This is a genomic window from Chloroflexus sp. (genome assembly GCF_049970315.1).
Lineage (GTDB): Bacteria > Chloroflexota > Chloroflexia > Chloroflexales > Chloroflexaceae > Chloroflexus.
Genome location: NZ_JBMFNE010000003.1, coordinates 1 through 57671, shown reverse-complemented (window position 1 = coordinate 57671; position 57671 = coordinate 1). Strand labels below are relative to the sequence as shown.

The following is a 57671-nucleotide window of genomic DNA, read 5'->3' as shown; positions in this document are numbered from 1 at the left end:
CCGTCGATCAGGCGCATAGACGTCAGGAACCGCAGGATCAGGCGGTCGGTCGGGAGATTGGCGACGAACGCTGCGACTTCTGCCGGACCGATAGGAATGCGGGGCGCCTGAACCTGGCGTTGACCGGCGCGGAAGAGCGGTTGCTTTGCGCCGGTTAGGGGATTGAAGGCGTCGATGGCAGCGAGGCGCACCGCGCCGCGCCGTCCGTTGTTTTCCTGGAGGCGCCGTCCCAGCCTTTGAACTTCGTCCCCTGCGCTGCTATGACAAAGATCGGTGGCGTGCCCTAACAGCCCTAGCCCGAAGGTCAGGGTTTCCCCCGGTGCATAGCGGCGCGGTTGCGGCGGGCGGACAGACGTAGGGGCGCGGGCGTTGCTCGCCGCCGGGCAGACCGTGAGAAGCGGTTCAAGAACGCACTGATATTCGCACCGCGCACGGCAGCCCCGGCGTTGTCGTCGAGTTCAACGGGCGTGACGGCGGTGAAGGTCAGGAGAAGGTGGTGGATAAAAAAGGTCATGGGAGGTCTCCCGCGTCATGTCTCTCTGATGCGCTCATAGAGACTGAATGATCGACTACTCCTCGCCAGGCGATAAGGGAGAACGACGTGGCGCAGAATGCGATCTTTGCCGAGAACTATACGCTTGCCACTATAGATGTTTGCCTGCTCAAATGTGAGCTTGGAACTGCAATCGTCCAGCATTTGCAGCGTCCCGTCAATCTTGAACTGCGTCTGATCGGCTGAGATCAACGTCCATCCTTCCGCCTCGTCTGGCTCCTGATCGATGTACTTAGGTCGATCAAGTAATTGAAGAAAGCCTCCTCGCTTGCCCAGATACGTGATCTGGGCAAACAGCGCAGCGACCTCATCAGGTAGCGAGTCGCCTGCTTCTGTTTGTACAGAGATGCCGATGTCACCGCCGAATGAGACGTATTCACGGTAGGCAATCGTATTGTTGAAGGGTGGCCCGTTTCCGGTATTATCGCTTCGCCCATCTTTCTTCAAGCGCAAAATTTTTGTGAAGGTGTTGATGACAGTCAGGCGGTCAGGCAACAACACTTTCAGGCGCAACCCGCGCAGTAGGGGCCAGAGACGTTGCGCCTCTGTCGCGCCGAGCGTGCGGATTGCAGCATCCAGGAGCGCCATGCGCAGCGCAAATGGGGTTGGACATATCAGAGTTCGACCACCCGATGATGTGGCAGCAGCCAGTTTCAGCGAAAACAAGGCTGTCGGGCGGTAGTATGCAATCAGCCACATACGACGCATCCTTACTTGATTTTGATGGTGTACGGCTGAGCTTCATCGCGCAGACTTCTCATCAACTCAGCGAACTGTGCAAGTGATGTGAAGGTCTCAACACGCACCTGATCACCACCGATCGCCCTTCCGATGCGCTGCATCTGATCTGCATAGTCTGGCGCCAGTGGACTGATGAGCGGTGCGGGGATGAGCGTCGTTGAAAATGCCAGAGCGCCTTCCAGGGTGACAAGATGCGGCAATTGTGCCGAGCGCATTGCACCGTTCAACTGCACAAAGGTATAGAGAACGCTGTCGAGTAATGCAGCGCCACGTGCAGCCCGTTCCTCAGGCGGGAGCGTATAGTCTTGGCGAATGTCGTTATAGCCCACACGACCAAACTCCAGGTGGCACACAATAGCGTACTGTCCGCTCGATGCCGGACGGTAGAAGATCGCCTGCTGCAGGTTCGCCCCGCCAACTTTCTCTTCGCCCTGCCCCTGGGTGCGCTGAGTTGCATCCTGCTTGCGCTGTTCTGCGCTGCGTTCGGGAGCGTACTTCACGTGGAAGAAATTCTGGTTATGCCCTTCGCGCGTTTCAGGTTTCCCGACAGCCCAACCGAACTCGATCACGCTCTTTCGCGCGATGGAACGTCCGCCTTCAGTGATCAGGATACCCTCAATATCGTCAATCGCGCAGGTTTTTAGAAGGTCATCGATGGTCTCTGCATCAGGTTGGCCTTTGGTGCGGTTGATGAAATTCGCGTCGGCATTAATCCGGTTTGGATTGAATTGCTGACATCCGGCGCAGAGCGGCAAGTTGCGTTCACGCGCAAGGTGGAAGAGATGTTCAGCCTGAATATGCTTGAGCATATCGCCGCTGATCGCGTTAACGCTGTACAGTTGTCCATCCGCGCCAATAATGTCTACCATGCGGGTTTGCAACTGATTTCCTTCGTTGCCTTCATTGTTGAGGTTGTGCATGTCGAGTGTGGCGTTGATCGCCAGCGAGAGTGAGTAGATGGAAGTTGACATGATTGTTTACTCCTGTATCTGTTGATTAGAACGGTTCGTTAGGATTGTTGGCGTCTTCTGCGATAGCTTCACTTGTCTCGCCGTCATCTTCTGACGTCGATGCCTCATCAGATGGTGGTTTGTCATCTTTGCGCCCTGGTTCGCGGGCATACCCGAAGGCGATAAGCAGACTGGCGACCGTTGGAGCGCCGTATTTGTCTACCAGTTCGACCAGCTGCTCAAGGTCTTCCGTGGTGATTTTTACCCGCTCACGCGGCACCTTTTCACCACGCTTGCGGTAACGCTCCAGAACGCGCCCATTTTCCTGGCTATATTCCTGAAGGAACTTGCCCAGGACACGCAGAAAGTCGGCGTTGTCGCGTGAGTGGCGGTGCAGTTCGTCAGCCAATCCGTAGCGAATGTCGTACAGATTGTCGTTAACAGACTGCTGTGTGACGGTACTCTGGCGAATAGCGCTCGCAATTCGGCGAAATCCTGGTGTTTGGACGAGCGGAAGGAATGCCTTCGGACGTTCTGTTTCCTGCGCCATAATGATGACCTCCAGATTGTTTGTACTAAAACGTCGCGCCTTCTCGCGCAACACGTACTCGGCATATGCGGTGGTGAAGCGAAAAAACGCCCGGAGCGACGGGTCGCGATCCGAGAGAAAATCTCGATAATCACGGAGCAACTGCTCCTCTTCACCCGTCGGCTTATCCTTGTGGATGCCAATGGCAGTGACGATGCGCTCATGCTCTTCCAGTGCCTGCGCGATCTGTCGCGCTTTTTCGGCTGAATCGGGCCACTGGACCCATTCAGGCAACCCGATGGTGGCAACGTTCATGACTGCAAAGGCGCTGCCGAGGTCCTTGAACGACGCAACTGCCAGCCCTTCCACAAAGTCGGAAGGACGGCGCCGGCGAATATTCAGACTCTCCTGCGCTGCCTCCCATTCTGTAATCATCGTTCTGGTATAGCACAGGGAAGCGAGGATATCCATCTTAATCGCGCTTCTCGGATAGAAGGTTCGTTGAAATTCAGCGAACACACGCTCGTGCCAGCGAAGCAGCAATCCCTGGCGCGACGGAATAATGACATAGGTCTTTCGATCTTTCTTACCGTGCACGGTTCTTGGCAGCCCGGCGACATACAACCCGACAAACTTGAAATACTCCAGCAACCAGAAGCCTTGCTGATTGGCATTGTTCAGTCCATCCGCCTTCGCGCGGTTCGCGCCCTTGCCCTGTTCCGGGTTGACGATCTGCGTTGCCGTCAGATCGGCGTTCTTTTCGAGACTATGTTTTTTCGCCAGACTCTCCCATTCTTCCTGAGCGCGTTCAATCGCGCGAGGCTGACCGTCGCACATGGTGAGGATGATCCGAACCAGATCATCGTAGATCTGACCACACGCATGCCAGCGTTTGACCGCTTTGTTGTACGTAGTGAGCGCTCCCATCTGATTGACCAGGCCGGCGACATACCACGCGGCGCGTGGTTCCAGTTCCTCAATCTCATGTCGTTGTTCATCCGGCAGATCCTCCAGCCGAAGGTTACGCTTGCGCAGTTTGTGGCGGCGGGCAAAGTACTCGTCGTTCCTTTTCCGTTCAGCCTCATAGTCGAAAACACTCCACCCGGATGGCGCCGGACCATTCTTCGCCGTGAGAATCCACTGCGCCAGTGATCCGGGATATGTTTTAGCAAGTGTTTCAGCAGTCAATGGCTCCAGCGTGCGCACAATGATGCGGTCGCCGCCGTTGCACACCTCAACTTCCGGTGCATCACCATTCGCGTGCATACCGGCAACCTGCAACCACTTCGCCACGCCAAATGCTGCAAGTAAGGCGGCGAAAGGTGAGGTGGTGATAGGGAGAGAGAGTTCGAGGTTGGGCACTTTATTCTCCTTCTCAAGATTGATCCGTCATATCCGACAACGGGAGAGAAAGTTGATAAAACGGTCTAGCTTTGCGCTCCTAATCGGGATTTCTTGATTTCTTTTCGGATCTGACCAACCAGTTTCTCCAGCTCGTGACCAATGACTCGAGAGCATGTAATGTGGTAGAGTCAATTTTGATATATCGCGGCGAACGCATGGTATCTCCTTACAACTGCTCCTGCGATCCCTGATCCGCCAGTCGCAAGATGCGCACCAGGAAGAGGTACAGGATCACCTCACACCGCTTGTTAGTGTCAATCAGTGCACTGCTGAGTGATTGCCCACCATCGAACCCTTTTTCCCAATCAATCAGCGTTTTTTTCTGAACCGCTGCGATCAGTGTCGGATCATTGGACAACCCGACAGCTTTCATTGCCTGGTTGAAGGCGGTTTTTGCATACTTCGGAACCGGTTTCCATGCACCGTGATTATCGCGCAGCGCCGCGTTGTGGTGACCGATGATTGCCGATATCAACGCCACGCAGAGTGCATTATTATCTCCAGTCAGCGCCGCTATCAATCCGTATGCAGCGCGTGCGCTTTCGGTTGCGTGGGGAGGACGACGAGGTTTGATTGTTCGTTCTGCCTGTTTCTCCTGCAAATTGCGCTCATCATAGTCGGTATGTGCGGCCATATACTCCTTCGATATCCGCAAGGTTGGATCGTTGCGTAACTGACTGACCTTCTCCTGCCAGGTATGCGCCCAATCCTGCCATGTCTCGTCAAGTTTGCCGAGGTCGTGGGTGGCGAACATTAATCGGATTGAGCGATCAAGCAATCCTTCTTGCAAATTACAGACTTTCTCCAGACGGCGCTGCGCAGCAGCGGTGCGTTTTTGCAGTACGCGCTGATACACACGGTACAGTCCTTCGATATGTTCTGCGTAGGTCTCGCGGTGCATGACCTTTGGCTCGCGTTGCCGGCGGGATGTGCGCGGCGCCAGCGGCGACTCAGGTGCGGATTCGCCATTGCCGCCGAAGCGAAAGCCGATACCGGAGTCGTATTGCACCAGACGTGGATTGATCGCGATAATCCCGCCTCCAACCACTGCATCAGCGAGGTTTCTTGCGTCAAATGGCGGGGACCACCACTGAATTGCGGGGACCTGCACCTGTTCAGGGGCTTCGGTGTCTGATTGATATTTTTCGTCATCTTTGACCGGCAGCGCCACTTTGATAATCCATTCGAGTTTGAGAGCTTTCGCTTCGCTAAGAGCGCGACCACACCAAGCCAGCAGAGTATTCCGGCGCAGATTGATCATTTCATAGCGATACGGAAACTGGATTGTCTCAGGATCAGGATGGATGATGACCTGGCGATTATCAACATCGCGGATCAGGTCGCGGGCAGTACGACGATCCTGCTCCGCAAACGCTGTCTTTATACTATCACTGATAAAATGCCGGTTGGTCTTCAAGGTGCTGAGCATTTGCTCATCGAATAGGGTGTGAGTTTTATCAATCAGCGCCAGTTCACAGCTATAAGTCAGGATTTTGCCCTCCTTAAGCTGTGTCTGACATACTTCGCGGGTTCGCTCGCATAATTTGAACTGCCCCTCGAAATCGTGATTATCGTCACCGCGCTTTTGATCGGTGTATGGTGCGTAGTTGAACACTCCCTGCTCGTTGTACGGAACGTCGTAAATAATGATGTCTCCTGTCTCTCCCGCAAAACGAGCGCAGCGTCCGGCGCGCTGAATCAGCGCACTTGCAGGCGCCATCTCGGTGTGCAATGCGTCACTGGTGATATCCAGACCAACCTCAATCACCTGAGTTGCGACGAGAATGGTCTTTTCCTTTTGATATGGTGATTTATCCTTGCCAAACTCACGGCGTATCCCCAATTCTTTTTGCGCTCGGTCGCTTGCGTAGAAACGGCTATGGAGCAACTCAACACGGAGATCTCGTGATCGTGAATCATTGCGGAGCGCCTGTGCCAGTGACTGAGCACGCTCTACCGTGTTGCACACGCAAATCACCCGATTACGATTGTTTTGCTGCATGTCGTTCAGAACAGTGTCAGCATCGAGCGGCTGAGCAACGTATCTGTATCTCTTCTTTTGCGAAGAAATTCGATCGTTCAATACGACCTTCTCGGCATCTAGTTCCTGGCACAGACGATCAATCAGGGTTTTCGAGAAGGTTGCCGTCATCAAGACGAAGGGTATAATCCCCTTCAGCATCTTTAAGATATGGAGTGTGGTCGCTAGTGCACCCCTACCCTGATTATCGACAGGAAACAGATGAAATTCGTCAAAGACCAGGTAGCTGCTGATTACTGCACCTGCGTTTAGATTTGCTAATCGATTACCGAGACTGTATGGGATGGTAAGAAAACTGCTCAGGAATTGGTCAATTGTCGTAAAGATAAGATCGGCTTCAAAACGCGGATCATCGCCGTGCTCTCCGGTCTGAATACGCACATCGCGATCTTTTGCGATGTGCTTAAACTCGGCGCTGAACTGATTGGCGAGCACCCGCAGGGGTGTAACGTATATTCCCTGATGTGGGAAGATTTCTGGCTTGAGATGGCTCCAGGCATAGAGCAGAGGAAAAATGGCGGCCTTCGTCTTGCCACTGCCGGTTGGTGCCTGAAGAATGACGTTCCTGCCATTGAAGAGATGCTGAGCGACGGCGATCTGGAAATCATACGCCGGAAAGCCGAACATTTCCTTAAATGACTGTTTGAGCGTATCATCGTTCATAAGGTTAAGGTCCTATCTTTGGATATATCTTGCGTGGGTTAGGTGTCTCTATTCCTGGAGATAAGGCAATGTTAGCACTGAGATTTCGTGCCTGGCCCAACATCGTATGCGCTACCTTCAGCCGTACCAATTTTCAACCCGACAGACACTCCCGCGTTCTTCCCCCAAGACCCTTGAGATCGGGCGGGATACCGACCAGGCACAGAGATCATTCCGCCGGTCTGGTTCCGCAACCGGGAGGAGTGCGCGGAGCCAGACCTCAGGGGTCGGGTGCGTTTCCTGTTGAAGTCTAGCACACAACGCCGTCACAAATGCGACATCCGACGCCAGCACGAGAGGCAATGGTCGCGTATGACGCGCGCCGTGTGATGTCCGGTCGTCATGTTCGCAATAGCGGGTGAAAAATCTGTATTGCGCGATACCTTGTTGCATTCTCCAAATATAAATTGCGTCATCCGCCAGAGCGTTCTGAGCCTCATTTTCTGATCGGCGCTCCGGCTATCGGTTTGATCCGAAGTACAACCAGCGATCCTGGACGATACTCCTGCACTCTGCTTGTAACGACAATGCCGTTCGTGTATTCCTGCGCCTGGACGATTGCCAGCCACGGATGATGGCGGTAGGCAAGCGCCGCGCCGACGGTCAACCAGTGTGGAATCTTGCCGCTGAGCACTATGCCGCGCTGCGGGTCGCACGCCGGCAGTGTTGTGCCGTCGATTTCGTGGTAGTCGAGGTATGGCATTCCGGGTTGCATCTCAATCCAGGTCCATTCGGAGGTTGTGGTGATCTGCCATGAAAACGCAGCAGGCGCCGCCGATGATGCGCAAGTCAATGAAACGGGAGGTTGCCATCCCAGGCGGGGGTCGAACAGGAAGACCGTGTTTGGCGCTGCGCGCAGCGCCAGCGCGGCGTACAACCAGTTCGGTCCCCGTCCGTAGATAGAAAGGGCTGTGTCCGGCACTTCATCGAGGGCGGATGGCAGATCGTTGGGCTGCCAGCGCCGTTCGCGCTCCGGCAATCCGATCGGGCGCGCGAGGTGATCAATATCGATCACCAGTTCGGTAGGGGTGTGCGACAGATGGTACGCTTTCAGTTCAACATCGGTGTAGCTCAAAACCTGCTTCAACCGCTGTGCCAGCGCCAGCGCCACAGGTCCGACAGCGTCGGTATGACGTTCGAGGCTGCCGATCTGCCCGCGCAACACCGGCGCGTCGGCGTCGATGCGGTCGGCGCCGTCGAGGACGGAATGGAGTTCTGCGATAATCGCCAGCCCGTGGCGTTCAGCGCGCTCACGCCATTCTGTCAGCCCCTCGACTGTGGCGGAAATGAGGACGGCATGGGTGCAATGGTCCAAGATGCGCTCCTGATCGCGCGTCGGTTTTCCACCGGCATCGACGATCAGCGGCAAATGGCGTTGCGCTAAGTCGCGGCAGACCCGATCGACAAAGTCGGCGCTGAACGATCCTTTCTGCCGCAGCAGTCGCACAGTTTCGGGAGGCGCTTCCTGACTCCAGTCGCCTTCGCCGTCGGGGCAGGCGCGCAGCACGTAATGTTCCACGCGCTGCCGGCGCAACTCTTGTGTGAGCAGATAGGTCAGCACCGACTTGCCGCTATGCGGCGGACCGCCGATGAGAATGGCAGGGAATGGGTTCACAGGCGACTCCTGGTGAATGGGACACGGATGGTTTTGACAAACAGCATAGCGCTGTTATAGTATGAACAGTTCACAGGCGACTCCTGGTGAATGGAACACGGATGGAACGGATCGGGAGGGTCCGCGCGGATCGGGAGGGGGCGCGCCTCGTGTTCTCTACCCCGCTGAGGAGTGAGGATAGCGCGTGATCGACCGCACATCCATCGCGCGCTGATCACATGGGAGCAAGCATGCAGCCAAAGACCGACGCTGGTGCCACGCTGGTGGCGACGCTGGGAGGGCAGCCGCAAATCGTGACCTTTGCCCTCGATGCGCTGCTGGCACAGGGTGAAGCCATCAGCGACGTCTACGTTTTGCACCTCTCGTTTGCCAACCTGCGCACCCGGCAAGCATGGCAGCGGCTGCAAGCCGAATTCGTTGACGACTACTATGCCGGACGGCGCTGCCGACTGCGTCACGTTCCTCTTCGCGCGAACGGCTCGGAACTGACCGACATCCGTGCAGCAGCGGACGCCGAGGCGGCGTGGCAATGCATCCGCGACCTGATAGCCGACCTCAAACGTGAAGGGAGACGGCTGCACCTCTGTCTCAGCGGCGGTCGGCGCATGATGGCGCTGCTGGCGATGTCGGCGGCTGCGCTGCTCTGCGACCACCAGGACCGCATCTGGCACATGCATACGCCGGAAGCAACGTTGCAGCGGGTCAAGGATGGTGCACTGATGCACGTGACACCTGCCGATGGCGTACAGTTGATTCAGGCGCCACTGGCGCCGTGGGGTGCCTATTTTCCGGCGCTGCGCGCCCTGGCGCAGACGCCAATGCAGGCGGTGGAGACGCAGTTGCGGCGCATTGTCCCCGTTGATGAGCCACAGTGTCGCCAGGTGTGGGAGCGGCTCACCCTGCGCCAGCGCGACGTGCTGTGCGCCTTTGCTCGTGGGTTGCGCCCGGATCAGGTGGCTGTTGATCTGTCGGTCTCGTTGAGTACCGTCAATTCGCACAAAACCTCCATCCTGGCCGAGTGCCGCAACGCATGGGAACTTGCGGACGACGCACCGCTCGATTATCGCTTCATCCGCGAGCATTTTGCTACATTTATAGAGGGAGTATAGCAGCCGTTCAACCGAGCCGCATCAGCAGAAGTGATGAGGAAGAATCAGCAGGAGTGGGGATGAGCCGCACCGACAGTAGTGGTAAGGTAGACTGCAAGAGCAGATCAGGCTGCCAACCGGTGTACGTAATGGTTATCCACGAGGAGATGTGTATGGGTGGTAAGTGTGATATTGACAATTTGAGGGAACAGACGTACAAATTCTGGAATAAACACAACTATGAGGATTATATTCAGCAATATATTCAGCAATTGCTGGGTTGCGAACTTAAGATGGCTGCTCAAGAACCTGATCGACTACGCGGTGTTGACCAGCCTGTTCACACCCTAGCGCTGACCGTCGGCGAGTCGTTTGAGCCTCTGTTGCAGGTTGTTTGCGTGTTAAAGCCGAAGCGGGTAGTGTTGGTATTGAATACATTGTATAGCAAGATGCCGGGCGTTGATCATGGTACGCGGCTCAAGGGGTATATGCTGAGCCTGAAGCAGGCTCCTCTCTCTGAACAGTTCCGTCCCAACTTGGCGGACGATAGTTTTGACCTGATCGAATTACCCAAGGATACGCCTACCCACGTTTTCCGCGCTCTCCGCGAAGCGTTCCAGAAGCAGGAAGCCCAACCTCCGGCAGGTTACACCAACGTTGTAGACATTACCGGCGCTAAGAAGAGTATGGTGGTGGGTGCGTTTCTCTACGCGGCTCATTCGGGTCTGCCGATCACTTATGTTGATTTTGATGAATATGATCCCGATTGGCACCGGCCCTATGGCTTTACCTGTCGCATTGGAACCGTTGCCAACCCCTACGAAGCCTTCCACCTGCGTGACTGGGAGCAGGTGCGACGGTTGTACGAGAGCTACAGCTTCCGCAATGCGCGCGTTTTGTTGGGGAGTGAGCCTGGTTCCGGTAGTCAGGGGAGTGGTATCCTCGGTGCGATGTCGCAAACTCTGGACGCTACCGCCAACGGTGATTCGCTGTTTGAGCCGTGTGATCTGGAGAAGGTACAGCGTTTGGCCAAGTTGCTCAAAATGTATGAAGAGTGGGAAAACGGCAATTACGCCGTTGCTAAGCAGATGCGCGACTGCTTTGATCCGCCGTTGCCCGATGATGTGGTACCGTGGAGTATTGATGTCTTAGGTCTGATTTGGCCGAATGTGTCTGCTGTAACGACCGCAACCGCTGCGGCGCAGCAGTTGCTGGATAAACACCTGAAGTTGAAACATGGCGATCCCGACCCTACTCATTCGCTGTTTAACCAACCAGAACCGCTGCTGGCGTATGTGAGCGATGAGCTGGCGAAGATCGAGCGGTTAATTACGAAGAATGAAGATTACCGTTCGGCGTATTTGCGGGCGGCCGCTCTGGACGAGTTTCTTTTGAAGGCGCGGCTATGCATTGCCTGGCTCAAAGGTAGCCTTGATCTGACGGACAGTGGCGGGTCATCGAAGAAAGTGAGTAATTTATCTAATACCGAGCAAAGCGAGGGTTTCAAACGTCTCGCCGATCACAGTGGGGCTGAGGCAATGCGAGAAGTGTTATTAGGAGGCAAATCGCTTGATCTACGAGGGTGTGGGAAAGTAAAAATTGTGTCGGGCTGTCCTTCACTCAATAAGTATTGGGATGGCAAAGCGCTCGATTTTACTCACAATGGTAATCGTGGTTTTACCAAACTGCGTGGTGAAGCCATTCATACCCATCTGTACCTTCCTAGTTCTGTTGCCGAGGCCGCGTTGGAGTGGGTGAAGGCTGCTGTGGAAGAGTTTATCCAAAACTGGTTAGAGCATTTCTATCCAGGTACGGTTGCTGCTGCTAAAGGAAAGAACGATCGAGTCGCAGCGCCTTCGTGGTCGCGTTTGGTTGAGGTATGCGATCTGAAATTCTTACCGCCGGGTCTGCGTCAATAATGGAGATCCACCTATGCCCTACCTCTTGGCTGCCGAGGCCGATAAGATTCAGGATTTCATCTTTCGCTCTTCGCGCTTGCGCGAAGTGGTCGGGGCGAGTCAGTTGTTGACCCGCTTCTGCCGTAGCATTGAAGATACATTGGCGAAGCAGTACAACGGTCAGGTTGTGGTCAACGATGGTGGTAGTTTTCGGGTCATCTTTGACGATGTCCGGCAAGCAATTGATTTTGGCAACGATTTGTCCGAACTCTACCGTTTGACGCTCGGCGGCAGCCTGACGGTCGCCGAACCGGTGGAGATGAACGATGACTTTGCCGACGCGAATAAGAACGCCGCTGAGAGGCTGCGCTGGGGGAAGAATCGTCGGCAAGGGGTAATGGTCGAAGTTCATATGCCGTATGTGGCCTTTTGCGAGTCGTGTGGCGTGGGGTTGGCGGAACGGCGTGATCGGCTGGCGGTAAGGAACGCTTCCCGCCACAGATATCTGTGTGCGACCTGTCAGATTAAAGCAAAGGAGCGAGATCGCGGTCTGCGTGAATTCCTCGGTGCAGTGTACGATGCTTATGCTAAGAAAGCGGAAATTCCTGCCCATATTAAGCCGGATTGGCCCGAGGACGCCGATGCCATTGCCGAACTTGACCTGAGTGGACGAAACTACGTAGCCTATTTGGTGGCCGATGGCAACGGTATGGGTCAACTATTCGGCAGTTGTGACCAGCATCAGCTCCAGCAACTTTCGCAAGGTCTATCAAGGGTGCTGAGCGAGAGTCTGGCCGTTCCGATGATTGCGTTCCGCAAGCAGGTTCCGGCACAGGCAGCGATGATACCGATGCTTCCCCTCATTCTCGGTGGTGACGATCTCTTTGCGCTCATCCCGGCGCCGTATGCGCTCGATATTGCCCGTCGCTTCTGCCTCGAATGGGAAAAGTGCATGCAGATGCTGGTAAATAAGATAGGTCTGCACAACGTGCCTCGTCCGACGATTGCCGCGGCAGTGGTAATTTGCAAGGGTACCTATCCGTATACACTGGCCCATCGCCGGGCCAAAGCCTTGCTAGAGGATGCCAAGCGCCAGAGCAAATTGCTGGCTGCCAAGACGGGCGAGCATCTGTCGGCGGTCAATTTCGAGGTCATTTTAGGCAATCGGTTGGCGGGCATAAACGAGGCAGACGGTGATCAGGTCATCCAGCGCTCGTTACGTCCGTATTGGGTCGCCGAGAACGATCTTTCGGTAGGTGCCTTACAACACGGTATCGACCTTAGGCATCTGCTGGCGCAGCGCTATGCACTGAAAGATCTTCCCCGGAAGCGCTTGGCCGAATTGCGCCGTTGCTTTGCCGAGGCGCCGGCGGGTATTTGTGTGCGGGAGCGTACCCAAGCCTTAGAACGGTGGACGCAGCATCGGCTCGAAAAGATTCTGGAGCGCTTGAGTGCAGCTTCACGTTCGGCGGTAGTCGGTGCACTCGAAGCGGTAGGCAAGCTCAAGAACGATGGGAATGGCGCTCACTACTGGCGCAGAATCGCGCACGATAACCGCGATGTAGTCGCTCACGGTATACCCGATCTGCTGGAAGTATGGGAGTTTGCGCAGGATCTGTCACACGCTCCCGACGATTATGAACCGCAGGAGGAAGAGGCATGAGTACCCGTCTCGAATTCGAGATCGAGTTCAAGAGCGATTACCACATTGGCGCCGGTTATGGTCTCGGTCTACAAGTTGACTCGGCCCTACTCCGCGACGCCGACGGCGTACCGGTAATTCGCGGCACGGTGCTAGCCGGTCTCCTGCGTGAAAGTCTAGCGAACCTGCTGACGTTGCAACCATTTGCGCGACCTGATTGCCAGCAACTTCTTGAGCGCGTCTTCGGCTCGCCGCGTCAGCTTAAACGCTGGCGCATCTCGTCGGCCCGGCCAGCCGGGTTGCTGGTACCGCAGGTACGCCCCCAAAAGCAGCGCATGCAGTTTATGGTCGCCCAAACCACAACTCGCGCGCGGATCAATCCGCGCACCCGCCGCGTTGAAGAGAATAAACTCTTTACCCACGAGGACGGCGATGGCAGCCTGCGGTTTCGCTTTGTGGCTGAGTGTGAGTGTGATGATGCCATTGCGCAGCAGGAAGCGGAGTATATCGTTGCGGCGGCGCGCATGCTGCGCAACCTCGGCGCAGGGAAACGCCGTGGCTATGGTGAGTGCGAGATTCATTTAGTTGATCGAAACAGAGAAAGCGAACTGTTAACACGGCTGGCTAAGCGCCTAAAGAGTGAGACAGTCCCTGAGTCTGCGCCTGAGATTATTCATGACGAGACTAAGCCGTTTCATCTGCCTACCGATACCGGTAATCACACCTATCGCCTGCGGGTGATCATCCGTCTTGATGAACCGTTGCTGATTGCCCGCCGCGCTGAAGCCGGCAACCAGTATGAGACGCTCGACATGATTCCCGGCAGTGTGCTTCGCGGCGCGCTGGCGTGGTGTGCGGCGAAGCGTCTGGGACAGCAACTTCAGGGGTCGGTATACCGGTGTTTTGTCGAACTGTTCTACCGTGATACAGTACGCTTCTCGATGTTGACTCCGGTAGAAGTGTCTCAGCAAGCTAGTGGTTATCCCACTATAATTGCCCCGCGCGATCTGCTAACGTGCGAATTGCATCCGGGGTATGCCGATCCCAGCCGAGATAAAGGCCATGGAGTCTGGAGTCTGTTCGATCCGAGTGCGCCGGAGGAATGCCCGCGATGTAAGCGTACCGGCCAGTTAACGAGCTTGGGAGGGTTTATTTCATTAGTCAGAGGTATGCCGCGTTCCAGGCATAAACCGTCTACGATGGTAGAGATGCACATTCGCATCGATCCTGACAGTGGGCGGGTGCGTACCGGCGATCTGTACGGGTACGTAGCTTTAGAGCCGGGTCAGTATTTTGTCGGTGAGGTAACCTGTACCGATCAAACGGTCTGGGACCTTTTACAAAACATGGCCAATCTTCAACCAAATGGAGAGGTAAACGAACTGCACCTCGGTAAAGCCACCCAACGCGGCTATGGCAAAGTTAGCGCCGTGTTTCAGCCAATCAACGAACCGCTGTTCAGCTTGCAGCCACTCACAAAACGCCTCACGTCAACGAAGCATGTCACGATGCTCTTGTTGAGTGATGCGATTATTGTCGATCCTTGGGGGCGCTTCTGGCGTGGGTTCGATGCCGCATGGCTACAGCGCGAGTTGCAGTTGCTGGATAGTGCAGAAGTCTCGATTGATTGCAACCAGAACGGCGAGGCGCTGGCGTTTTCAGCGGTGCGGACGGTAGACTCCTTCAATGCCACGTTAGGTTTGCCGCGCGCGCGAGACATTGCCATCGTTGCCGGTTCGAGCGTGCGATTGAGTTTCAAGGGCATTGAGCTGGATGATCTCATACAGCGCCTGAAAGAGGTGGAGAATCGCGGCATTGGGTTACGCCGCGAAGAGGGGTTTGGCCGGGTGGCCTTTAATCACCCGATCTATCGGCAACTCGAAGGAATCGACAGCCCGATGCTCGATCTCACTTCGTTGCAGATGGCGTCTGCCGAACAGTCGACCCCGCTTGTGGCCGTGCTTGCTTTCACCCGCGAGTGGGAGGAAAAGCTCGAAGCGAAAGCAAAATCCTTCGCTTGTTTCAACGATGGGCGTTTTGAGACGATTGCCCGTCTGTTGCATATTTCTCAGCATACCTCGGTTGATGCCATCAAGCAGGATTTACAACGATCAGGGAATGCAGAGAACATTCTCGGCAAATCGTTGTCCGGCCGCGACAAACCGAATTTCTTCACGGCTGACGGGAAGAGCGGTATGGATGTGATCGATAAGCTGCTGGATGTGTTGGTAGACAAACTCAGGCAACACAAGTTGGACCAACATCCGCAGGCATGGCGCATAGGCTTGCAGATGCTGGCTGCCTGGATCGCTGCGCCTGCCCGCCAGAAGGCTGAAGAGAGGAGATAGCCGATGAAGTTTCGTGCCATCACTGCTAAGCTAACGCTGCGTACAGCGCTTCACGTGGGCACGGGCAGCGATACGGAAACGACCGACGATCTCTTGCGCCGTGATGTGCGGGGGCGGCTGCTCATACCGGGTACCGCTATCGCCGGTGCGCTGCGCAGCATTGCCACGCGGCTCGCGCCTCGCTTTGGGGAAAGTCCGTGTCAAGCGATTGACAACCAATCGTCAAGCGCCGTCTGTCAATGCCTCGTCTGTCAGCTCTTCGGCGATGTGAATCCAAGGGAAGATAGTGATACCGCCACTGCTGCCCGGGTGCTGGTCTACAATGCCGTGCTCGATACGATCCCATCGCTGACCATCCGCGATGGAGTTGGGATTGATCGGGTGACCGGTGCGGCTGCGCGACGTGAACGGATTAAGTTCGATTACGAAGTGTTGCCGGCGGGGACGGTATTTACTCTGAGGCTTGAGATCGATCCCAAACTGCCTGATGTGCCGAAACTGCTGCCCTTATTGGCGGCGACGTTGGCCGAATGGGAACAGGGACGAGGAGCAATCGGTGGTCGGGTCAATCGGGGGTTGGGTGCGTTTACTCTCAACGAGGTGCAATGGATCGAGCGCGATCTGAATTGTCCAGAGGTGCTGATCGAGTTTTTACACCACGGGCCGTCTTGGCACACTACTGACGGCGACCGCACATGGCTGACCACTCAGGTCCAGCAGGCACGGGCGTGGGTAAAACCGTACCAGGGTGATGATCCGGTCGCCCGTTCATGGGTTTTGGCCGAATTTACACTGGCCGCAACCGGTCCCTTTCTGACCAACGATGTGGCTCAAGCCGGTCGGAGCGGGTTTGATCATGCGCCGGTGTTCGCGACTTACGAGCAAGGGGCTAAGCCGGTGTTGCCCGGTTCGAGCCTGCGCGGTGCTTTGCGGAGTCAGGCCGAGCGGATTGCCCGTACTCTAGCGACCGTAAGCGCATGGGATACCGGTAAGGATATGGAGAGTCGCAAGACGGTATTCTTAACTACGTGCCCCGCGTGCAACCCGCTGACGACCAAAACGAGCGACCCGGTTGCGAGTTGTAATAGTTTCATCAAAACCCTACCGAAGAGTGAACGAAATTCTATTGAGCAGCGTGGTGCCAAAGACAAACTCTGTCTCGCCTGTCGGCTCTTCGGCAGCCCGTGGAACGGCAGCCGGTTGCGCGTCGAAGATGCACCATTTGTCGGCGATAAGGTTACTCTCAAGGTGCTCGATTTTCTGGCTATCGACCGTTTTACCGGCGGCGGGCGCGATACGGCCAAGTTCGACGCGGTGGTGCTGTGGCAGCCCAAGTTCCGAGTGCGTCTCTTTCTCGAGAACCCCGAACCATGGGAATTGGGTTGGCTGGCGCTGGTGTTGCGTGATCTGCACGACGGGTTGATCACTGTTGGCTTCGGTGCCGCCAAAGGTTTTGGTCAGTGCAGGATCGAAGACGGTGCTGTGACTCTCGGCATTATTCACGAAAGCGATTTTCCGCTGTCTGAGACGAATAACCAGGAGCCGGCTGCGCAGCAGGCGATTACCGCTAAACAGCGACTTTTGCAATCAAAAGGCGGGATGAGCGGCGTCTACCGCACGTTGATGCTTGATCCGACAACAGAGAACGATTGGAGGGCTCTGGCAGAGAGCTGGATCAGAGCGTTCAATGTGACGGTCAAGGAATACAAACATGCATTCGGTTTGAATAAAGACGGCTACTTCGATGAAATCAACGGCACTTGGTTGCCCGATCTCTATCCAGCGAGGGTGTCATGAGCGACGAAAGCAACGACTTTTTTACCCAACTGTATAAAAAGATGCAGCAGGCGAAGTTGAGCGACTCAGATCGCCCGGCCATCCTGGGTGGCGAGTTTATACCTGATCAACTGTGCGACTTCCTCAATGCGTGGCAAGCGCATTGGCAGGGGATGCCCTACCGAATCTGGGAACACGTCAGCCATATCGAGTTTGCTGACCAGCCCGCCCAACCGGAATATCTCCAGCGTGCCGAAATCTTCGGTGAGAGTGGTCATCTCTCGCTGCGGCGCGATGGTAATCGCTGGCTGTGGCATTACATCGGTACATCAGTATCGTTCAATGGATTCGCCTTCGAGAACTTCTGGCAGAAACATCCCGCCTGTCAGCTTCGCCGTTACGAAGAGTCGGTCATACTGTGGGGTGAGCGCAAAGATAATCAACCGCGCTGGTTCGAAGACCGGGTTGCAGCGTCCATCCTGGCGTATCCTCTGAATGCAACTGGTCGCGTCTACCTGCATTTCTGGCGCTACACCGAACAGGGACGAACGGCGTTTGTCTGGTATCGGGCATTAAATGACAGGCCAGCATAAAGCGGAGGCACAATGAGCAAATCTAAATCCCCACGCCGGCCTATATCGAGCGGCGCCTCATCTGCACAAGGATACCGCTTTCTCAACCCCTACAACTTCGTGCGCACATTGGAAACGCGCAACCGGCACCTTGCCCCTTTGTTAGGTCGTTGTGCACCACCGCCCCATGATCGGTATGTGGGGTTGACCGGACGTATCTATTGCCGACTCACCACCACCACCCCGATCTTTGTTGCGGATAGCGAGGATGTGCGCGAAGAGCACGTCAATGGCAAGATCCATCGTCACTATCGCTTCTTCCGCGATCCGGAAGGCAATATCGCTATTCCCGGTACGAGTCTGCGCGGTGCAATCCGCGCGATCTTTGAAGCAGCGACCAATTCCTGCTTTGCCCACTTTGCCGGTGATAAGCGATTGAGTTATCACCTGTTGCCAGAGCTGGCGCTTCAACTGGTTCCAGCGCGGGTGCGCCAAATCGACACGCGGTGGGAATTGGAGTTGTTACCCGGAACAACAACGATCACACCCGGCCAACGACCTTCCGGTCCGCAGTACGCTGCATGGGTGCATGTGTACGATCCGTTGCAGAAGAGCAAAACGGTCGCTCAGTCGCCCAATACGCCCTACGATCGGCGTCAAAAACTTTCGCTGACCGGCTTTGCACATGGTGAGTTTTGCCAGGCGATTATCGAGCGTATGAGCCATCCGCGCCGCAATTTCAAGTTCTGGAATGTGGTGCACCTGGCAAAATCGGACCAACCACTGCCGAAGCCCGGCGCTAACCAGCTACAGGTGAGCGGGTATCTCTGTATTACCAATCAGAACATTGAGAATAAACACGATGAGCGGCTGTTCTTCACCAATCAGAAGCTCTCTCCACTTGATTTGCCTGACTCAGTATGGCAGAAGTACGAAGAACTGATCGCCGACTATCAAGAGCGTCACCGCGATGAGGTGCGCAAACGGCGGGATCCAAATCGTCCGCAGGGCAAGGAGCCGGCCTTCAGCCGTTTTATTGTCGAAGGCCGCCAAAAACTAACAGATGGTGATCTGGTCTATGCCATGCTCGACAAAGATGGCAACAGTGGATACAAGGTGCGATTCATTGTGCCCGTCTCGGTGTCGCGTGTCGGCTTTGAGCGCACCATCGGCGAACTGCTGCACCCCTCTAATCTGAAGAAATGCTCAACCTACGATGCGCTCTGCCCTGTGTGTCGGGTGTTTGGGTGGGTGTGGGGTGACGAAACCGCCGTTAATCCTCCAGAACTGTCAGCACGAACGGCGTATGCCAGGCGCGTTAGCTTCAGCCATGCCGTATTGACCAAAGATGGCGGAACGTGTGATGAAACCCTGGCTATTCTGTCTACGCCCAAGCCGACCACCTATCGCTTCTATTTGCGTCCACGCACCGGCAAACCACAAGATGGACAAGATGGACAAGACGACGGACAAGTAGATTACAACAGCCAGAATCAGATCCTGCGTGGGCGCAAAGTCTATCGCCATCACGGTGCAAAGCTCAATCCGCAGGAATACCGGAGTGTCAACGGTGCAAAGAGTGATCAGAACCGGACGATGCACTGTGTACAACAGGCCGGCAGTGTGTTCGAGTTTACCGTCGATTTCGCGAATCTGGCTCCGGTAGAGTTGGGTGCTCTGCTGTGGAGTTTGCAACTTGAGGGCTGGTATCACCGCATCGGCTACGCCAAACCGCTGGGGTTCGGCTCGATACAGATCGAGGTCGTTCGTGTTTCATTGCTGGACCCTACCGAGCGGTATGCATCGTTTGCACGTAGCGGTTGGCACGACCAGGATCCGCAACGCATCAACGCATGGATCACGGCATTCAAGCGAGCGATGACATCGCGTTTTGGCGCTGCGTTTGAGCAGTTGGCAAACATCCGTGATCTCAAGGCATTACTGGCCGATACTCCACCCTTGCCTGTCCATTACCCGCGTTCGACACGCCAACCGCAGCCGGATGGCAAACAGTATGAATGGTTTGTCGGCAACAAGCGGGGAGGTAAAAATCCCGGACCGCGTATCGCGTTGCCACTGGCGGAGGATGATTCTGCGGGGTTACGGTTAATTGGCAAGCACGGTGTTACTGAGTGAGGTGGTTTCATGCCAACCAATGAGCTTTCGCTATGGGAAGTCTTGTATATTGGCTCGAACTTGGAGTTTCTGGGCAATGTCACTGCCCGAACACCGCTCTACCCCTCTCGTACCAATCCACTTGGCATTACCGACCGACTAAGAATGCCCCGTCAAGACCTGGAGGAACTCGAATTATCTGAGGCTGAGCGTGTTTTGAGTGCCGATTTAGACGAGGTATTGAAGTGCATAGAGGAGGATTACCATGCCGATGTTTTAGGTAGGAATGCCAGAAAGATACGACAAGATCGCTAGAAATGTGCTTAACGTTTTGTCTGAAGAGGGGAGCAGGCGGAGGGTGTTCGTAACTTTGCGGGATCGCACGGATCAAATTATCGATCTGCTCCGTGATCCAATATATTTTTAGTGTCGATCCGGAGATATTAGAGTTAATCGACGTTAGTAAAGACGACTTCTACGAAGCAGCGAGGTGTTCTTCAGTAGGATTTTTCTGTGGCATCAATGATGTTTATGCTCCGCGCTACTGAAGAGGTATTGCGAACCTACTATTCTAAAGTCACTCATCAACAGGCCCAAAGAAGAAATTGGGGCGTCTTGTTAGAAGTGCTCCGTATCCCGGTTTTGAACTGTCCATCTGAGCTGATCAATTTGTTGGGAGAATTACAGAGAAGGCGAAATGCTGCCATGCATCCCGGTATAAGAAGGCCGGATGAAAGGGATTTGAGCACCGCGAAGGAGATATTCTCGATGTGTGTCACCTCACCTGATGGTTGACGATTCTAAAGGCAAGGTTCGGTGCAGCACATATCTAGTGATGAGGTCGTGATGGCAAAGCACAAAAACAAAAAGCGTGGACAGGTGCATCAAGGCGGAGGCAAGGCCAATCGCCCCGAAAAGCGGGATCGTTATCAGGTATCGGCGCAAGTGGTTCCACCATCGCCACCGACGGTACCGTGGCCACGTGCCAAAGAGTCAACCAAGGCGCGGGAAGCCTACCGCTTCCTCAACCCATACAATTTCGTCCGCTATTTGCCACCACCCGATATACCGGAAACCGATCCCGATGCGCAGTTGCTGGGCCGTTGCCCGCCGCCGCCCCACGACCGCTATGTGGGTTTGACTGGACGCATTACCTGTTCGCTGGAGGTTGTAACGCCGCTGTTTATATCTGATAGTCACGATGTGCAGGTGACGAATGTTCTACTGTCTGATGGCAGAGAAGTACAGCACAAGCGTTATCGCTTTTTCCAGTATGATGGTCAAGACGCCATACCTGCTACGAGTCTGCGCGGCATGATCCGTGCCTTGTTTGAAACGGTGACCAATTCACCGTTCAGTGTCTTCAATGGCGAGGAACGGCTCGAGTATCGCATCGACCCGATTGAGGCCAAACGATTTAAACCAGGCATCGTGCTGCGTTTGCCTGACGGTGATCAACCGGGCGTCATTGCCCTCTGTGAAGAAGCGAAGATCGGTGCGTATCACGAAGACGATTACCTGAACGTCTTGCACGGCGATTGGCGTTGTGGTGAAGCGGCGTATGCCGTTCTGAGAACTACCAAGAATGGTGTAAAGAAGGTGGAAGCACTTGCGCGTGAGCAAGATAAGAAACGCTTACTAAAGCACAACAAACCCTTGGTTAAGGGGTGGGTGAAAATAACCGGCCGCACTATTGAGACAAAGCGCAATGAGCGTTTCTTTTATTTCAAAGAAGGTGATTCGGCCAAAGCCAAGCACGTCTCTTTCGATACCGAGCGCGAAGCCGACTTTAACGCGGTGTTGCATGCCCAACTCCACGAACGACGTGACGATTTTCACCGCCAGGTGCAGAGTGAGCGGTTGATGCCGGGCAATTTGGTGTACGTTGAACTAGAACCGGATCAAAAGACGGTGCGCAATATTGCTTTGGCAAAAGTGGCACGGTTGCGCTATCGTCACGCAATTGGTGATCTGCTCCCTGAGCACCTGAAGCCGAGTGAAGAGTACGAGCGGCTCGATATTGCTTCGCGTGTATTCGGATGGGTACGCGCCACGCCAGCCGAGGATCGGAAGGCACGCATCGCCTATGCCGGACGGGTGCGCTTCAGCCACGCAGTATTGACTGAAGACAAAGGCGTGTACGCCGAACCAATGCCGTTGGCCGTCTTGGCTTCGCCCAAACCAACCACCACACTTTTCTACTTGCGCAAGAAAGACGGCGAATTGAGCGAAGCAGAACGCACGCAACCGGGTGTGGTAACGACCATCGGCTACGATGGTCCTAATCAGTTGAGTGGACGGAAGTTCTACCGTCACCACGGAAATAGCCTGAATCGACTCGAATATGAGCGTGCCGGGCAGCGTCGCGATCATCAGAATCGCACGGTGCGCGGAGTACGTGTGCCGGGTAACGTATTTCAGTTCACAATCGATTTTCATAACTTGGCGCCGGTGGAGTTAGGTGCTTTGCTGTGGACGCTAAGCTTAGGCGAAGAAAAATGCTTTTTCCGGCTCGGTTATGCTAAACCCCTGGGATTTGGCAGCGTGAAGCTGGAGGTCGAGCAGGTTGAACTGCTTGATCCGATCGCACGCTATCGTTCGTTGCAGACATCAGGGTGGCACCGTGCTTTACCCACGGAACGCAGTAAATGGATAGCTGCTTTTGCAGAAGCGATGAAGCGCTGCTATGGTAAACCTGTGTACGAATTGCCGAATATTATCGATCTCATGACGTTGCTGCGCGATCCGGTTCCACCGCTTCCCATCCATTACCCGCGCACCAATGTTCATCCAGACCCAGAGGGCAAGAACTTTGAGTGGTTTGTTGCCAATAAGGTAAAATCAAACAAGTCTGCCAACGCCGGTCGCAACCTCGAATTGCCGGGCAATGAGAAAGGCTTGCAATTGTTACAGAAACTCGCGGAGTGATATGTCGTATGAAAACTAAAGCTATTACCTTCCTCGGCGTTAGACCGCAAGAAACATGCTATGTCTTTCCAGATGGTCGCGAGCATGTTGCGCCCTTTTTCGGGCTAGCATTGGCTCAGCACCTTCCAGATCTAGATCTCGTCGTTTTTACTACTGAACTGACGGCTCAATTCTATCGTCAATATTTTGCCAGTGCGCAAGTTGCGAGCATTCGAGCAGTTTCCATCCCTGATGGGCGCGATGATGATGAACTGTGGCGGATCTTTCAGAATGTGGTTGAAGTCATTGAACCGAACGAAGCGGTTGTGTTCGATATTACTCACGGCTTTCGTTCGCTGCCATTCTTATCCTTCCTCGCCGCTGCCTATTTGCGCAAAGTCAAGGCCATTCAACTAAAACATGTATTCTTCGGTAATTTTGAAATGCGTGATCAGAGTGTCACTCCTCATCGCACGCCTGTGCTTGATCTGACCAATTTCGTCGAATTACTCGACTGGATGGTCGGGGCCGACCTGTTTGTGCGTTTCGGCGATGCGCGTGATTTGGCTACGTTGCTGCATACGCAGCATAACCGGGTCAAGCCCGATCCAAAAACTGCTAGTAATGATGAAATGGCTGCTTGGAACAAGTTACCAATTAAAGCAACAGCGAATAATCTGACGAAAGTCTCAAAGGCACTGCGCGTCGTGCGACCGGCTGAGGTTATGGAGGTGAGCAAGCAAATCTACCAACAGTTACCGAATGCTATTTCATCGGTTGGTTCTCTAGCGATGCCCTTCGAACCTCTCGCTAAGCAAGTTATCAATAGCTTTCAAAAGATTGCGCTTGGCGACAATGAGCTTAAGGCCGAGTGGGAATTGATTAGCTGGTATCTAGAACGCGATCAAATCTTTCAAGCGGTGGCATTGATGCGTGAGTGGTTGGTGTCATGGGTGATGGTACAACTTGGTAAGGATGGTGAGTTATTGGAAAAGAAAGAGCGTCAACTGGTCGAACAGGCGCTTGGTGCGGCTGTCCAAGCACAGAGTGGAGGTACTGGCAAAGAAGAGAAAGAAGAGATACATGTTAATCTCAATGCCATTCCCTCACTGAAAGAAGTGATTGATCTTTACAACCAACTTGGCGATTTGCGCAACGATCTTATGCATGCCGGCAAGCGTAAACACCAACTGTCTGCTGAAAAGGTCGAGAAACACGTGAAGAACGTGTTTGATCAGTTACAGAAGTTGCCTCTTCCCAACTGACTATAAACGGTTTAGAGCGGGATAGTGAACAGCAATACTCGTTGCGTTGTGGTTGTCCGAGGATGGTGCGGTGAAACGACTGCGATGAGATCCGTGCTGCAAAGTAGTTTTCGGTGCAGGCGACATTGCTTATACCTCTATTGCTTCTGAGCAATAGACGGTCGCTTGCTTTCTGGCAGTGCATTTCTCGGTGATGCAGTATGTATGTTCAACAACATTAACACAAAAGCTTTGATGCATGCAAGTAGTTGGTAAGAGTGTAACCTGGAATCTTCATTTTTCTTCGTATTTATCAGTGCAGATTGAAACATGTTCTAATTCGGTTTTTCGCTACAGTTGATTTGCTGTCCGCCATTTTGCAATGCACATTCGCTTTCGACACAACCCTCAATAAAGATGGCCGTCTGGTTTTCGATGCAGGCCATCAGTTTGCCCATGCGGTACGGACGGTTTACAAGCGGAATCCATCTGATACCAGAAACGTGTAAGCGTTTGGTCAATGCGGTGAATCTTGCTAAAGGTAATCTTAATTAACTATCAACATGGTCGAATACGCTAAACTCCCGGTTTTGCGGTTATCGGCTGTCAGCCAGAATCACGGCCCTGATTTTCCGAAACGGTACTACGATCTTGTCCGAGTTCTACCGCCACGATCTGCTCAGCCACGGTAATCAAGTCACTCCCGATTACATCGGGCGGCGGTGCAAGCGGATCAAGCACCATCCCCGGTCGCGCAACGAAAGCAGCCGCACAACCAACACGTAACGCACCAACGATATCCCATGCGTGGGCAGCAATGAGCCGAATGTGGTTGATTGGTACGCCGAGCCGGTTCGCTGCCATCTGATACACCTCTGGTGCCGGCTTTAAACGTCGTACTTCTTCGACCGAGAGACATTGTTCAATATAAGGCTTCAACCCGGCGGAAACTAGCTGGGCTTCGGCAAGGTCGTAGTTTGAATTGGTCAACGTAACGATCCGTAACCCTGCTGCCCGTAACCGTTCGAGGGCTGGTACAACATCCGAATGAGGTGGTAGACGTCGCATTCCGTCGAGGATGCGTCGCCGATCAACGTCACGGAGTGTGAGACTGCGTCGATTTGCTATCATTGTTAGTGCGGCATCCCCTAACGTGATGAACGGTTCGTAAATCCCGGTAATGGTAGCGACCATCGCCAATTGCAGCATTTGTCCAAACCATTCTTTGCGGACTGTCGGATCGCCGAAAATTTCATCGAAGGCGGGATCAAGCGCTCGTAGATCGAGCAAGGTCTCGTTAACGTCAAAGACACATATACGTGCCATAACTTTCCTCCTTTCCGTTACTGGTTGCTATCTCGAGCAGTTTAGAATCTCTTTCAATAAAGGTCAACATGCAGTAAACGGCCCGGTATGCACCAGGGTGACTTAATCGATACCCAATTGGGCGTCATTGCACCCTTGATCCCCTGGTAGGACCTCGATTGTGGGTGTCACGTGCGGAATGAATGCCCCACCTTGAACGGTAAGCCGGTGCGATAGATGAGATGTGCGATCCCATCTGGTGCGCTTTGCTGAGCCGACCGGCTGCCCAAGCGAACCGTGATTGCCCGCACGCCTTCCTTGATAGCAGCGTTGGCTCCGATCAACAGTGGGGCAATGGTGTCGGATACATCAGGTTGGCACGGGCAGGCGGATGATGATAGTGGTGGAAGGCAATGCTTATCGATAGGGATGACAGTCGGGCATCACAAGTGCTCGACGTGATGCCGCACAGGCGACGCTTGCGACAATCCGTGTGTCTCACTTGCGCGGTTAATCTCACATCCGTTGTGGGGTGATGGCAGCGGACAAGCCCTCCGATCACCAGGAGGTGTGGTGGACGTACCGATATGAGTTTACGTCTCTCACCGATGCACGCCGTTCGGCTAAGCAACTCTCACTTGACAACCGCGATACGGGTGGGAGCGAGCTATGACTGCTCTTGGAAGGTGCAGAAGTGATGTTTCATTCGAACGGACAACTATCGGTGTTTGGGTTTGTGAGAAACGGGAGCTGCATTGGTACCTATTTGTCCTCCCGTAGTTAGTCAACCATATGTTGAAAGAGGTTCTAATCTATCAACTATTGGTGCGTTTGATGATCTATCACGGTATAATCTTGAACGCTCCCTATGGAACGAATTCACTGCGCTTTTCGTCTTCTGAATAAATAATCCTCTATCGCACAAAGGAAGACCTATGTTGCGTTGGTTTACAGGAACAGTTGTTATCATTATCCTCACCGCTTGCGGTGCTCCGGTGGGTAGCTCGCCTGTTCGGCCCACAGTGGCTCTCGATCAATCTGTTTCCACTCAACCTCCCGCTGCTACCCGCATTCCTGATACTGCCTTACCGACAGCAGTCCTGACTGTGTCGCCGTCGCCTACGCCTGCTGTCTCACCAACTACTTCGTCATCGAGTATCCCAACGATCAAGGAAACATCAATACCACCGCTCAAGGAGTCGCCGATGCCCATTCAACCTGCACCCCCATTTAATGCCCAACCGTTGCAGCCCCCCTACAGCCCCACCATCGAACAGCAGATCGCTGCTGCCAAACAAGACCTGGCTCAGCGCCTTGGGATTGATGCTGCCACGATTGAGGTTGTTTCGGTCGAGGCGGTAACGTGGCCCGATGGTTCACTCGGCTGTCCACGTCCGGGTATGGCCTACACTCAGGTCTTGATCGATGGTCTGCTTGTGCAACTCCGGGCCAATGGCCAGATGTATCCCTACCACGGTGATGGTCGCCAGCCCCTTTTCTTGTGTGATTCGCAAGCCGGTTCGCAGTCAAAACCACCTCGCCAGTCGCCAAGTAACGCACCGTAACGTTCTACATACCTACCCCCTCTCCACATTGCGTGGAGAAGGGGGTACGTACGCTGCAAACTCGCATTACGGCCTGACAACCTCACCACTGAATGATTTGATGTAGGTGCCGAAGAAAGATGGGCTGGTCAGTTCAGCGTAGTTTGTCCAGCGACCAAGCCGAACACCTTGGGCACGGAATGTGATCGTCACCGTTTGTCCCGGTGTGCCGGGTGTAGTTGCAATGTACACATCGTCTGAACCGGCGGTCGGGATAGTACCGATGACCGGTCCAAAACCGTCGTTGCTGTAGATGTTTGCACCTCTGTTGCCAAACGCATTCTCAGCACCGACGGTGACAAATCCGCCATCACCGTTCGAAAGAACCGGACCATACGAGTAGGTAATGTCCTCGACCCCGTTCAGGCCGATCCAGATCTGGAAGGTGTTGATTTGGCTGTCACCCCAGTTCGGCGCGTTCTCCCACTCCAGAATCAGCCAGCAGGCATTCGCCGGGTTGCTGCACGGACCAAAACCGACAAGGTAGGCATAATAGTTACCACCTGCACTGCCGTCAAGGTCGGTCCAGAACGCGCCAAGCGTGTTGTTCGGGCGTTCTGCATTGGGAAAGGTGCGGTTGATGAATGAAATGTCTGCCGCAGTACCACCACCGACCACTGCGTAGCCATTACTGACCATCGCGATCGTATTGTAGCTTTGCCCACCGAACAGGAATGAACGTGAGAGGGTTAGGTTGACGAGAGTCTCGTCACCGAGACTGATATTGGGTGATGCACCAAGACCGGCTAGTGAGAGGTAGCCGTTGAAGCCTAAACGACCCGCACTCACATTCGGAGGCGCTGCCCCGAGCAAGGTTCCGTTGTAGGTAAGACCGTTGCCCATCTCAACTGCACCACCGGTCACGCTACCGCTCACCAGTTTCAATTGTCTTGGCATGGTGTCGTTCATCGTGACCGTCACGTTGTTGAAGGTGTTGTTGGAGATAGTAATGGTGCAATCGGTGGTGCCGCGCAGCGCGAGCGTGGCCGGGTTGCACTCCTTCTCCATCTGGATCGCAGGCTCACGGCGCACGATGGTGATCGGGAAGCGGACCTGACAACCGTTACGCTCGGTGAAGACAACCACGGCGTGGCGTACCTGTCCAATCGGTACGTCACGTGCGTCAACGGTGATGTTGAAGGTATAGGTGCCGTTGGCTGGAATGAAGAATTCCTTCGGAACCGTTATCTTAAAGTCACGTGGTTGGCCGGCCTGGTACGAGATCGTACTCTTGTAGAAGCTGTCGTAGCCCGACACCTCACGCACCGTTCGGCTTACGGTGATCAGTCCTGGTATGTTCGGAACGTATAAGCTTGGATAGTTTGCCTTCCACAGTTCGTTTTGCAACGTTACGTAGTTGGCGCCGCTCTCATCGAATGTGAGTCCCGGATCCCATGCCTTGTTGAGATTGATTCGTCCCGAACCGGCATCGAATGGCGTGAAACGGGTCACGCCGTCCTCTTTAAAGACGCCGGCTGCTTTCGCGCTGGTCATCAAAGCCGACTTGATCTGACCCGGCGTCCATGTTGGGTTGAGCCATTTCAGTAAGATGGCGGCGCCAGCGTTGTGCGGACTCGACATTGAGGTACCGCTCAGGAAAGCGAATTGTGGTACCGGCGTTCCGTATTCAATCGCTGTGTAGCCGGCCAGAATATTGACGCCAGGCGCAGTAACGTCGGGCTTGCTAATGCCGAGCGTTTGGCCGGGTCCACCGCGTGAGCTGAAGCCGGCCATCACATCACCCTGTATCGGGCCGGGGGCGCCGGCTGTGAAGGTGGCCGTCGCACCGGGGTTGGCAGTTAGGAACGCCAGCAGCGCTGCGCCATCGGTGTTCTGAATGTGAACTGTGGGAATGATATGGAAATCGGCATCGAGACTACTCGGCGACGAGTTGTACAAGATCATACCCACGGCGCCGCCTTCAGCGACGTTGGCACTCTTAGCGACGCGCGCAATCACACCACGCTGACAGACAACGATCTGCCCGGTGAACGATCCCGGTGCTGCCGGGTTTAAACAGAGCGGGTCACCTGTATTAACCACAACCGAAGCAGGGGTGGCAATCCCGGCACCACTCGATGCACCGACAGCGGTAAATGTTCCACTGCTGCCTGTGACGGTTAGCGTGCTGAGATATGAACGATCTGAGGTACTGGCGCCAACAGTGGCTACCCACGGTTCGCGATGGTTGACCGTGTCGGCTCCAGGACCGGAGTTGCCAGCCGAGGCCGACACCAAAATCCCGGCATTGTAGGCGTCAAGGAAGGCGAGCGAGGCGATATCGCTGTAGGGGTTTGTTCCACCGCTAATCGAGAAGTTGATCACTTGAACGCCATCGCGGATCGCCTGCTGCACTGCTGCCGCCGAATCGGTTGTGAAGCAGCCTTGTTCACCGCAGACTTTGTAGTTGACAACATAGGCGCGTGGGGCAATACCTGAAATCGTTCCAAATACCCGACTCCCATCACTGGCCGGTACGCCACGATTGCCGGCTGCAGTCGAGGCTGTGTGAGTTCCGTGACCGTCATCGTCACGACCGGATAGAAATTCATATGGCTGGGTGCCGACAAAAAAGTCATAGGCAGTCATGAAGCGGTACGAGCCGATCAGTTTGTTGTTGCAAGTAAATGGCGCGTCGCCGGGTATCGCACTGCCAAAATCACATGCGCGCACGCCACCGGGATTACCCGGCGCCGGTGGGGGTGGTGCATATGGCTTGCCGAGCGGATCGGGATCTGAGAACGAGGGGTGTTCGGGCCAGACGCCGCTATCGAGCACACCGAAAATGACCCCTTCGCCAGCAAACGCCGAACCACCGCCGCGGTTCCATGCCGTGGTAGCGCCGATAAAAGTTGGAGTGCGGTAGGTTTCGATTTTCTCGATCCGGTCATTGATCACATCCACTACGTTCGGCAGTCGGCGCAGTTGGTCGAGTTGGGAAACCGGCGCTGCAACTGAAACGCCGCCAATGATCAGATCGAAGCGGTGGGTGATGACGAGGCCGGGTATACGCTGTTGCGCTTGGGCGATAAGTGCATCGAGTTCGGCGTTCAGTTGGCGCAGGTACTGCTGGGCAGCGGGGGAGTTGATGTTGGTAATACCATTCTGCGCCATAAACGACAGTAATGATGGTGAGTCGACCTTCAAGAAGACGCTAGCAAGGGTGCCGTCGCGCGAGAGAGCAAGTTGTTTGTTGTAAGCTGCATCCTCTCGGCTTGTGATGGTTGCTGGCTCGATAGTTAACGGCGTCCCGGTCGTGGGGCGTTCAGGGCGTGGCTGCGCTCCAACAGGGCGCAGCGGCGTTATTCCGACCAAAATCAGCGACAGCAGCAACGTCAAAGCCACGAAGTACGAGCGTGGAAATGGACGACTCATGATTCCCCCTTCAGATGAATACAGGAAACGACGGCATACCCCTTTGTATGACGTTTGATGGTGAAAATGCACCTCCTTTCACTGTGATTACAGCATACTAAGCATGCATGTTCATTAGAACAACGCACGTTACAGAAAGCTAAATGTAATGTGACGATTCAGACAAAGTTTATTGTAGTAGAAACTTTTCTACCGTTCAAGTGCTAGGAAGTGGATTGCGGCAGCTAGTTGATGAATCTTTTTATAGATCATGATGAGATTTTTGCCACTATCAAAGTACAGCCTCGGTGTGACGCGATGGTCACCGGTATTGAAGCGACGGCAACCCACTTGTCAAGAGGTGTTGCTCACTTTCGTGCACAATTATTCCCTGATAGACACCGTTCACTTCTAACGGATTACTAACACTCCGCTGATAGCGATCTAACATCGCTTCTTTATTTACTCAGGTGTACGCCTTACTTGTCATCACCGTTGTATCGCTACGTGCCGATGCACGCTGATGATCAGAAGGAGGTGATTCGCCATGACGATGGATCTTGGCCTGCTCATCCTGCAAGTGGTCATCGGTTTGCTGATGATGGGGCACGGTGCGCAGAAGTTGTTCGGCTGGTTTGGTGGTCAAGGCTTACGCGCCACTGCCGATTGGCTGGCAAGCATGGGGCTACGTGCGCCGCGCTTTTGGGCGCTGATGGCCGGTCTGGCTGAGTTTGGCGGCGGTTTGCTCTTTGCACTTGGCCTCTTCCATCCGATTGGACCTCTCGCCATCATCGCGGTCATGATCGCGGCGATTGCCCTCGTCCACTGGTCGCACGGTCTGTGGATTAGCAACGGTGGGAGCGAGTATTCTCTCGTGCTGACCGTGCTAGCGTTGGTGATGGGGTTGTGGCAACCCGGCGCATATACCCTCGATCGGGTGTTGGGTATCGCTTTGCCGCAACCGCAGACCTTCTGGGTCGGTCTGATCATCGTGCTGCTTGGTCTCGCGTTCGCGCTGTTCGGACGCCAGCATCGTGCGATGGCAACGCCGCATAGCGCCGGTCAAGCTACCAGCTAAGCAGGTGTGGGCGTCATCCAACCCGACGCCCACATAGTCGAGAGGAGGTATCCCGTGCAAGTAAGACCACTTCACGATCGCGTTGTCGTGAAACCAAAACCCAAAGAGGAGAAGACCAAGGGCGGTATCTTCCTGCCGGATACCGCGAGCAAAGAGCGCCCGATGGAGGGCGAGGTTATTGCGGTTGGTCCGGGCCGGCGTGCCGATGACGGTAAGATTATTCCAATGACAGTGAAGGTTGGTCAACATGTGTTGTACGCTAAATACGCCGGTACCGAGTTTAAAATCGACGATGAGGAGTATCTGATCCTGCAAGAGAAGGATATTCTGGGTATCATCGAGGAGTAGGCAATATGGCGAAGCAACTGATCTTCGATCAGCAAGCTCGTACTGCACTCAAACACGGTATCGATACACTCGCGCTAGCAGTCAAAACGACGCTCGGCCCCCGTGGCCGCAATGTTGCCCTCGATAAAAAATGGGGTGCGCCAACCGTCACCCACGACGGTGTGAGCGTAGCGAAGGAGATTGAGCTGAAGGATCCGTTCGCGAACCTTGGCGTGCAACTGCTTAAGCAGGCCGCTGTTAAGACCAACGATGTTGCTGGTGACGGTACCACGACGGCGACTGTGCTTGCCCAAGCGATTATCAATGAGGGCTTGAAGCTGGTAGCCGCCGGCGCGAACCCGATGCTGCTCAAGCGTGGTCTTGATAAAGGCGGCCAAGCCTTGGTAGCCCGCATCAAAGAGCAGGCGATTACCCTCAAGACCCGCGATGAGATCCGCAATGTTGCCACCATCTCGGCCCAAGATGCCGAGGTTGGTGAGTTACTGGCGACCGTGATGGATAAGATCGGTCGCGACGGCGTCGTGACGGTCGAGGAGGGTAAGAGCACCCATCTCGAGCACGAGTTGGTCGAGGGTATGCAGTTTGACCGTGGTTATATCTCGCCCTACTTCATCACCGACTCGGCTCGTATGGAGGCGGTGCTCGATGAACCCTACATCCTGATTACCGACAAGAAGATCAGCTCGATCAAGGATTTGTTGCCGATCCTTGAAGCGGTGCTGAGCAGCGGCAAGAAGGATCTCCTCGTCATCGCCGAGGATGTTGATGGTGAGGCTCTGGCGACGTTGGTCGTCAACAAGTTGCGTGGTACCCTTAATGCCCTCGCCGTGAAGGCCCCTGGCTTCGGTGATCGGCGCAAGGCGATGCTGCAAGATATTGCGATCCTCACCGGCGGTACCGTTATCTCCGAGGAGATTGGCCGCAAGCTCGAAAGCGCTACTCTGCAAGACCTTGGCCGCGCCCGCCGCGTCAAGGCCGATAAGGATAACACCGTGATTGTTGAGGGTCACGGTGACAAGCAAGCCATCCAAGCCCGCATTGCCCAGCTCAAGCAGCAGATCGAGACTACAACTTCGGATTACGACCGCGAGAAGTTGCAGGAGCGTGTCGCGAAGTTGTCGGGTGGTGTGGCCGTGATCAAGGTCGGTGCGCCGACCGAACCGGCGATGAAAGAGCGCAAAGCCCGCGTAGAAGACGCACTCAACGCGACTCGAGCCGCGGTTGAGGAGGGTATCGTTCCCGGTGGTGGTGTCGCACTTCTCAACGCCATCCCAGCACTCGATAACGTCACTACTCAGTTTGACGAAGAGCGCATGGCGCTCAGCGTCCTGCGCCGCGCCCTCGAAGAGCCACTCCGCCAGCTCGCAACCAATGCCGGCGAAGATGGTTCGGTGGTGGTCGAGAACGTGCGCAACGAGCAACGGAAGCACAACAACAACCACTACGGTTACGATGTCATGACCGGTACGTATGTCGATCTCATGCAAGCCGGCATTATCGACCCGGCCAAAGTGGTGCGCACCGCGCTAGAGAATGCAATTAGCGTCGCCGGTATGGTGCTGACGACCGAGGCGTTGATCGTCGAGGCTCCTGAACCCAAGAAGAACAACAACACGCCACCAATGCCGGACGACGATTTCTAATCCGGTGACGAATCCTGTAAAGCCGCACGGCTGTGCGGCACCCCAACTATAAGGTGATCGCGATCAATGGGTAGCGCCGCACGGCTGTGCGGCGCTACGGTTATACCGTGATCGTAATGAACACCGTATGGCGGTATCGTTACACCCGCGTAATGTATTCACCGGTGCGCGTATCGATCTTCAACACGTCACCCTCATTGATAAACGCCGGTACTTCAATCACCGCCCCCGTCTCTAACGTAGCCGGTTTGGTGACGTTCGTCGCCGTGTCGCCGCGTACCGCCACCGTCGTCTCAACAACCTTCAAATTGACAAAGATCGGCAACTCGACACCGATAATCTGATCCTTCTCGGCGTCGTATACAAGGTCAACCGTCTCATTCTCTTTCATAAACTTCACCGCATCACCGACCAACTCCGCCGAAACCGGAATTTGATCGAAGGTATCGTTGTCCATAAAGACGAAGCTGTCGCCTTCGCGGTAGAGATACTGCATCGGACGGCGCTCGATACGCACAATGTCGATCTCTGCACCGGCCCGTACTCGATCTTCAATGACTTTACCAGTAGTTAGACTCTTCAGCTTCATCCGCACGAAGGCGCGCCAGTTGCCTGGCGCAACGTGCTGAAACTCAACGACCTGATACAGATCGTTGTTGTACCGAATGACGATACCGTTACGCAAATCTGAAGTTGTTCCCGCTGCCATGTGAATATGCTCCTCGTGATCACGCTTTTTGTGACAATACAACACAAGCCGGGTAGGACTCGCTTCCCGGCGAATGCTATCACTATAGGCGGAAACTCGATTCTACGCAAGTTGTCACCCCAGTGATAAACACATTCTCTACGCCCTCCGCGCTCTTTGCGTGAGCAATCTTTGCGCCCTTTGCGCTCTCTGCGCCTTTGCGTTACCGCCTTTGCGCCCTTTGCGCTCTCTGCGCCTTTGCGTTACCGCCTTTGCGCCCTTTGCGCTCTCTGCGCCTTTGCGTTACCGCCTTTGCGTAAGCGGCCTGTGCGTGAGCAATCTTTACGCCTTTGCTCCCTCCGCGTTCTTTGCGTTAAGAAAACCGTTCTCTTGACCGATCAACCAATTGCTTACGTTCGGTACAATACTCCTAAAGCCCTACAATTTCCTTGAGGAGTCTCCATGAAACTCGTATTACCCAGTTTATTGCGTGATGAACTCCTTCCCCGTGTGAAAACCGTCGCGCCAGAAGCGACCATCGTCTGGTATGATCAGAATGGTGAATCAGACGCACCAATTAACGATGCAGAGGTCCTGCTTCGCTGGTTTTTTCCCCCCGAACAGTTAGCCGGCTTTATCCGCCGCATGCCAGAGCTACGTTGGCTACATATCCCTCGTGCCGGGGTTGATGGTTTACTCATCCCCGAAGTGATCGAGCGTGACATCATCGTTACCAATTCTGCCGGTGTCCACGCCATCCCCATCAGCGAATTCGTAATGCTCTTTGCCCTCAGCCATGTAAAGCAAGCCACCCGTCTGCATCAATTACAAGCCGCTCATCAGTGGCGCGAACACGATCTCCAATTGCGCGAACTGGCCGGATCAACTATGCTCATTATCGGTCTCGGTCAGATCGGGCAGGCCATTGCCACACGCGCGAGCGCCTTTGGAATGCGAGTCTGGGGTTCGCGCCGCACACCACGCCCGACTCCCGGAGTCGAACGGGTGGTAGGTGAAGGGGCATGGAGAACACTGCTCCCGGAGGCCGATTTTGTCGTCATCGCAACCCCACTAACACCGTTCACCCGTGGCATGTTTGGGCGAGAGGAACTGGCGCTGATGAAGCCAGATGCCTACCTGATCAATATCGCCCGTGGTGAAATCATTGACGAAACGGCATTGATCGAAGCCCTCCATAATCGTCGGATCGCCGGAGCCGGCCTCGATGTCTTTACCCAAGAGCCATTGCCGCCCGACAGTCCATTTTGGACATTGCCGAATGTCTTTGTGACGCCACATATCTCATGGAATTCTCCATTTATCCGTTCCCGTACACTTGATCTCTTTATCACGAACCTGCACGCTTTCATCCACAACGAGCCAATGATCAACGTGGTTGATAAGCAAGCCGGGTATTGATACCATATCCGTGTGCAGCCAACACATGGTCTGTGACAGAAGGAGTATATGTTCATGTCTTCAACTGTTGATCGTCTGACCGATCTCTTCGCGACTCGGGTGCGTGAAATTGTGCCGCCACTCTTTGGGGCTGCTGGCGAGCCGGTCCGACCGCTAATCAGCCTTGCCTATGGATTAGCCGACCCCGCCCTCTTCCCCCGTGCTGAGCTGATGGCTGCCGCTACCCAAGTGTTAGCTTACGAAGCGGCCGAATCGCTCAACTACGCGATGTCGTACCCCGGTTTGACCGACCAGATCGTGGCTCGTTTACAGGCTGAAGGAGTCGATGCCCAACCCGAACAGGTATTAGTTGGTTACGGTTCTGGTCAGATTTTAGCTCTATTGCCTGAAATCTTTGTTGAGCCGGGTGACATCGTGATCATCGAGGGTCCGAGTTTTCTCGGTGCGGTCAAGCGCTTTGTCCAGAGCGGTGCCCGACTGATAACAGTGCCGGTCGATGAGCACGGCATGAACGTTACCGTGCTAGCCGATGTCTTATGCAGGTTAGCCGCAGAGGGTCGGCGACCAAAGTTTATCTACACGATTCCCACCTTCCACAATCCTACCGGCGTAACGCTCAGCCTCGACCGACGACGACAGCTTGTGACGTTAGCCGCCGAATACGGCGTACCCGTCATCGAAGATGATGCCTATATCGATCTTCGGTTCAGTGGTGAGCCACTACCATCACTGGCTGCACTCGACCAGGCCGGTTGGGTGATCCGGGTTGGTACCTACTCCAAGATACTTGCGCCTGGCTTACGTATTGGCTGGGTGCATGCCCGTCGGGAAATCATCGACCGGCTCCTCATGGTCAAAGCCGAAGGCACCACCGGCCCATTTATTACCCGTGTAGTTGCCCGCTACTGCGCCGATGGCCGTCTCGAACGGCATATTACCGAGCTACGCCGGCACTATGCTGCAAAGTGTCACGTGATGGTTTCAGCAATTCAGCGTTATTTTCCCGCCGAGGCACATTTTGTCAGACCTGAAGGGGGCTTTTTTATTTGGGTTACGTTACCTTCAGGGGTTAGCGCTCAGGCCTTATTGACCGCCGCTCACGCCCGTGGTACCGAATTTTTGCCCGGCTCTGCCTGCTTCGCCGAACCCGGTCAAGGTGATAATGCCATCCGTCTCGCCTTTAGCCTCCAAAGCAGTGAACGGATAGAGCAAGGGATCGCCGCAATCGGTGCTGCATTCGGCGATCTGTAACTCAAAGACGCGAAGGGGCGATACACAAAGACGCGAAGGGGCGATACACAAAGACGCGAAGGGGCGATACGCAAAGACGCGAAGGGGCGATACGCAAAGACGCGAAGGGCGCAGAGAGCGCGGAGAGTTTTGTGGGAGAATAACAGTACTCTTACATGCCAATACTCGCCTCTTCGCGCCTTAGCGTTCTCCGCGCCTTTGCGTTTTTGCCGCGAATCCTTTCACCTGTTCAAACGGTTTTACTTAATGAGGAGGCAAATCTACATTCAAGAGTTACACCATGAACGAAAACATTCTCAGCCACCACATCATTGCTGCTGCAATCGAAGCACATCGTAATCTTGGCGGACCGGGCCTACTCGAGCGTATCTACGAAGAAGCACTAGTATGGGAATTATCACAAGCCGGCATTCCAGTTGAACAACAAAAATATCTGCCGATCAAGTACAAAAACCAAACACTGGCAACCCCACTCCGCATCGATCTCCTGGTGGGTGGATTAGTCATCGTCGAATGCAAAGCCGTGAATTTCTACAACGAGGTGTTTACGGCGCAAGCACTCACTTATTTGCGGTTGTCCGGTCTAAAGCTTGCCCTCGTCATCAATTTCGGTGAGCGGATGGTAAAAGATGGTATTCATCGTGTTGTAAATCGCCTGTAACGCGGAAACGCAAAGACGCAAAGTGCGCAGAGGGTTTTTGGTAGAGGAAGGAGCGCGCTTGTGTGACTCCAACCCTTTGCGCGCTTCGCGTGCTCTGCGCCTTTGCGTTAATCGGCAGTGCGCAGAGGGTTTTTGGTAGAGGGAGGGGCGCGCTTGTGTGACTCCAACCCTTTGCGCGCTTCGCGTGCTCTGCGCCTTTGCGTTAATTCTCTGCGTTTCTATTCCGCCACGTGACTAAAGATATCGGTCTCCGAGATGATCCCAATCGGCTCACCATTCTCAACCACGGCCAACCGGCGAATATTACGCTCGACCATCAGCGCCGCACACTCGGCGATAGAAGTCTCCGGGCTAACACTCAGCAAGGGCCGTGTTGTCAGATCACCGACAGTCAAACCATCAACCGCTCGACCCTCGCGCACGACCTTCTTCAACACGTCGCGCATGGTCATAATGCCCCACTGTCCACTCGCATCCGGCTTAACAATCACCGAGTGGATATTGCGCCCACGCATATAGATCGCCGTTTCGCGCAACGATGCCTCAGCCGGTACCGCTACCACGGCCCGCGTCATTACCGCCCCCACGCTATCGTGCGGATAAACCTTACCATCAGCTCGGCGCAGAATCTCTGGTCCGAAGGTCGCTTCAGGATGGGGCACGTGACCGGCAGCGATCTTCTCCATATTAGCAATGATCAAGCTACCGAACTCTGAGGTCTTCACCTCGCGTGCCCCTTCCATCAACCGGGCGAAGTCATAGGTCACCGTCTTGTCGGCAATCGTGCGCTTAAGCCCGGCAATAATAAGGTCAGCAGCTTCCGTCCAACCCATATAGCGCAGCATCATCTCTCCCGACAAAATCACCGAACCGGGGTTCACCTTGTCGAGATCGGCATACTTCGGTGCCGTACCATGGGTCGCCTCGAAAATGGCGTGACCGGTCACATAGTTGATGTTACCGCCGGGTGCGATACCGATCCCACCGACTTGCGCTGCCAACGCATCCGAGAGGTAGTCGCCATTGAGGTTTGGCGCGACGATAACGTCAAATTCGTCTGGCCGGGTCAGCACTTGTTGGAAGATAATGTCGGCGATGGTGTCTTTGACCAGAATCTTGCCACTGGCTAGCGCCTCTTTCTGCTCGGCGTTAGCTGCTGCTTCGCCACGTGCCGCTTTCGTGCGCTCCCACTGTGCCCACGTATAGACATAATCACCAAACGCTCGCTCGGCATATTCATACGCCCAATCGCGAAAGGCCCCCTCGGTGAACTTCTGAATGTTCCCCTTGTGCATAATGGTAATGCTCTTCCGCTTGTAATTAATCGCGTATTGAATAGCCGCCGCCATAATGCGCTCGGTACCGATTCGGCTGATTGGCTTAATACCAATCCCGACTTCGATCTTACCTTCTGGTTCCTCACCGATCAAACGGCGAAACTCGTCGGTCTGTTCAGGGGTGCCAAACCGAATCTTCGCGAAATCCTTTGGGAATTCACGCTGTAAGAATTCGATGATCTTGGCCGCCTCTGGACTACCACCACGATACTCAATCCCGGTGTATACATCCTCCGTGTTCTCACGGAAGATGACCATGTCAACCTTTTCGGGGTGCTTAACCGGCGACGGTACACCGGCAAAGTGTCGTACCGGTCGCTGACAGACATACAGGTCGAGATGCTTGCGCAGCGCTACGTTGAGTGAGCGGATACCGCCGCCAACCGGTGTTGTGAGCGGTCCCTTGATTCCAACTAGATACTTCTGGAACGTCTCAATGGTCTCATCGGGTAGCCAGTTGCCGGTCTGTTGGAAGGCCTTTTCGCCGGCCAATACTTCCAGCCACTCGATTTTGCGCTTGCCACCATAAGCCAGTGCTACCGCAGCATCGAAGACCCGCACACTGGCCCGCCAAATATCGCGACCGGTACCATCACCTTCAACGAAAGGAATAATCGGGTGATCGGGCACTTGTAGGCGCCCGTTGACGATTTGAATGGCTTCGCCTTTTGGCGTGGGATTCATAGTTCGACTCCTTCACACCTTACAATAGATTGCGGCCTGTATTATAGCCGACAATTGTTCTCTTGACGACTCTCACGCCACAACATTTTCCTGCACGAATTTGATGGGCATCGCCGTGCGGAAAAGCCGTTATCCGTGCAATGTATGTTCCTGTCTTTACATTGTTTCCCACTTTTGCAGACAGATCGCACAAGAAACTTCCTTAGATCGTTCGCATTGACACAACCCTGAAGACAAGTATAATTCCCTTGACACCTCTGCCCGCACCGGCAGGCCGGCGCTCTGCATACTGTGAGGCTGCGTATGCTTGAATCATACATTCCGGTTCTGATCTTGTTTCTCATCGCCGTCTTCATCGCCGCCTTTGTCATCACACTCTCTGCACTGCTTGGTCCGCGTCGCAGTACGCCGCGCAAGCTGGCACCCTATGAGTCAGGAATGAATCCGATCGGGCAGGCAATCCGACGTATTCCGGTTAAGTTCTATGTCGTGGCGATGCTCTTTATCGTCTTCGACATCGAAGTCGTCTTCTTTTACCCCTTCGCACTGGTGTTTCGCCAGCTCGGGCCGGCCGGTTTGGTTGTGATGGGTGTCTTTTTTCTCGTACTGATCGTCGGCTTCGTCTATGAATGGAAGAAAGGGGCCTTGCGATGGGAATAGAAGAGAAGGCCGGTAATCTTGGTATTGTCACGACGACCCTCGAGACGGTCGTGAATTGGGGCCGTACCAATGCGATGTGGCCGTTGTTGTTCGGGTTAGCCTGTTGTGCTATCGAGATGATGGGGGCGCAGGCGAGTAACTATGACCTATCACGGTTTGGCATGGAGCTGAACCGTGCGTCACCCCGCCAAGCCGATCTTATGATTGTCGCCGGGCGTGTGTCGCGTAAAATGGCGCCGGTCGTGCGTCGTCTGTATGATCAGATGCCTGAACCGAAGTGGGTCATCGCCATGGGCGATTGCGCAGCATGCGGTGGTATCTTTAACAACTACGCCATCGTCCAGGGCGTCGATGAAGTGGTGCCGGTCGATGTCTATGTCGCCGGTTGCCCACCGCGTCCCGAAGCCTTGATCGATGGCATTATGATGCTGCATCAGAAAGTGATGCGCGAGAAGCTTAGCGGGAAGAAGGAAGCTCCGATCCGCATTGATCGGCCACTTGTGCAGGTGAAGTAGTATGAACAATCAGACGGTGCTCACCGTATTGCGTGATCGGGTTGGGAAAGACATTGTGGCCGTGAACGAGTTTCGTGGCGATTTAAGCGTGACGCTGACTCCCGCCGGCTATCTGGCTGCTGCCCAACTTCTCCGTGACGATCCGGAATTAGCGTATACGTTCCTCGAAAATCTGTGTGGCGTTGATTATCTCGGACGCAAGCCGCGCTTTGAAGTCGTGGCTCATCTGACCAGCATGCGCCATCGCCATCGGGTTTGTCTGAAAGTGGGATGTGATGAGCCGAACCCTACGGTCCCCTCGTTAACACCACTGTTCCCGACGGCGAACTATCAGGAGCGTGAAACGTTCGATCTGTTGGGCATTACGTTCACCGGTCACCCTTCGCTGACCCGCATTTTGCTGCCCGAGGACTGGATTGGGCATCCTCTGCGTAAGGATTATCCGTTAGGCGAGGAAGAAGTTGCCTTTACGTTTAATCAGGACCGAATCTACGCGCACAAGCCGTTCGCGAAGGAGTAGCCATGACTGAACCGATCACGGTGCCGACGCCACAGCAGATCATCGAGCCGGCAGTGACCGGGCGTACCGAGACGATGGTGCTAAATATGGGGCCGCATCATCCGAGTACCCACGGTGTATTGCGGCTTGTGTTGGAACTTGATGGCGAAGTGGTGGTGAATGTCGCTCCCGATGTCGGCTATCTCCATACCGGCATCGAGAAGACGATGGAGAGTAAAACTTACCAAAAGGCGGTAGTTCTGACCGACCGCATGGATTATCTGGCTCCGCTCTCGAATAATCTCTGTTATGCACTGGCCGTTGAGAAGTTGCTCGGTGTTGAGATACCTGAACGTGCCCAGATTGCCCGTGTCCTGCTCACCGAGTTGCAGCGGATCGCTTCGCATTTGGTCTGGCTCGGTACGCACGCCCTCGATCTCGCGGCAATGAGTGTCTTCCTCTATGCCTTCCGTGAGCGTGAGCAGATCCTCGATATTTTCGAGTTGGTTTCCGGCGCGCGTATGATGACCAGCTATTTTCGGATCGGTGGGCTGGCTTACGATCTGCCCGCCGATTTTATTCCTACCGTTGAGCAGTTCCTCGCCATTATGCCGTCGCGGATTGATGAATACGAGGATTTACTGACGGCCAACCCGCTTTGGCTCGAACGGACGGTTGGGGTCGGTGTTATTGATGCCCAATCGGCAATTGCCCTTGGTCTGACCGGCGCCAATCTGCGCGCGACCGGCGTTGCTTACGATGTGCGTAAGGCAATGCCCTATAGTGGCTACGAGACGTATTCATTTGAGATTCCGGTGGGCAAGAATGGCGATATCTATGATCGCTACCGTGTTCGGGTTGCTGAAATGCGCCAAAGCGTGAAGATTGTGCAACAGGCAACCGAACGATTGCGCGAGTTGGGACCTGGTCCCGTGATAACTCCTGATCGTAAAGTTGCGCCACCGCCTAAGCGTGAGATTACCGAAAGTATGGAGTCGCTCATTCACCATTTTAAACTGTGGACCGAGGGCTTCAAGCCACCGCGTGGCGATGCCTATGTAAGCATCGAATCACCCCGTGGTATTCTCGGTTGCTATGTGGTGAGTGATGGTAGTCCCAAACCGTGGCGTGTCCATTTCCGCGCACCGTCATTTATCAATCTTCAGAGTCTGGCGCATATGGCTAAAGGTCGGCTGGTGGCCGATTTGGTTGCATTAATCGCCAGCCTCGATCCAGTCCTCGGTGAGGTGGATCGCTGACGGGTTTGATGTGTGGGTTAGGGATTGGTGCCTTTAACGCAAAGATTGCTCACGCAAAGAGCGCAGAGGTGGGCAAAGATGCTCACGCAAAGGCCGCGGAGGAAGCAGAGGACGCTAACGCAAAGGCGCAAAGGGGGCAAGGGACGCAAAGGATGGGTTCTCCTTGCTCACCACGTGGAAGCGGGGGCTGGGGAGAGGGACCTCATGGCGAGGAAACCACGGAGGAAACAGTGACGCTACGCGAAACTTATCAAACTGAAATCGAGTCGATTATCGCGCGCTACGCCAGTAAGCGCAGTGCAGTCTTGCCATTGTTGTACCTTGCTCAAGATACCTACGGCTATCTCACCGATGATGCTATCTGTGAAGTAGCCGCGATCCTTGAATTACCACCGACCGATGTCTACGAAGTGGTCGGTTTCTATACACTCTTTTACGACCGTCCCGTTGGGACGTGGGTGTTGCAAGTCTGTGATGATGTGCCATGTTGTTATTGTGGCGCTGAAGAGTTGATAGCAGCGCTCAAGCAGACACTCGGCATCAACGAGGAAGAGACAACACCTGATGGTATGTTTACCCTGCAACGAGTGAAGTGTTTGGCCGCCTGTGACCGCGCACCGGTTCTCCAGGCCAACCTCAATTATGTGTATGATGTAACCCCCGAACGAGTGCAGACGTTGCTCGCCGATTTGCGGGCCCGAGCTGCTGAAGCACGCAAACAGGGTGTGAGCGGCCGTTTTGCCGAAGATTATGAGTTTACCCGCGATGGCCGTCTTGTCCAGATCGAACGCTTTTCACCGTATCGGCCACGCGAGTTTGTGAACGAACCACCGGTTACACCGACGACACCACCACCGGCGGTGGCTCCTGAGGCTGATGCCGGTCTTGAACGCCCTGATACGCGCAAGGCTTCGCCGTTGTGATACCGCGTTGGTAGCGCGCTAGAAAGATGGATACGATGGGGTTGACCGAACATATTATCATGCGGGAACTTGACATCCCTGATATTTCAGATTTTGCCGTCTATCGGCGTCATGGCGGTTGGGAGGCGTATCGCTATGCCCTCACCGAGAAGACGCCGGCCGATATTGTGCAAATGGTGAAGGACTCCGGTCTCCGTGGCCGTGGTGGCGCCGGTTTTCCTACCGGAATTAAATGGAGTTTTTTGCCTAAGGGGGTCTATCCGCGGTATCTCCTCTGCAATTGTGACGAATCGGAGCCGGGAACATTCAACAATCATCAGATTATCGACAAAAATCCACATCAGCTTATTGAAGGCGTCGCTCTTTCCGCGTTCGCCATCGAGGCCAATACAGCGTACATCTATATGCGCGGCGAGTTTGCCGCTGCGGCACGCACGCTTGAACGAGCAATTGCGCAGGCCTACGAAGCAGGTTTTCTGGGTAAGAATATTCTTGGTACCGGTTTCGATCTCGATATCTATGTGCATCGTGGTGCCGGTGCATATATTTGCGGTGAAGAAACTGCATTGATGGAGTCGTTGGAAGGTAAAATTGGTCAGCCTCGCTTGAAACCCCCCTTTCCGGCAGTCGCTGGATTATACGGTAAGCCGACAATTATCAACAATGTTGAGACTTTGGCGAATGTGCCGCGGATCGTCGAGAAGGGAGTGGCTTGGTACCGTTCCCACGGCACCGAGAAAAGCCCCGGTACAAAATGTTTCTCGCTGAGCGGTCATGTGAATCGGCCCGGTAACTATGAGCTACCTTTTGGTGTTCCTCTCCGCGAGTTAATCGAGTCGCCCGAATATGGTGGTGGGATGAAAGGTGGTCGTCCGGTGAAGATTATCATTCCCGGTGGCGCTTCCGCACCATGGTTGACCGCCGATCATCTCGATGTGCCGCTCGATTACGAAAGTTTGGCGGCTGCCGGTTCGATGCTCGGTTCTGGGGCAGTCATTGTGCTCAACGATACCGTCTCGGCTCCACACCTCGCCTACAAGATGGATGAGTTCTTTAAGCACGAGAGTTGTGGGAAGTGTACGCCCTGCCGCGAGGGTACCCATTGGTTGGTGCGAGTACTCCATCGTATGGTGGAGGAAGGTCACGCGACTGCGGCTGATATTGATACCCTCCACGGCATTTATCGCCAAATGGCCGGGAATTGCTTCTGTCTGCTTGGTGAAAGTGCGGTGATGCCGATAAAAAGTGCATTGCAGCTCTTCCCACATGAATTCGAGACGCTGGTTAAGCGGAGTGTTGGTCATAATGGACACCATATTCGGCTGACAGCTCACCGGTAGGACAAGCGCAACACGGTGAGTTGGGGATTGGGATATCTTGACCGCCGGGGTAGGTTCCCTTCCGCTTACACAGCGGGAGCGGGTCAAATTACCGCCTCCGTGGGAAAGAGTCTGGGACGAAGGGCCAAAGGTACACCCGCTACTAGAATAGGGTAACGTACAATGTCAGATGTGACGCTTACCATCGATGGTGTGCAAGTAACGGTGCCTGCCGGTACTAATATTGTGGACGCAGCCCGTCAGGCCGGAATTGCGATCCCGGTGTTTTGTTACCATCCACGCCTAAAACCGGTCGGTATGTGCCGTATGTGTCTGGTTCAAGTCGGTACGCCAAAGATCGATCCGGCGACACGTCAGCCGGTGCTCGATGCTAACGGTCAACCTGTGATCACAATGATGCCAAAGTTGCAGACGGCCTGTACCACACCGGTTAGCCCTGGTATGGTGGTAAAAACAACCACCGAAGAGGTGAAGTTCGCCCAGCGTGGCATTCTCGAATTTCTGCTGACCTCACACCCACTCGATTGTCCGGTATGCGATAAGGGCGGTGAATGCCCGTTGCAGAACCTGACGATGGGTTGGGGGCCGGCAGTTTCACGTTTCGATTACAACGATAAGGTCCATTTTGAAAAGCCGGTTAAGCTCGGCGATCTGATCTATCTCGACCGCGAACGCTGTATTCTCTGCGCGCGCTGCGTGCGTTTCCAAGATGAAATTGCCGATGATCCGGTGCTCGGTTTCGATAATCGTGGCCGTAACTGGATGATTATCTCAAAATCGGACCCACCCTTCAACAGCAAATTTTCCGGTAATACAACCGATATTTGTCCGGTGGGGGCGCTGACTAGCAGTGACTTTCGCTTTAAGGCACGGGTATGGGAGTTGCAGAGTAAGCCGGTGATCTGCACCTTGTGCCCGGTTGGTTGTAATTTGACCTTCGATATGCGTCACGATCGGCTGATGCGGGTGATGCCCCGTGAGAACGCGGCCGTCAACGATATTTGGATCTGTGACAAAGGACGCTATGGCCATCGCTTTATCGAGTCGCCGGACCGCCTGACCACACCGTTAGTACGGCGTGATGGCAAACTGGTTCCGGTCAGTTGGGATGAGGCACTCGAAGTGGTGGCCGATCAATTGACGATAGTTCGGACACGTTATGGGGGGAATGCGTTAGCCGGGTTGGCCGGAGCACAGCTTAGCAACGAGGATCTCTACCTGTTCCAACGCTTGCTACGTGAGCTGGGAAGCGAGAATATCGATACCGGGATCGGTGGACCGGCGGCGTTACCTCCCGACGAGATGGGTGGGTTGCTAGCACCTGGCCCAGAGACGGATTTGAGCAAACTGGGTACCGGAGCGGTGGTGCTGGTGGTAGGAGCCGATCCTGAAGAAGAAGCACCTCTCTATATGCTACGTCTGCGCGGTATTGCTCAGCGCGGCGGTAAACTGATTGTCGCCGGACTACGCCCGACGAAGCTCGAACGCTCGGCAACGACGGTGGTGCGGTATGCACCGGCAGGTGAGCTGGCGTTTGCCCAAGGTTTGCTTAAGGCAGCCTTAGAGAACGGTGCTAAGCTGGCGACGCTTGAACGGATGCAGGGCTGGCATGAATTGCGCCGATCATTAAGTCAGGCTAAGCTGGCCGATTTTGCTACTGCGTGTGGCTTAAGTGAAGCCGTATTGACCTCAATTGCCCAGAGTTTCCTCACTGCCGAGCACAGTCTGATCGTCTACGGTTGGGAAGCGCGGAGTGCCGGTCTGGCCTTGGTCGAGACACTGGCTGCGCTGATGATCTTGACCGGCAAGGTGGGGAAGGCCAATAATGGTATGATCGCATTGTTGGCGGGCGGCAATAGCCGCGGTGCAATCGAGATGGGTGTGCGCCCCGATGCCGGGCCTGGGTACGAGCCACGTAAACAACGCGGGTTGGATGCCAACGGCATCTGGGCGGCGGCTCAAACCGGTAAGGTGCGGGCCATTTGGCTGGCCGGTGTCGATCCGGCGGCTAAACTACCTGCCGCACGTGCTGCCCTCGATGCTGCTGAGTTTGTAGTTGTGCAAGACCTCTTCCTCACCGCTAGTGCCGAACTGGCCGATGTTGTGTTGCCGGCGGCAAGCGTCGCCGAACGTGAAGGCTCCTACACTAATGCCGAACGGCGGGTGCAGCGTTCGCGGCAAGCCTGTTCGCCGGTTGGTGAGGCTCGCCCCGATTGGCAAATTGTGGCCGCAGTTGCTAATGCGCTGGCAATGGTCCCGATTGGGGGTGGACGTAACGGGTCTATCCCTGTGAAAGGAGAAGCTTGGGAGTATGTGGTCGCATCTGATGTAGCCGATGAGATCGCCGCTCAGGTACGAGGCTATGCCGGCATCACCTACGCTGCACTGGCCGCTACCGGTACCGGTGGCGGTTGGGGGCGTCAGTTTGATGACGCCATCTATTACGACGGAACGAGTTATGCCAACAGTGAAGGTGTTGGCCTGGTCTTGCCGTCCTTGGCGGCGATGGCCTCCTCGCGGCTGACCTTCACCGGCGCGACCACACCATTTACCGATGAACGTCCGCTCCTGTTGCTCGAACAGGTGTTGGCTTACGATGGCGACCGCCATCTACGTGGCTCGAAGCTACAAGGGTTGATCCCACCCGGCTATGTTGCTATCAGTACCGAGGATGCGGTGAAGCTGAATATTCATAGCGGTGATCGGGTGCGTCTCACTTCAGCCGCCGGCGAATTGGTGATCGCAGCACGGGTGTCGGCCGATTTGCCGGCAGGAATTGTCTTGTTGCCGGCAGGTTTGGCCGATGTCGCGGCAGCGACCATCGAAACTGGGCCACGGACACGGGTAAGTCTGGCTAAGGTGGTGATGGGGTAGCAAGGAAGCGATTATGGATTGGCTTACCATTCTGATTATCGTTATTCAATGTTTTGTGATCACGCTGGCCGTGACTACCGCCTTTGCCTATCTAACCCTGTTTGAGCGGCGGCTGTTGGCCCGATTGCAAAACCGTGTTGGTCCTAACCGGGCCGGGCCGGCCGGTTTTTTACAACCGGCTGCCGATGCGGTCAAGCTGTTCTTCAAAGAGGATATTGTGCCGGCATTGGCTGATAAGCCGGTCTACTTATTGGCTCCGGCATTAGCAGTGATACCGGCATTGATCATCTGGGCGGTCATCCCATTTGGTTGTCTCAACCTGAACTGGGATTATCAAGCGTGTTATGATCCCAATCGCACCAATCTGTGGAATATTCTACAGATTACCGATTTGAATATTGGGGTTCTGTACATTCTCGCGATAACGAGTATTGGTGTGTACGGAATCACCCTGGCCGGTTGGGCTTCAAACAACAAATATTCGATGTTGGGTGGGATCCGTTCCTCGGCCCAGCTCATTTCGTATGAGTTAGCACTGGGATGCGCGGTGCTGAGCGTGGTAATGACATACGGTACGCTCTCGACCCACGAGATCATCGCCCAACAGCGTGGTTGGTTGTGGGGCGTCATTCCCCAACTGCTCGGCTTCTTCCTCTACATGATTGCCGCTACTGCCGAAGTGGTGCGGGCGCCGTTCGATTTGGTCGAAGCCGAACAAGAGCTGACCGGCGGTTACAACACCGAATACGGCTCGATGAAGTTTGCCCTCTTCTTCATGGCCGAATACATCAAACTGATCGCCGTTTCGGCATTGACCGTCACCTTCTTCTTCGGTGGTTGGCATTTCCCCGGTCTCGACATCCTCGGCCGTGAAGTGACAGCACTGGCCGGGCCGGTTGCCGGTAGCATTGTCTTCGGGATTGTCTCGCTCGGTTCATTCTTGCTCAAGGTGGTTGTGTTCCTCTTTATTTCGGTCTGGATCCGGGCTTCATGGCCGCGTCTGCGCTACGACCGTCTGATGGATCTGGGGTGGAAGTGGTTGCTGCCGTTGGGTCTCCTTAATCTCGCCTACACCGCCGTGGTGATAGTGCTCATTCCCGATCGGGTCGTGCATTCGTGGGTTTTGTTTGGCCTCGGTGCATTGACGATTGCGATTGCGATTGGCTTCAACCGTACTCCCAAACCGGTTGACAATGTGACGTTAGTCGGCGATATTCAATTGCCGCATGGGAATTAGCGTGCGTTGTCAGAGGAATATCATATGGTAGAACGGCACGGGTAGTCTGTAACCCGCTGAAAGGATAGAGCTATGATCAAAGAACTGGTCAAGGGGTTAGGCACAACGCTACGTTATCTATTTAAACCGCCGGTTACTGTTCAATATCCTGAAGTGAAGCGACCGGTGCGGGAACGGTTTCGGGGTCGTCACGAACTCAAACGGTTCGCCAACGGTCAAGAACGCTGTATTGGATGTGCGCTGTGTGCCGCCGCTTGTCCGGCAGATGCAATTTTAGTCATACCGGCGGAAAACGATCCGGCTAATCCTCGTTCACCCGGTGAGCGCTACGCTGCCGTGTATGAGATCAATATGCTGCGTTGTATCTTCTGTGGGTACTGCGAAGATGCCTGCCCGACCAACGCGATTGTGCTCGAACATCAGTACGAACTCAGTTTCTATGATCGCCGTGCTGCGATCTATACCAAAGAGATGTTGTTAGTTCCTCCGGACAAGGGGCACGGTGAGCCGCCGCCGATTTTGCAGCAGCTTAATCGCCAGCCTAGCCCGCCGGCAAAGATTGATCTGTGATCAGGTTGGTTGCTACGGGGATGCGGTTGCCCGCAAAATCGGTCTCATCCGGCTAGCTTTGCGCCTGCAAACCCGTCCCGTATGGAGCGCGGTGTATGGAATTGATCTTGTTTTTGATTACGGCGCTGATCGCAATTGTTGGGGCAGTCGCGATGGTGGTATCGCGCAATGCGGTGCATAGCGCACTCTTCCTACTACTCAACTTTGCCGCTATTGCAGTGCTCTTTCTTCTCTTGTATGCCCCATTTCTCTTCGCGATCCAGCTTACCGTCTATGCTGGTGCGATCATGGTGCTCTTCTTGTTTGTCGTCATGTTGTTGGGCGCTGAAAAGGTCGAAGATGCACCTGACCGTATCGCATGGCAGCAGCCGTTGGCCTTGGTACTCGGTTTGGCATTATTGGTCGTAGCGGTTGTGGTTGGGTTAGGCGGTGCTACCACCCCTCCACCCGACGGTGCAGCGCTCGTGTCGTTTACCGATCCGCGTTCACTGGGTGGATTACTCTTTACCGATTATTTGCTCCCGTTTGAAGTAACCGGCTTTATTCTGCTGATTGCTGTGGTGGGCGTTGTTGTGTTGAGTCAGCGCGGGAGGAAAATCTGATGGTGCCCACGTCGTATTATGTGCTGCTCAGCGCCATCTTGTTTACCATCGGCGTGCTCGGTGTGTTACTACGACGGAATGCAATTGTGATCTTTATGTCGGTCGAATTGATGCTAAATGCGGCGAATTTGGCCTTGGTAGCTTTTGCGCGTGAGCGGCTTGGAGTTGAAGCACAGGTGATAGTCTTTTTTGTCATTACGGTGGCCGCTGCTGAAGTAGCGGTCGGTTTGGCGCTGTTGGTATCGATTTTCCGTACCAAACGTACAGCAGATGTGGATGAAGTCAGTACATTGAAGGGCTAGCCAACCATGGAACTGTTGATCTGGCTGATACCGCTGCTGCCATTTATAGGTTTTTTGTTAAACGTGTTTGTGATTCGTCGCGAGCGTGAGGCAGGATTGGTGGCGAGCGGTATGGTTGCGGCAGCGTTTGTAGTGACGCTGATCGCGGTCAGTATGTTGGCCGGCATGCCACCGGAAGAGCGACGGATTGTGAGTACGGCGTGGGAATGGATCAATACCGGTAGTTTTCGAGTGCCGTTTGCCGTGATGTTCGATCCGCTGACGGCAGTCATGGCGCTGTTGATTACCGGTGTTGGTGCGCTCATTCACGTCTACTCGATCGGCTATATGCACGGTGATCCGCGGGTGGTGCGCTATTTCGCCTACCTCAATTTGTTCGTCACCATGATGCTCTTTCTGGTGATGGCAAATAATTTGTTGCTGCTCTTCCTCGGATGGGAAGGTGTCGGTCTGTGTTCGTTCTTGTTGATCGGGTTCTGGTTCGAGCGCAAATCGGCCAGCGAAGCGGCAGTCAAAGCGTTTGTCGTTAACCGAATTGGTGATGCGGCATTTATTTTAGCGATGTTGGCCATCTTTGCCTATTTTGGTACCCTCAACTTTTACGGCGATGGCGAAAGTGGTCAACTCGGTTTTCTCGAGCGGGTGAGCGATATTGCCGGTTTGCGGATTGGTCCTACGTGGCAGCCAATCTTTGCAAGCACAGCGATCTCGTTTCTCCTACTGATCGGGGCAACCGGTAAGAGTGCACAATTCCCACTCTTCGTCTGGCTCCCTGATGCAATGGCCGGTCCTACACCGGTGTCGGCACTCATCCACGCCGCGACTATGGTGACCGGTGGGGTGTACCTGATGGCGCGTACCGAACCGCTCTTCGTGGCCTCGTTTACAACGCAAGGCTGGGTGGCATGGATCGGGGCGTTGACTGCGCTGCTCGCCGGTACGGCGGCAATGGCTCAATGGGATATTAAGCGAGTGCTGGCGTATAGTACTGTCTCCCAATTGGGTTTTATGGTGGCAGCGTGTGGTATGGGAGCGTATGTCGCCGCAATTTTTCACTTGTTAACCCACGGCATTTTTAAAGCACTGCTCTTTCTGGCTGCCGGTTCGGTCATCCATGGGACACATGATACCCAAGATATGCGGCGTATGGGTGGCTTGAAGGATGCGATGCCTATCACCTTCCGCACCTATCTAATTGGGGCGTTGGCGCTGGCCGGGATTATCCCGTTTGCCGGCTTCTGGAGTAAAGATGAAATATTAGCGCACGCGGTGAGTCATGGGCACACTCCGATCTTCTTGATCCTCTTCCTCACCTCGTTGCTTACCGCCTTCTATATGGGTCGGCAGGTTGCGTTGGTCTTCTTCGGGACACAACGTGATCCGAGCTATCATCCGCACGAAAGTCCGTCGGTGATGACGGTACCGCTGATCGTGTTGGCTGTTGGGGCGGTCATTGGTGGTGCCATCAATCTACCGGTGTTGCACTGGTTGACCGACTGGCTCGAACCGGTGTTGCACGAGCAGGCCGGCGAATTTAATCTGTGGCTGGCGTTGGTAGCCACTATCGGTGCAGTCGGTATGGGCTATCTTGGCTGGTGGGTCTATACCGTCAACGCGGCTAAGATCAAGATTGGCGGTAAAGACCCAGCCTACCGCTACAGCGGTGATATTTGGGAAGGGATGGCGGAAGCGTGGTACCTTGATCGCTTCTACCAGCGCACGGTGGTTGCCGGTTTCGAGCGGCTGGCCGATTTTCTCGCCCTCGTGTTCGATCCGCAGGGTGTTGATGGATTGGTGATGGGTATTGGCCGCTTCTTCGGTGGTTTGGCCAATGGGGTGCGTGCCTTGCAAACCGGCTATGTGCGCACCTATGCGCTCGTCTTCACCGTCGGCGTGTTACTCGTTCTTGGCTTTATGCTCTGGTTTGCCCGCTAGGCGCAACCGGTGGCGCAACCGGATCGGGTGTCTGGCAATCTGATTGCCGGTCGCGCCGCGCTGCGTCCGGTGTGGGATGGCCGGGGCAGCGGTTGACAACCAGCTTGTTGATACGCTGCTCCATAGGGGAGATTTATGAATCAGCTAGGCTTTCCGCTCCTCTCGCTCATCCTTTGGTTGCCGGCAGCCGGCGCCTTGGTGCTGCTCTTTGTGCCGCGCGCCAATGCCGAGCTGGCCCGCCGGGTATCACTTGCCACGATGGTGGTCGTCTTTTTGCTCTCGCTCCTGTTGCCGCTGCGGTTTGAAACAAATCCGCTCCAGACAACTGTCGTCGGTGCATCGCCGGTCATGCAATTTGTCGAAGAAGTGCCTTGGTTGCCGATTGTTGGCGCAACTTATAGTTTGGGCATTGATGGGATCAGCCTCTGGTTGGTCATGTTGACCACCTTTTTGGGGCCGATCGTTGTGCTTTCGACGTGGGATTCGGTGCATAAAGATGTGCGTAACTTCCAGATTCTGCTGCTGATCTTGCAGACGGCCATGATCGGCGTCTTTCTCGCGCAGGATCTCTTGTTATTCTACCTGTTCTGGGAGTTTACCCTTATCCCGATGACCTTCTTGATCGGTATTTGGGGTAGTCAGAACCGAATTTACGCAGCGCGTAAGTTTTTTCTCTACACATTTGCCGGCTCAGTTTTCATGCTGTTGGCGTTAATTGCATTGCATATCCTGCACCGTAATGCGATTGCCGAAATTGAGCCTGGATTTCGCGGTACCTTCAGTTTTAGCCGGTTTGTTAGTGATTTGCGCGCCGGTCGGCTGACCCTTGATAGTCTCACCGAGCGGCTGCTGTTTGGCGCATTTTTCCTGGCCTTTGCCGTCAAAGTACCGCTATGGCCGTTCCATACGTGGTTACCCGATGCCCACGTTGAAGCGCCGACCGCCGGTTCGGTGGTACTGGCAGGGGTGTTGTTGAAGCTGGGCGGCTACGGCATGATTCGCTACAATTTGACGCTCTTCCCGGCAGCCTCGCAGTGGGCAGCACCGGCACTGGCGATACTTGCCGTGATCGGTATTATTTACGGCGCGGCTGTTGCCTTTGCTCAATCGGACATGAAAAAGTTGGTCGCCTATTCGTCGGTGAGCCATATGGGGTTCGTCGTTCTGGGAATCTTTGCCCTCAACACCGAAGGAATTAGCGGTGCTGTGTTGCAGATGGTCAATCATGGTCTCAGTACGAGTGCGCTCTTTTTGATGGTCGGTGTGCTCTATGAACGGCGACATACTCGCGAATTGGCAGCCTACGGCGGGTTGTGGAAGGTAATGCCGGTCTTTGCCGCTTTCAGTCTGCTGGTTGCGCTTTCGTCGGCCGGTCTACCGGGTCTCAACGGTTTTGTTGGTGAGTTTACGATCATCACCGGCGCATTCTGTTCACCTTTGCTGGGATGGATCTACGTTGCCTTTGCCGTCGGCGGTGTCGTATTGGCCGCCGCGTATCTGCTCAAACTCTTCCGCTCGCTCTTTATGGGTGAGGTACATCAGCCGGATAATACGAAGCTGCCCGATTTGAATCGGCGTGAGCTAACGACATTTGCGCTTTTGAGCATTCCTATTGTATTGATCGGCATCTATCCGGTGTTCTTCTTCAATGGAATGCAGTATAGTGTGGCTGCACTCGTAGCAGATTTGATGGCGCAAGTGGCGGGGAGTTGATGAACCGGAATATGATCTTCTAAAACGTATTGCCGGCATTGAGGGGTGGGCAGACCGTTCACCGCCCCTATGCCGTTGAGGAGGAGATACACATGGATTCATTGACGATCCCACCGGTGGATCTACGTTTACTGGCGCCCCTGTTAGTTGTTGTTACGTGGGCGACGGTGTTGTTGTTAGTTGATGTGTTCTTCATACCTGATGGTCGCAAGAAACTGACCGGCTATCTCGCGATTGGTGGCTTGGTAGCAGCCGGATTGGTCGGTTTGCCGCTGTGGGGCGTGACCGGTACGACCTTTGGCGGCATGCTGCGCTTGGATCCGTTTGCGCTCACGCTCACATGGATTTTCCTGCTGATCGGCATTCTCAGCATTACAATGTCGTTGGAGTATTTGCCTGGTCAAGGGATCGAGCAGGGCGAGTATTATCCATTGATCATGTTTGCCGTGAGCGGGATGATTTTGCTGGCTCAAGGCACCGATCTGATTGTGCTCTTTTTGGGAATAGAAACTCTTTCGATTACGCTGTATATCTTAACCGGTTTTGCCTACCCGCGACTGACCTCGGAAGAGGCAGCGATGAAGTATTTGGTGTTAGGGGCGTTTGCCGCCGGTTTCTTCGTCTACGGGATTGCCTTGATCTTCGGTGCTACCGGCTCGACGCGGCTCGGCGAGATCGGGGCCTATGCAGCGAGTCGCGGTATCGGTGATCTGAACCTAACGCTCTTGCTCGGTGGGGCGGCAATGGTGCTGATCGCCTTCTCGTTCAAGGTGGCGCTTGCACCTTTCCACATGTGGACGCCCGATGTCTATGAGGGTTCACCGACGCCGGTGGCGGCGTTTATGAGCGTTGGTACCAAAGGTGGCGCGCTTGCAGCCCTGGTGCGGTTGCTCTTTGAGGGCTTGCCTACGCTCAATGAATACTGGCTGCCGGTGTTGGCCGGGCTGACTGCTCTGACCATGGTCGTTGGTAATCTCGGTGCGGTGGCGCAGACGAATGTAAAGCGGATGCTGGCCTATTCGAGCATTGGTCATGCCGGTTATGTGATGCTTGGGGTGATGGTTGCCGGCGAGCAGCGCGGGCCTGAAGCGTTCCTGTTCTATATGTTGGTGTATGCGTTGAGTAATCTTGGTGCGTTTGCCGTACTGATTGCGCTTGAGCATCAGGGCGAAAATGCGTGGCGGCTCGATGATTTTGCCGGCCTGTACCAGCGTCAGCCGCTGTTGGCAGTGGCTATGGCAATCTTTATGTTCTCGCTGGCCGGTGTTCCGCCAATGGCCGGATTTATGGCAAAGTTCTATGCTCTGACCGCCGCATGGGAAGGTGGTTTGCCCTGGTTGGCACTGGTCGGGGTGGTGACGAGCGCGATTGCAGCCTTCTTCTACCTCCGTGTTATTATTCGTATGTTCATGACCGAACCAGAAGGCGAACCGACCCCAACCCTAAACCGTGGCCTAACCGTTGATATTGCGCTTGCTGCGATTGGGACGATTGCAATTGGCCTGATTCCGGCGCCGGTCTTTGCACTGGTTGAGCGGTCATTGGTAGTGTTTGGTGGATAGAAAAAGGTTCTGTTATCGCCTCCCCCTCCTCTCCGGCGCGAGAGAAGGGGGATTTGCATGTTCGTATTCGGTTGGGTGGCGATGACTACAATCCGTTGTAGTCATCGGTTGGTGTTGACCAACACAACCAGCATTCTTGCCCTCTCTGGTAAATTCCCCTTCTTTCGGTAACAATTCGGTAACATCGTTGTCGTATCCTTATCTGTACCATAGTTAGGGCGTATTTGGTATTTGAACAAGACATACTCCAAGAAGAGCGGTTGCACTCATGTCGAAGGATGCAGTTGCATTTTGATGATGGGCGTTAGATGGTGCCGTAGTGACAGAGGGGATGGGTTAGCGTTGAGCATGGGTCTGAATTGTCGTCGTAGGTGCGCTATGAATGCCAAACATCCGTTGGTAATCGCTAGTGCAATTATCGTGCTGTGTCTATCCATTATCGGCTACAATACGGCACCAGTACAAGCAACAGGTGTGTTGTATGTAGCGCCGATCGCAGTAGGCAGTGGCGATTGTTCGTCATGGGCGAATGCATGTACCTTGCAGACTGCGCTTACCAATGCGGTAGCCGGTCAGCAGATCTGGGTACAGGCGGGTGTCTATAAACCCGGAAGTACACGTAGTGATAGTTTTGCACTTAAGAGCAATGTGGCCGTTTATGGAGGATTTGCCGGTATCGAAACAAGTCTGAGTCAACGTAATATCACCAATATCACTGTTCTGAGCGGCGATATTGATAACAACGATAGTATTGACGCTAACGGTGTGACAACGGAGATCAATGGCGCGAACAGCTATCACGTCGTCACAGCATCTGGAGTAACCGGCGCCGTTCTTGACGGATTTGTGATTACCGGGGGCCAAGCGGATGGTGGAGTTTTTTTCGACAAAGGTGGTGGGCTGTACAGCTACAATAGTAGCTTTTCGCTACGTCACATTACCTTCGCCGGTAATTATGCCTCGAGCGGTGGTGGGATGTACAATGATCACAGTCTTTGCGGACTAGAGCTAGAGACTGTTACGTTCATGGACAACACTGCGCTCTATTTTGGCGGAGGAATGTTTAATGAACAGATCAGTACCATCTGTACCACCACTAATCCAACTCTGAAGAATGTGACCTTCGCCAACAATCGTGCTGATTATGGCGGTGGGATGTTTAATTCAAATAGCAGTCCAGAGATCATCCACGTCACCTTTAGCGGCAACCACGCAGACCAGAAGGGTGGCGGGATGTATAATAACTCGGGCAGTAATCCTGAGGTACGGAGGGTGATTATCTGGGGTAATAGTGCTCAGGCCCATGCTGGAGTAAGTAATGTATCTGGAGCAACACCCAGGTTTACCCACACTATTGTTGAAGGATGTATAAATCCGATTAGTTTGAATTGGATAAATGCTTGCGGCATCAATAATGGAGGCAATCTTGGCGCCGATCCGAATCTTGGTCCACTTACTGACTTTGGTGGGCCGGGGCGTCAACTCTTCCCCTTGTCACCAGGTTCTCCTGCAATTGACGCCGTAACAGGCTACTGTCCTTCAGTTAGCGATCAGCGCGGTGTCGCTCGTCCGGTCGATGGTGATGGTGATAGTGTAGCCCGCTGCGACATAGGTGCGTTTGAGTTTACGGCATCTGTGCCAACTCCAACCCCGACGGCGACGGCGACAGACACCCCGACGGCGACAGACACCCCGACGGCGACGGTGGCGGAGACCCCGACGGCGACGGTCACGCCGACGGCGACGGCGACGGCGACGGTCACGCCGACGGCGACGGCGACGGCGACAGACACCCCGACGGCGACGGTCACACCGACGGCGACGGCGACAGACACCCCGACGGCGACGGCGACCCCGACGGCGACGGCGACCCCGACGGCGACGGCGACCCCGACGGCGACGGTAAACCCGACGGCGACAGACACCCCGACGGCGACGGCGACGGCGACAGACACCCCGACGGCGACGGCGGTGCTACCAACGGCGACGGCGACGGCCACGCCGACGGCAACCCCGACGGCGACAGACACCCCGACGGCGACGGCGACGGCCACGCCGACGGCGACCCCGACGGCGACAGACACCCCGACGACGACGGTCACGCCGACGGCGACCCCGACGGCGACAGACACCCCGACGACGACGGCGACGGCGACGGCGACCCCGACGGCGACAGACACCCC

The 57671-nt window shown here is 54.7% G+C and carries 42 protein-coding genes and 1 pseudogene (1 of these 43 running past the window's edge); 32 read left to right on the top strand and 11 right to left on the bottom strand.

The annotated features are described in order from the left end of the window. The 6 genes from ACP5OT_RS02775 to ACP5OT_RS02750 form a co-directional block, all read right to left on the bottom strand. Window positions 1–191 carry the 5' portion of a hypothetical protein gene (locus ACP5OT_RS02775; RefSeq protein ID WP_428131266.1) on the bottom strand. Its footprint begins 142 nt before the window's first position, so the window shows 191 of its 333 coding nt (coding positions 1–191); its start codon is at window positions 189–191; its stop codon lies off the left edge, out of view. A gap of 338 nt (window positions 192–529) precedes the next feature. Next, complete coding sequence (locus ACP5OT_RS02770) at window positions 530–1252, bottom strand: hypothetical protein (RefSeq protein ID WP_428131264.1); 723 nt, start codon at window positions 1250–1252, stop codon at window positions 530–532. An 11-nt stretch (window positions 1253–1263) separates the two neighbouring features. After that, window positions 1264–2265, bottom strand: coding sequence for a DevR family CRISPR-associated autoregulator (locus ACP5OT_RS02765; protein WP_428131262.1), 1002 nt, complete (start codon window positions 2263–2265; stop codon window positions 1264–1266). Between the two features lie 25 nt (window positions 2266–2290). After that, window positions 2291–4135, bottom strand: coding sequence for a hypothetical protein (locus ACP5OT_RS02760; RefSeq protein ID WP_428131260.1), 1845 nt, complete (start codon window positions 4133–4135; stop codon window positions 2291–2293). 208 nt (window positions 4136–4343) lie between these two features. Continuing rightward, window positions 4344–6881 carry a CRISPR-associated helicase Cas3' gene (gene cas3, locus ACP5OT_RS02755; protein WP_428131258.1) on the bottom strand — a complete coding sequence of 846 codons (2538 nt, stop codon included), beginning with the start codon at window positions 6879–6881 and terminating at the stop codon, window positions 4344–4346. A 475-nt stretch (window positions 6882–7356) separates the two neighbouring features. Beyond that, window positions 7357–8535, bottom strand: a complete 1179-nt coding sequence (locus ACP5OT_RS02750) for a CRISPR-associated protein Csx3 (RefSeq protein ID WP_428131256.1) — start codon at window positions 8533–8535, stop codon at window positions 7357–7359. Window positions 8536–8765: 230 nt separating this feature from the next. Here ACP5OT_RS02750 and ACP5OT_RS02745 point away from each other — a divergent pair, with 230 nt between their 5' ends. From ACP5OT_RS02745 to csx2, 10 genes are all read left to right on the top strand, one after another. Continuing rightward, window positions 8766–9644 carry a CRISPR-associated ring nuclease gene (locus ACP5OT_RS02745; protein WP_428113566.1) on the top strand — a complete coding sequence of 293 codons (879 nt, stop codon included), beginning with the start codon at window positions 8766–8768 and terminating at the stop codon, window positions 9642–9644. 152 nt (window positions 9645–9796) lie between these two features. Beyond that, window positions 9797–11542 (top strand): hypothetical protein, encoded by a 1746-nt coding sequence (locus ACP5OT_RS02740; RefSeq protein WP_428131253.1) that lies wholly within the window; start codon window positions 9797–9799, stop codon window positions 11540–11542. A gap of 13 nt (window positions 11543–11555) precedes the next feature. After that, the gene (locus ACP5OT_RS02735; RefSeq protein WP_428113562.1) at window positions 11556–13184 is read left to right on the top strand and encodes a Cas10/Cmr2 second palm domain-containing protein; all 1629 of its coding nucleotides are present in this window, start codon (window positions 11556–11558) and stop codon (window positions 13182–13184) included. Beyond that, on the top strand, window positions 13181–15511 hold the full coding sequence (locus ACP5OT_RS02730; RefSeq protein ID WP_428131251.1) for an RAMP superfamily CRISPR-associated protein: 2331 nt from the start codon (window positions 13181–13183) through the stop codon (window positions 15509–15511). The genes ACP5OT_RS02735 and ACP5OT_RS02730 overlap by 4 nt, the downstream gene beginning before the upstream one ends. Window positions 15512–15514: 3 nt before the next feature. Continuing rightward, window positions 15515–17308 (top strand): RAMP superfamily CRISPR-associated protein, encoded by a 1794-nt coding sequence (locus tag ACP5OT_RS02725; RefSeq protein WP_428113558.1) that lies wholly within the window; start codon window positions 15515–15517, stop codon window positions 17306–17308. After that, the gene (gene csx19, locus ACP5OT_RS02720) at window positions 17305–17880 is read left to right on the top strand and encodes a type III-D CRISPR-associated protein Csx19 (RefSeq protein WP_428113556.1); all 576 of its coding nucleotides are present in this window, start codon (window positions 17305–17307) and stop codon (window positions 17878–17880) included. Before ACP5OT_RS02725 ends, csx19 begins: the two co-directional genes overlap by 4 nt. A gap of 12 nt (window positions 17881–17892) precedes the next feature. After that, entirely contained in the window at window positions 17893–19995 is a 2103-nt protein-coding gene (locus ACP5OT_RS02715) for a TIGR03986 family type III CRISPR-associated RAMP protein (protein WP_428131249.1), read from the top strand. Between the two features lie 9 nt (window positions 19996–20004). Next, the gene (locus tag ACP5OT_RS02710; RefSeq protein ID WP_428113552.1) at window positions 20005–20289 is read left to right on the top strand and encodes a hypothetical protein; all 285 of its coding nucleotides are present in this window, start codon (window positions 20005–20007) and stop codon (window positions 20287–20289) included. 531 nt (window positions 20290–20820) lie between these two features. Beyond that, window positions 20821–22902 (top strand): TIGR03986 family type III CRISPR-associated RAMP protein, encoded by a 2082-nt coding sequence (locus ACP5OT_RS02705; RefSeq protein WP_428131247.1) that lies wholly within the window; start codon window positions 20821–20823, stop codon window positions 22900–22902. An 8-nt stretch (window positions 22903–22910) separates the two neighbouring features. Beyond that, window positions 22911–24146, top strand: a complete 1236-nt coding sequence (csx2, locus tag ACP5OT_RS02700) for a TIGR02221 family CRISPR-associated protein (RefSeq protein WP_428131245.1) — start codon at window positions 22911–22913, stop codon at window positions 24144–24146. A gap of 585 nt (window positions 24147–24731) precedes the next feature. On the opposite strand, the gene ACP5OT_RS02695 is transcribed toward csx2, so the two are convergent. After that, complete coding sequence (locus ACP5OT_RS02695) at window positions 24732–25451, bottom strand: haloacid dehalogenase type II (RefSeq protein WP_424676302.1); 720 nt, start codon at window positions 25449–25451, stop codon at window positions 24732–24734. A gap of 914 nt (window positions 25452–26365) precedes the next feature. Here ACP5OT_RS02695 and ACP5OT_RS02690 point away from each other — a divergent pair. After that, entirely contained in the window at window positions 26366–26995 is a 630-nt protein-coding gene (locus ACP5OT_RS02690) for a hypothetical protein (RefSeq protein ID WP_424676303.1), read from the top strand. A gap of 66 nt (window positions 26996–27061) precedes the next feature. On the opposite strand, the gene ACP5OT_RS02685 is transcribed toward ACP5OT_RS02690, so the two are convergent. Continuing rightward, window positions 27062–30409: a S8 family serine peptidase gene (locus ACP5OT_RS02685; protein WP_428131243.1), complete on the bottom strand. Its 3348-nt coding sequence runs from the start codon at window positions 30407–30409 to the stop codon at window positions 27062–27064. Window positions 30410–30935: 526 nt separating this feature from the next. Here ACP5OT_RS02685 and ACP5OT_RS02680 point away from each other — a divergent pair. Genes ACP5OT_RS02680 through groL form a run of 3 tightly spaced genes read left to right on the top strand, consistent with a single transcriptional unit; the run spans window position 30936 to window position 33457 of the window. Beyond that, the gene (locus ACP5OT_RS02680) at window positions 30936–31466 is read left to right on the top strand and encodes a DoxX family protein (protein ID WP_424676305.1); all 531 of its coding nucleotides are present in this window, start codon (window positions 30936–30938) and stop codon (window positions 31464–31466) included. Window positions 31467–31520: 54 nt separating this feature from the next. Then, on the top strand, window positions 31521–31814 hold the full coding sequence (gene groES / locus ACP5OT_RS02675; RefSeq protein WP_012616334.1) for a co-chaperone GroES: 294 nt from the start codon (window positions 31521–31523) through the stop codon (window positions 31812–31814). Between the two features lie 5 nt (window positions 31815–31819). After that, window positions 31820–33457 (top strand): chaperonin GroEL, encoded by a 1638-nt coding sequence (groL, locus tag ACP5OT_RS02670; protein WP_424676306.1) that lies wholly within the window; start codon window positions 31820–31822, stop codon window positions 33455–33457. 139 nt (window positions 33458–33596) lie between these two features. On the opposite strand, the gene efp is transcribed toward groL, so the two are convergent. Then, window positions 33597–34166 (bottom strand): elongation factor P, encoded by a 570-nt coding sequence (efp, locus tag ACP5OT_RS02665; RefSeq protein WP_012616332.1) that lies wholly within the window; start codon window positions 34164–34166, stop codon window positions 33597–33599. A gap of 441 nt (window positions 34167–34607) precedes the next feature. On the opposite strand from efp, the gene ACP5OT_RS02660 reads away from it, so the two are divergent. From ACP5OT_RS02660 to ACP5OT_RS02650, 3 genes are all read left to right on the top strand, one after another. Beyond that, window positions 34608–35564, top strand: a complete 957-nt coding sequence (locus ACP5OT_RS02660; RefSeq protein ID WP_424676307.1) for a D-2-hydroxyacid dehydrogenase — start codon at window positions 34608–34610, stop codon at window positions 35562–35564. Window positions 35565–35618: 54 nt separating this feature from the next. Beyond that, a complete protein-coding gene (locus ACP5OT_RS02655; RefSeq protein WP_424676308.1) occupies window positions 35619–36815 on the top strand; it encodes a PLP-dependent aminotransferase family protein in 1197 nt (398 codons plus the stop codon). 280 nt (window positions 36816–37095) lie between these two features. Continuing rightward, the gene (locus tag ACP5OT_RS02650) at window positions 37096–37476 is read left to right on the top strand and encodes a GxxExxY protein (RefSeq protein WP_424676309.1); all 381 of its coding nucleotides are present in this window, start codon (window positions 37096–37098) and stop codon (window positions 37474–37476) included. A gap of 218 nt (window positions 37477–37694) precedes the next feature. On the opposite strand, the gene ACP5OT_RS02645 is transcribed toward ACP5OT_RS02650, so the two are convergent. Both ACP5OT_RS02645 and icd read right to left on the bottom strand, forming a co-directional pair. After that, on the bottom strand, window positions 37695–38051 hold the full coding sequence (locus ACP5OT_RS02645; RefSeq protein ID WP_428113625.1) for a CBS domain-containing protein: 357 nt from the start codon (window positions 38049–38051) through the stop codon (window positions 37695–37697). Window positions 38052–38159: 108 nt separating this feature from the next. After that, window positions 38160–39497: pseudogene (gene icd / locus ACP5OT_RS02640) on the bottom strand (NADP-dependent isocitrate dehydrogenase); the annotation flags it as partial. Between the two features lie 303 nt (window positions 39498–39800). Here icd and ACP5OT_RS02635 point away from each other — a divergent pair. The 15 genes from ACP5OT_RS02635 to ACP5OT_RS02565 all read left to right on the top strand — a co-directional run. Beyond that, window positions 39801–40157 carry an NADH-quinone oxidoreductase subunit A gene (locus ACP5OT_RS02635; protein ID WP_012616327.1) on the top strand — a complete coding sequence of 119 codons (357 nt, stop codon included), beginning with the start codon at window positions 39801–39803 and terminating at the stop codon, window positions 40155–40157. After that, window positions 40148–40672 (top strand): NADH-quinone oxidoreductase subunit B, encoded by a 525-nt coding sequence (locus ACP5OT_RS02630; protein WP_424676310.1) that lies wholly within the window; start codon window positions 40148–40150, stop codon window positions 40670–40672. Before ACP5OT_RS02635 ends, ACP5OT_RS02630 begins: the two co-directional genes overlap by 10 nt. A 1-nt stretch (window position 40673) precedes the next feature. Beyond that, the gene (locus tag ACP5OT_RS02625) at window positions 40674–41192 is read left to right on the top strand and encodes an NADH-quinone oxidoreductase subunit C (RefSeq protein ID WP_424676311.1); all 519 of its coding nucleotides are present in this window, start codon (window positions 40674–40676) and stop codon (window positions 41190–41192) included. Between the two features lie 2 nt (window positions 41193–41194). After that, entirely contained in the window at window positions 41195–42430 is a 1236-nt protein-coding gene (gene nuoD, locus ACP5OT_RS02620) for an NADH dehydrogenase (quinone) subunit D (protein WP_424676312.1), read from the top strand. A 230-nt stretch (window positions 42431–42660) separates the two neighbouring features. Further along, entirely contained in the window at window positions 42661–43353 is a 693-nt protein-coding gene (locus ACP5OT_RS02615; RefSeq protein WP_424676313.1) for a complex I 24 kDa subunit family protein, read from the top strand. A 35-nt stretch (window positions 43354–43388) separates the two neighbouring features. Then, a complete protein-coding gene (gene nuoF / locus ACP5OT_RS02610) occupies window positions 43389–44693 on the top strand; it encodes an NADH-quinone oxidoreductase subunit NuoF (RefSeq protein ID WP_428113622.1) in 1305 nt (434 codons plus the stop codon). Window positions 44694–44855: 162 nt separating this feature from the next. Continuing rightward, window positions 44856–47567 carry an NADH-quinone oxidoreductase subunit NuoG gene (nuoG, locus tag ACP5OT_RS02605; RefSeq protein WP_428131240.1) on the top strand — a complete coding sequence of 904 codons (2712 nt, stop codon included), beginning with the start codon at window positions 44856–44858 and terminating at the stop codon, window positions 47565–47567. 13 nt (window positions 47568–47580) lie between these two features. Continuing rightward, window positions 47581–48804, top strand: a complete 1224-nt coding sequence (nuoH, locus tag ACP5OT_RS02600; RefSeq protein WP_424676316.1) for an NADH-quinone oxidoreductase subunit NuoH — start codon at window positions 47581–47583, stop codon at window positions 48802–48804. Window positions 48805–48876: 72 nt separating this feature from the next. Next, entirely contained in the window at window positions 48877–49374 is a 498-nt protein-coding gene (gene nuoI, locus ACP5OT_RS02595) for an NADH-quinone oxidoreductase subunit NuoI (protein ID WP_012616319.1), read from the top strand. Window positions 49375–49469: 95 nt separating this feature from the next. Continuing rightward, on the top strand, window positions 49470–49976 hold the full coding sequence (locus ACP5OT_RS02590) for an NADH-quinone oxidoreductase subunit J family protein (RefSeq protein WP_424676317.1): 507 nt from the start codon (window positions 49470–49472) through the stop codon (window positions 49974–49976). Beyond that, complete coding sequence (gene nuoK, locus ACP5OT_RS02585; protein ID WP_287908885.1) at window positions 49976–50278, top strand: NADH-quinone oxidoreductase subunit NuoK; 303 nt, start codon at window positions 49976–49978, stop codon at window positions 50276–50278. The genes ACP5OT_RS02590 and nuoK overlap by 1 nt, the downstream gene beginning before the upstream one ends. Before the next feature lie 6 nt (window positions 50279–50284). Next, window positions 50285–52213 carry an NADH-quinone oxidoreductase subunit L gene (nuoL, locus tag ACP5OT_RS02580; protein ID WP_424676318.1) on the top strand — a complete coding sequence of 643 codons (1929 nt, stop codon included), beginning with the start codon at window positions 50285–50287 and terminating at the stop codon, window positions 52211–52213. Window positions 52214–52348: 135 nt separating this feature from the next. Further along, window positions 52349–53926, top strand: coding sequence for a complex I subunit 4 family protein (locus ACP5OT_RS02575; RefSeq protein ID WP_424676319.1), 1578 nt, complete (start codon window positions 52349–52351; stop codon window positions 53924–53926). Window positions 53927–54018: 92 nt separating this feature from the next. After that, a complete protein-coding gene (locus tag ACP5OT_RS02570; RefSeq protein ID WP_428131237.1) occupies window positions 54019–55488 on the top strand; it encodes an NADH-quinone oxidoreductase subunit N in 1470 nt (489 codons plus the stop codon). A gap of 378 nt (window positions 55489–55866) precedes the next feature. Further along, on the top strand, window positions 55867–57671 hold a 1805-nt coding region (locus ACP5OT_RS02565; protein WP_428131235.1), incomplete at its 3' end, for a choice-of-anchor Q domain-containing protein.

What these genes read in the sequence shown, in the direction of transcription:
- nuoK (WP_287908885.1), top strand. Translation starts at nt 49,976, where the DNA reads ATGGTGCCCACGTCGTATTATGTGCTGCTCAGCGCCATCTTGTTTACC.
- csx19 (WP_428113556.1), top strand. Translation starts at nt 17,305, where the DNA reads ATGAGCGACGAAAGCAACGACTTTTTTACCCAACTGTATAAAAAGATG.
- nuoL (WP_424676318.1), top strand. Translation starts at nt 50,285, where the DNA reads ATGGAACTGTTGATCTGGCTGATACCGCTGCTGCCATTTATAGGTTTT.
- ACP5OT_RS02590 (WP_424676317.1), top strand. Translation starts at nt 49,470, where the DNA reads ATGGAATTGATCTTGTTTTTGATTACGGCGCTGATCGCAATTGTTGGG.
- ACP5OT_RS02725 (WP_428113558.1), top strand. Translation starts at nt 15,515, where the DNA reads ATGAAGTTTCGTGCCATCACTGCTAAGCTAACGCTGCGTACAGCGCTT.
- ACP5OT_RS02645 (WP_428113625.1), bottom strand. Translation starts at nt 38,051, where the DNA reads ATGACGCGGGCCGTGGTAGCGGTACCGGCTGAGGCATCGTTGCGCGAA.
- nuoF (WP_428113622.1), top strand. Translation starts at nt 43,389, where the DNA reads ATGGGGTTGACCGAACATATTATCATGCGGGAACTTGACATCCCTGAT.
- ACP5OT_RS02740 (WP_428131253.1), top strand. Translation starts at nt 9,797, where the DNA reads ATGGGTGGTAAGTGTGATATTGACAATTTGAGGGAACAGACGTACAAA.
- ACP5OT_RS02655 (WP_424676308.1), top strand. Translation starts at nt 35,619, where the DNA reads ATGTCTTCAACTGTTGATCGTCTGACCGATCTCTTCGCGACTCGGGTG.
- ACP5OT_RS02630 (WP_424676310.1), top strand. Translation starts at nt 40,148, where the DNA reads ATGGGAATAGAAGAGAAGGCCGGTAATCTTGGTATTGTCACGACGACC.
- ACP5OT_RS02650 (WP_424676309.1), top strand. Translation starts at nt 37,096, where the DNA reads ATGAACGAAAACATTCTCAGCCACCACATCATTGCTGCTGCAATCGAA.
- ACP5OT_RS02745 (WP_428113566.1), top strand. Translation starts at nt 8,766, where the DNA reads ATGCAGCCAAAGACCGACGCTGGTGCCACGCTGGTGGCGACGCTGGGA.
- nuoD (WP_424676312.1), top strand. Translation starts at nt 41,195, where the DNA reads ATGACTGAACCGATCACGGTGCCGACGCCACAGCAGATCATCGAGCCG.
- ACP5OT_RS02765 (WP_428131262.1), bottom strand. Translation starts at nt 2,265, where the DNA reads ATGTCAACTTCCATCTACTCACTCTCGCTGGCGATCAACGCCACACTC.
- ACP5OT_RS02625 (WP_424676311.1), top strand. Translation starts at nt 40,674, where the DNA reads ATGAACAATCAGACGGTGCTCACCGTATTGCGTGATCGGGTTGGGAAA.
- ACP5OT_RS02685 (WP_428131243.1), bottom strand. Translation starts at nt 30,409, where the DNA reads ATGAGTCGTCCATTTCCACGCTCGTACTTCGTGGCTTTGACGTTGCTG.
- ACP5OT_RS02710 (WP_428113552.1), top strand. Translation starts at nt 20,005, where the DNA reads ATGCCAACCAATGAGCTTTCGCTATGGGAAGTCTTGTATATTGGCTCG.
- ACP5OT_RS02705 (WP_428131247.1), top strand. Translation starts at nt 20,821, where the DNA reads ATGGCAAAGCACAAAAACAAAAAGCGTGGACAGGTGCATCAAGGCGGA.
- ACP5OT_RS02715 (WP_428131249.1), top strand. Translation starts at nt 17,893, where the DNA reads ATGAGCAAATCTAAATCCCCACGCCGGCCTATATCGAGCGGCGCCTCA.
- ACP5OT_RS02680 (WP_424676305.1), top strand. Translation starts at nt 30,936, where the DNA reads ATGACGATGGATCTTGGCCTGCTCATCCTGCAAGTGGTCATCGGTTTG.
- nuoG (WP_428131240.1), top strand. Translation starts at nt 44,856, where the DNA reads ATGTCAGATGTGACGCTTACCATCGATGGTGTGCAAGTAACGGTGCCT.
- efp (WP_012616332.1), bottom strand. Translation starts at nt 34,166, where the DNA reads ATGGCAGCGGGAACAACTTCAGATTTGCGTAACGGTATCGTCATTCGG.
- ACP5OT_RS02570 (WP_428131237.1), top strand. Translation starts at nt 54,019, where the DNA reads ATGGATTCATTGACGATCCCACCGGTGGATCTACGTTTACTGGCGCCC.
- ACP5OT_RS02575 (WP_424676319.1), top strand. Translation starts at nt 52,349, where the DNA reads ATGAATCAGCTAGGCTTTCCGCTCCTCTCGCTCATCCTTTGGTTGCCG.
- ACP5OT_RS02690 (WP_424676303.1), top strand. Translation starts at nt 26,366, where the DNA reads ATGTTGCGTTGGTTTACAGGAACAGTTGTTATCATTATCCTCACCGCT.
- ACP5OT_RS02730 (WP_428131251.1), top strand. Translation starts at nt 13,181, where the DNA reads ATGAGTACCCGTCTCGAATTCGAGATCGAGTTCAAGAGCGATTACCAC.
- ACP5OT_RS02770 (WP_428131264.1), bottom strand. Translation starts at nt 1,252, where the DNA reads ATGTGGCTGATTGCATACTACCGCCCGACAGCCTTGTTTTCGCTGAAA.
- nuoI (WP_012616319.1), top strand. Translation starts at nt 48,877, where the DNA reads ATGATCAAAGAACTGGTCAAGGGGTTAGGCACAACGCTACGTTATCTA.
- ACP5OT_RS02695 (WP_424676302.1), bottom strand. Translation starts at nt 25,451, where the DNA reads ATGGCACGTATATGTGTCTTTGACGTTAACGAGACCTTGCTCGATCTA.
- ACP5OT_RS02660 (WP_424676307.1), top strand. Translation starts at nt 34,608, where the DNA reads ATGAAACTCGTATTACCCAGTTTATTGCGTGATGAACTCCTTCCCCGT.
- csx2 (WP_428131245.1), top strand. Translation starts at nt 22,911, where the DNA reads ATGAAAACTAAAGCTATTACCTTCCTCGGCGTTAGACCGCAAGAAACA.
- cas3 (WP_428131258.1), bottom strand. Translation starts at nt 6,881, where the DNA reads ATGAACGATGATACGCTCAAACAGTCATTTAAGGAAATGTTCGGCTTT.
- groL (WP_424676306.1), top strand. Translation starts at nt 31,820, where the DNA reads ATGGCGAAGCAACTGATCTTCGATCAGCAAGCTCGTACTGCACTCAAA.
- nuoH (WP_424676316.1), top strand. Translation starts at nt 47,581, where the DNA reads ATGGATTGGCTTACCATTCTGATTATCGTTATTCAATGTTTTGTGATC.
- ACP5OT_RS02635 (WP_012616327.1), top strand. Translation starts at nt 39,801, where the DNA reads ATGCTTGAATCATACATTCCGGTTCTGATCTTGTTTCTCATCGCCGTC.
- ACP5OT_RS02735 (WP_428113562.1), top strand. Translation starts at nt 11,556, where the DNA reads ATGCCCTACCTCTTGGCTGCCGAGGCCGATAAGATTCAGGATTTCATC.